47 protein-coding genes (2 of these 47 running past the window's edge) are annotated in these 57,484 nt (G+C 62.4%); 21 read left to right on the forward strand and 26 right to left on the reverse strand.

Annotated features, from left to right (window positions below):
- Both HRH33_RS18645 and HRH33_RS18650 read left to right on the forward strand, forming a co-directional pair.
- On the forward strand, nt 1-4,349 hold the 3' portion of the coding sequence (locus tag HRH33_RS18645) for a Tc toxin subunit A-related protein (protein WP_167418057.1). 493 nt of this gene lie to the left of the window's left edge; the window shows 4,349 of its 4,842 coding nt (coding positions 494-4,842); the start codon falls outside the window, past its left edge; the stop codon is at nt 4,347-4,349.
- The gene (locus HRH33_RS18650) at nt 4,346-8,830 is read left to right on the forward strand and encodes a SpvB/TcaC N-terminal domain-containing protein (RefSeq protein ID WP_167418058.1); all 4,485 of its coding nucleotides are present in this window, start codon (nt 4,346-4,348) and stop codon (nt 8,828-8,830) included. Before HRH33_RS18645 ends, HRH33_RS18650 begins: the two co-directional genes overlap by 4 nt.
- Nucleotides 8,831-8,881: 51 nt before the next feature.
- On the opposite strand, the gene HRH33_RS18655 is transcribed toward HRH33_RS18650, so the two are convergent.
- From HRH33_RS18655 to HRH33_RS18665, 3 genes are all read right to left on the reverse strand, one after another.
- Nucleotides 8,882-11,755 carry an RHS repeat-associated core domain-containing protein gene (locus HRH33_RS18655; protein ID WP_167418059.1) on the reverse strand — a complete coding sequence of 958 codons (2,874 nt, stop codon included), beginning with the start codon at nt 11,753-11,755 and terminating at the stop codon, nt 8,882-8,884.
- 115 nt (nt 11,756-11,870) lie between these two features.
- Nucleotides 11,871-12,167 carry a BolA family protein gene (locus HRH33_RS18660; protein WP_034099304.1) on the reverse strand — a complete coding sequence of 99 codons (297 nt, stop codon included), beginning with the start codon at nt 12,165-12,167 and terminating at the stop codon, nt 11,871-11,873.
- Nucleotides 12,168-12,173: 6 nt separating this feature from the next.
- Nucleotides 12,174-12,689 carry a DUF2059 domain-containing protein gene (locus HRH33_RS18665; RefSeq protein WP_032885944.1) on the reverse strand — a complete coding sequence of 172 codons (516 nt, stop codon included), beginning with the start codon at nt 12,687-12,689 and terminating at the stop codon, nt 12,174-12,176.
- 195 nt (nt 12,690-12,884) lie between these two features.
- Here HRH33_RS18665 and HRH33_RS18670 point away from each other — a divergent pair, with 195 nt between their 5' ends.
- Entirely contained in the window at nt 12,885-14,273 is a 1,389-nt protein-coding gene (locus HRH33_RS18670) for a class II fumarate hydratase (RefSeq protein WP_167418060.1), read from the forward strand.
- Here the strand turns inward: HRH33_RS18670 and HRH33_RS18675 are convergent.
- The 3 genes from HRH33_RS18675 to pap all read right to left on the reverse strand — a co-directional run bounded on the left by HRH33_RS18675 (nt 14,270) and on the right by pap (nt 18,229).
- Entirely contained in the window at nt 14,270-15,226 is a 957-nt protein-coding gene (locus HRH33_RS18675; RefSeq protein WP_034099309.1) for a DMT family transporter, read from the reverse strand. The genes HRH33_RS18670 and HRH33_RS18675 overlap by 4 nt on opposite strands.
- 114 nt (nt 15,227-15,340) lie before the next feature.
- Entirely contained in the window at nt 15,341-16,525 is a 1,185-nt protein-coding gene (locus HRH33_RS18680; RefSeq protein WP_167418061.1) for a thiolase family protein, read from the reverse strand.
- A 189-nt stretch (nt 16,526-16,714) separates the two neighbouring features.
- Complete coding sequence (gene pap / locus HRH33_RS18685; RefSeq protein WP_034099313.1) at nt 16,715-18,229, reverse strand: polyphosphate:AMP phosphotransferase; 1,515 nt, start codon at nt 18,227-18,229, stop codon at nt 16,715-16,717.
- A gap of 152 nt (nt 18,230-18,381) precedes the next feature.
- Between pap and mnmC the strand changes: the two genes are divergently transcribed.
- The 5 genes from mnmC to HRH33_RS18710 all read left to right on the forward strand — a co-directional run bounded on the left by mnmC (nt 18,382) and on the right by HRH33_RS18710 (nt 25,653).
- Entirely contained in the window at nt 18,382-20,370 is a 1,989-nt protein-coding gene (gene mnmC, locus HRH33_RS18690; protein ID WP_167418062.1) for a bifunctional tRNA (5-methylaminomethyl-2-thiouridine)(34)-methyltransferase MnmC2/FAD-dependent 5-carboxymethylaminomethyl-2-thiouridine(34) oxidoreductase MnmC1, read from the forward strand.
- Between the two features lie 188 nt (nt 20,371-20,558).
- Nucleotides 20,559-22,331, forward strand: a complete 1,773-nt coding sequence (locus tag HRH33_RS18695) for an N-acetylglutaminylglutamine amidotransferase (RefSeq protein WP_167418063.1) — start codon at nt 20,559-20,561, stop codon at nt 22,329-22,331.
- Nucleotides 22,332-22,334: 3 nt separating this feature from the next.
- Nucleotides 22,335-24,068 carry an N-acetylglutaminylglutamine synthetase gene (gene ngg / locus HRH33_RS18700; protein WP_167418064.1) on the forward strand — a complete coding sequence of 578 codons (1,734 nt, stop codon included), beginning with the start codon at nt 22,335-22,337 and terminating at the stop codon, nt 24,066-24,068.
- 113 nt (nt 24,069-24,181) lie between these two features.
- The gene (locus HRH33_RS18705) at nt 24,182-25,366 is read left to right on the forward strand and encodes an osmoprotectant NAGGN system M42 family peptidase (protein WP_034099320.1); all 1,185 of its coding nucleotides are present in this window, start codon (nt 24,182-24,184) and stop codon (nt 25,364-25,366) included.
- 59 nt (nt 25,367-25,425) lie between these two features.
- Nucleotides 25,426-25,653, forward strand: a complete 228-nt coding sequence (locus HRH33_RS18710) for a YheU family protein (protein WP_003192759.1) — start codon at nt 25,426-25,428, stop codon at nt 25,651-25,653.
- A gap of 10 nt (nt 25,654-25,663) precedes the next feature.
- Here HRH33_RS18710 and csrA read toward each other — a convergent pair whose 3' ends face one another.
- Both csrA and HRH33_RS18720 read right to left on the reverse strand, forming a co-directional pair.
- On the reverse strand, nt 25,664-25,867 hold the full coding sequence (gene csrA / locus HRH33_RS18715; protein ID WP_034099321.1) for a carbon storage regulator CsrA: 204 nt from the start codon (nt 25,865-25,867) through the stop codon (nt 25,664-25,666).
- 314 nt (nt 25,868-26,181) lie between these two features.
- The gene (locus HRH33_RS18720) at nt 26,182-26,997 is read right to left on the reverse strand and encodes an SDR family oxidoreductase (RefSeq protein WP_034138785.1); all 816 of its coding nucleotides are present in this window, start codon (nt 26,995-26,997) and stop codon (nt 26,182-26,184) included.
- Nucleotides 26,998-27,326: 329 nt separating this feature from the next.
- On the opposite strand from HRH33_RS18720, the gene HRH33_RS18725 reads away from it, so the two are divergent.
- Entirely contained in the window at nt 27,327-27,479 is a 153-nt protein-coding gene (locus tag HRH33_RS18725; protein WP_003192767.1) for a DUF3309 family protein, read from the forward strand.
- Nucleotides 27,480-27,534: 55 nt separating this feature from the next.
- Here HRH33_RS18725 and HRH33_RS18730 read toward each other — a convergent pair whose 3' ends face one another.
- The 5 genes from HRH33_RS18730 to HRH33_RS18750 form a co-directional block, all read right to left on the reverse strand.
- Nucleotides 27,535-29,622: an LTA synthase family protein gene (locus HRH33_RS18730; protein WP_167418065.1), complete on the reverse strand. Its 2,088-nt coding sequence runs from the start codon at nt 29,620-29,622 to the stop codon at nt 27,535-27,537.
- 270 nt (nt 29,623-29,892) lie between these two features.
- Nucleotides 29,893-30,084 carry a PLDc N-terminal domain-containing protein gene (locus tag HRH33_RS18735; RefSeq protein WP_003172956.1) on the reverse strand — a complete coding sequence of 64 codons (192 nt, stop codon included), beginning with the start codon at nt 30,082-30,084 and terminating at the stop codon, nt 29,893-29,895.
- 67 nt (nt 30,085-30,151) lie between these two features.
- Entirely contained in the window at nt 30,152-30,682 is a 531-nt protein-coding gene (locus HRH33_RS18740; protein ID WP_167418066.1) for a hypothetical protein, read from the reverse strand.
- Between the two features lie 41 nt (nt 30,683-30,723).
- Nucleotides 30,724-31,236 (reverse strand): ankyrin repeat domain-containing protein, encoded by a 513-nt coding sequence (locus HRH33_RS18745; RefSeq protein ID WP_034099327.1) that lies wholly within the window; start codon nt 31,234-31,236, stop codon nt 30,724-30,726.
- Nucleotides 31,237-31,348: 112 nt separating this feature from the next.
- Nucleotides 31,349-33,175 (reverse strand): long-chain-acyl-CoA synthetase, encoded by a 1,827-nt coding sequence (locus HRH33_RS18750; protein ID WP_167418067.1) that lies wholly within the window; start codon nt 33,173-33,175, stop codon nt 31,349-31,351.
- A 394-nt stretch (nt 33,176-33,569) separates the two neighbouring features.
- Between HRH33_RS18750 and HRH33_RS18755 the strand changes: the two genes are divergently transcribed.
- On the forward strand, nt 33,570-33,848 hold the full coding sequence (locus tag HRH33_RS18755; RefSeq protein ID WP_003172952.1) for a DUF3509 domain-containing protein: 279 nt from the start codon (nt 33,570-33,572) through the stop codon (nt 33,846-33,848).
- A 60-nt stretch (nt 33,849-33,908) separates the two neighbouring features.
- Here HRH33_RS18755 and HRH33_RS18760 read toward each other — a convergent pair whose 3' ends face one another.
- The 4 genes from HRH33_RS18760 to aroC all read right to left on the reverse strand — a co-directional run bounded on the left by HRH33_RS18760 (nt 33,909) and on the right by aroC (nt 37,226).
- A complete protein-coding gene (locus tag HRH33_RS18760) occupies nt 33,909-34,178 on the reverse strand; it encodes a response regulator transcription factor (protein WP_034099331.1) in 270 nt (89 codons plus the stop codon).
- A 210-nt stretch (nt 34,179-34,388) separates the two neighbouring features.
- Nucleotides 34,389-34,895 (reverse strand): acireductone dioxygenase, encoded by a 507-nt coding sequence (locus HRH33_RS18765; protein ID WP_167418068.1) that lies wholly within the window; start codon nt 34,893-34,895, stop codon nt 34,389-34,391.
- Nucleotides 34,892-36,049 (reverse strand): MFS transporter, encoded by a 1,158-nt coding sequence (locus HRH33_RS18770; RefSeq protein WP_167418069.1) that lies wholly within the window; start codon nt 36,047-36,049, stop codon nt 34,892-34,894. The genes HRH33_RS18765 and HRH33_RS18770 overlap by 4 nt, the downstream gene beginning before the upstream one ends.
- A gap of 85 nt (nt 36,050-36,134) precedes the next feature.
- Nucleotides 36,135-37,226, reverse strand: a complete 1,092-nt coding sequence (gene aroC / locus HRH33_RS18775) for a chorismate synthase (RefSeq protein ID WP_034099336.1) — start codon at nt 37,224-37,226, stop codon at nt 36,135-36,137.
- Nucleotides 37,227-37,368: 142 nt separating this feature from the next.
- On the opposite strand from aroC, the gene HRH33_RS18780 reads away from it, so the two are divergent.
- Nucleotides 37,369-38,331 carry an alpha/beta hydrolase gene (locus tag HRH33_RS18780; RefSeq protein ID WP_167418070.1) on the forward strand — a complete coding sequence of 321 codons (963 nt, stop codon included), beginning with the start codon at nt 37,369-37,371 and terminating at the stop codon, nt 38,329-38,331.
- 99 nt (nt 38,332-38,430) lie between these two features.
- Complete coding sequence (locus HRH33_RS18785) at nt 38,431-39,237, forward strand: hypothetical protein (protein WP_034099339.1); 807 nt, start codon at nt 38,431-38,433, stop codon at nt 39,235-39,237.
- 64 nt (nt 39,238-39,301) lie between these two features.
- Here HRH33_RS18785 and prmB read toward each other — a convergent pair whose 3' ends face one another.
- Complete coding sequence (gene prmB / locus HRH33_RS18790; protein ID WP_167418071.1) at nt 39,302-40,210, reverse strand: 50S ribosomal protein L3 N(5)-glutamine methyltransferase; 909 nt, start codon at nt 40,208-40,210, stop codon at nt 39,302-39,304.
- A gap of 239 nt (nt 40,211-40,449) precedes the next feature.
- Here prmB and HRH33_RS18795 point away from each other — a divergent pair, with 239 nt between their 5' ends.
- The 3 genes from HRH33_RS18795 (at nt 40,450) to HRH33_RS18805 (ending at nt 42,129) form a co-directional block, all read left to right on the forward strand.
- Entirely contained in the window at nt 40,450-41,040 is a 591-nt protein-coding gene (locus HRH33_RS18795) for a cysteine hydrolase family protein (protein ID WP_094064898.1), read from the forward strand.
- A 136-nt stretch (nt 41,041-41,176) separates the two neighbouring features.
- Nucleotides 41,177-41,497 (forward strand): hypothetical protein, encoded by a 321-nt coding sequence (locus HRH33_RS18800; protein WP_034099345.1) that lies wholly within the window; start codon nt 41,177-41,179, stop codon nt 41,495-41,497.
- Nucleotides 41,498-41,571: 74 nt separating this feature from the next.
- Nucleotides 41,572-42,129 (forward strand): Smr/MutS family protein, encoded by a 558-nt coding sequence (locus HRH33_RS18805; RefSeq protein ID WP_034114655.1) that lies wholly within the window; start codon nt 41,572-41,574, stop codon nt 42,127-42,129.
- A 57-nt stretch (nt 42,130-42,186) separates the two neighbouring features.
- Here HRH33_RS18805 and HRH33_RS18810 read toward each other — a convergent pair whose 3' ends face one another.
- On the reverse strand, nt 42,187-42,372 hold the full coding sequence (locus HRH33_RS18810) for a hypothetical protein (protein WP_040268968.1): 186 nt from the start codon (nt 42,370-42,372) through the stop codon (nt 42,187-42,189).
- Nucleotides 42,369-43,013: a zeta toxin family protein gene (locus HRH33_RS18815; protein WP_232925125.1), complete on the reverse strand. Its 645-nt coding sequence runs from the start codon at nt 43,011-43,013 to the stop codon at nt 42,369-42,371. Before HRH33_RS18815 ends, HRH33_RS18810 begins: the two co-directional genes overlap by 4 nt.
- A gap of 265 nt (nt 43,014-43,278) precedes the next feature.
- Here HRH33_RS18815 and folE point away from each other — a divergent pair, with 265 nt between their 5' ends.
- Both folE and HRH33_RS18825 read left to right on the forward strand, forming a co-directional pair.
- Entirely contained in the window at nt 43,279-43,824 is a 546-nt protein-coding gene (folE, locus tag HRH33_RS18820) for a GTP cyclohydrolase I FolE (RefSeq protein WP_003175229.1), read from the forward strand.
- A 102-nt stretch (nt 43,825-43,926) separates the two neighbouring features.
- Nucleotides 43,927-44,298, forward strand: coding sequence for a glutathione S-transferase N-terminal domain-containing protein (locus HRH33_RS18825; RefSeq protein WP_034114659.1), 372 nt, complete (start codon nt 43,927-43,929; stop codon nt 44,296-44,298).
- Nucleotides 44,299-44,303: 5 nt separating this feature from the next.
- On the opposite strand, the gene HRH33_RS18830 is transcribed toward HRH33_RS18825, so the two are convergent.
- The 3 genes from HRH33_RS18830 to HRH33_RS18840 are packed head-to-tail and all read right to left on the reverse strand — an operon-like array spanning nt 44,304 to nt 47,246.
- Nucleotides 44,304-44,630 (reverse strand): AtuA-related protein, encoded by a 327-nt coding sequence (locus HRH33_RS18830; protein WP_034099357.1) that lies wholly within the window; start codon nt 44,628-44,630, stop codon nt 44,304-44,306.
- Nucleotides 44,627-45,952, reverse strand: a complete 1,326-nt coding sequence (locus HRH33_RS18835; protein WP_167418072.1) for an acyclic terpene utilization AtuA family protein — start codon at nt 45,950-45,952, stop codon at nt 44,627-44,629. Before HRH33_RS18835 ends, HRH33_RS18830 begins: the two co-directional genes overlap by 4 nt.
- 1 nt (nt 45,953) lies before the next feature.
- Nucleotides 45,954-47,246: a CitMHS family transporter gene (locus HRH33_RS18840; RefSeq protein WP_167418073.1), complete on the reverse strand. Its 1,293-nt coding sequence runs from the start codon at nt 47,244-47,246 to the stop codon at nt 45,954-45,956.
- 114 nt (nt 47,247-47,360) lie between these two features.
- Here HRH33_RS18840 and HRH33_RS18845 point away from each other — a divergent pair, with 114 nt between their 5' ends.
- The gene (locus HRH33_RS18845; protein ID WP_167418074.1) at nt 47,361-48,257 is read left to right on the forward strand and encodes a LysR family transcriptional regulator; all 897 of its coding nucleotides are present in this window, start codon (nt 47,361-47,363) and stop codon (nt 48,255-48,257) included.
- 9 nt (nt 48,258-48,266) lie between these two features.
- Here the strand turns inward: HRH33_RS18845 and HRH33_RS18850 are convergent, their stop codons facing one another.
- Complete coding sequence (locus HRH33_RS18850) at nt 48,267-48,869, reverse strand: glutathione S-transferase family protein (protein WP_167418075.1); 603 nt, start codon at nt 48,867-48,869, stop codon at nt 48,267-48,269.
- Nucleotides 48,870-48,879: 10 nt separating this feature from the next.
- Nucleotides 48,880-50,046: an aminotransferase-like domain-containing protein gene (locus HRH33_RS18855; RefSeq protein WP_167418076.1), complete on the reverse strand. Its 1,167-nt coding sequence runs from the start codon at nt 50,044-50,046 to the stop codon at nt 48,880-48,882.
- An 81-nt stretch (nt 50,047-50,127) separates the two neighbouring features.
- Between HRH33_RS18855 and HRH33_RS18860 the strand changes: the two genes are divergently transcribed.
- From HRH33_RS18860 to HRH33_RS18870, 3 genes are all read left to right on the forward strand, one after another.
- Nucleotides 50,128-50,562, forward strand: a complete 435-nt coding sequence (locus HRH33_RS18860; RefSeq protein ID WP_034099367.1) for a MarR family winged helix-turn-helix transcriptional regulator — start codon at nt 50,128-50,130, stop codon at nt 50,560-50,562.
- A 263-nt stretch (nt 50,563-50,825) separates the two neighbouring features.
- On the forward strand, nt 50,826-52,088 hold the full coding sequence (locus tag HRH33_RS18865; protein ID WP_371263967.1) for an NCS2 family permease: 1,263 nt from the start codon (nt 50,826-50,828) through the stop codon (nt 52,086-52,088).
- 64 nt (nt 52,089-52,152) lie between these two features.
- Complete coding sequence (locus tag HRH33_RS18870; protein ID WP_167418078.1) at nt 52,153-52,779, forward strand: LysE family translocator; 627 nt, start codon at nt 52,153-52,155, stop codon at nt 52,777-52,779.
- Here HRH33_RS18870 and HRH33_RS18875 read toward each other — a convergent pair.
- Nucleotides 52,769-57,484 carry the 3' portion of a dermonecrotic toxin domain-containing protein gene (locus HRH33_RS18875; RefSeq protein ID WP_244962427.1) on the reverse strand. Its footprint extends 561 nt past the window's final position, so only the last 4,716 of its 5,277 coding nucleotides appear in the window; its start codon lies beyond the right edge, outside the window; it ends in the stop codon at nt 52,769-52,771. The two genes, HRH33_RS18870 and HRH33_RS18875, sit on opposite strands and share 11 nt — an antisense overlap.

The following is a 57,484-nucleotide window of genomic DNA, read 5'->3' on the forward strand; positions in this document are numbered from 1 at the left end:
AGACCCTCAACGGCTACATCGACGGCGACGTGCGACAACTGGACACCAGCACCTATTACTTTGTCGGCAAGTCGGTCAGCGACGACCTGTATTACTGGCGCTCGCTGGACCTGTCCAAGCGCTCCAGCGCCAACCCCAGGGCACCCGCGCCTCGGGCATGGAGCGATTGGAAGCCGATCAACCTGACGTTTTCCGCCGACACTCCGGCCCACAGTGTGCGGCCGGTGCTGTTCAATCAGCGCCTGTTTATCGTATGGGCCGAGTGCATCAAGCCGGCGCCGTATCACGCCGTGCACGGCCCGGTAAACGACATTGGCGAAGACGAGGACGACGATGAAAAACAGCGCCACGCCGAATGGCTCAACAGCCGCTTCGTGAAGTTGCGCCTGTGTTTTTCCTATCAAAAACGCGATGGCAGTTGGAGCCTTCCCCAGGTGGGCCTGGAGGAACATTGCGTCACACGCGGGATCAATGCGCTCACCCCCGAACAACTCAAGCGCATCACCCAGACCATTGCGGTGGTCGACAGTCGCAGCCCCCAAAGTCTGTTCCTGGGTATACGCGCCAACACGTTGAACCATGGCGGCGAACAGCCGGGGGAGTTCTTTCAAGCCATCAGTGTCGATCAGGCACTGGACATCAAGGTGGTGGCGTCCGCCGGCAGCCCGGGGCGTTACAAGATCGTGCCGGGCTCGGCCGTTGCGCTGGAAACCATCCGTCTGCTGGAGGCTTACGAGTCTACACAGAACACACCGTTGCAGACCGCCCTGCTCGGAGGGCTCGACGAAGCCAATGTGTTTTCCAGCGCCTTGCTGCCGCCGTTCGCCCACCGTTACTTCGGGTTGTTCTTCGATATCAACAAGGACAGTCTGCAATTCAAGGCCAGCCTGACGGATGACTACACCGAGCCCGTGCTGACCCTGACACCAGAAGGCTCGCCCCAAGCCCCCTTGAAAACCTGGGATTTCGAAGCCAGAAGCCAGGACATCCTCGACGCCGACAGCATCAGCACCACGTTCGACCCGATCACCAACGAAGTGGTATTCACCTCGAAAACCGCCAAGCGCTTTTTGCAGACCTACAAAGTCACCCTCAAAACCCGGCATGCCGAAGCGAGCATTACCTTGGTCACCGAGTCAGCCATGCACGATTCGGCCATGGCCGATGTCGAGTTGAGCGAGGGCTCGGCCATCATCCTGGACAGCACGATCGTCTCGGACGTCGACGTCACGCACTACGCGATGTTTTTCAAAAACCCCAAGACCGGCAAGACCTTCGCCAATGCCATCTATGACAAAGGCAGCCTGTTGCTCACCCTGACGGGCCGAGCGAAGGCCGCTCAGGATTGGCGCGCCGGGCAAGACGGGACCAAGAACGTCACCGAGTATTCGCTGGAAGGCAAATTCATCGCCAAGAATGCCTTCCTGCATTTATATGCCCATGCGCAGGACAACGTGCTGGCGATCCTCGACCGCTACAGTGACTACGGCCTGCCAGGCGATCAATCCTCCAGCAAAAAACTGCACTTCGTAAATGACTTGCGATTGGTATACAGCAGCGCGTCGATGCCCATCCGGCTTTATCGCCACGTCATCATGCAGTCCCGGCTCAAGGACCGGCCCACCCCGCACGCGATCAGCAACAACACCGCGCAGATCCTTAGCTTCACCGACAGCGAACACGAAAGCCTGGCCGGCTCGGCACCGGAGTTGCCGGTCGGGCACGTCACGACCACGCGTATCAAACTGCCCAGCGGGCAACCGTCTTCGGCGGTCACGGTGATCCACGGCGTGATTACCCTGGAGAGCCAAGAGGATGGCGCACGGGTGCTGGGGTATGCGCTCAAGGCCGTCACCTGCACCCTCAGCCAAACCTTGAGCATTACCCAACCGGCCCGTTCCCCGCGTATCAGCTCCCTGCGCGAGGAAAGCGGGGAGCGCCTCGAAGTCCTCGATTTTTCCGCGAGCCTCAAACCGTCGCTGCCGGCGATCCCACTGAACAGCCGCCTCGCCAGCCAACTGTTCAAGAGCGCCACGGCTGCGCTTGATCCGCCGCTTGCCTGTGGTTTCACAGCGGTTGACGGCGTTGCGGCGCAATCGGCGGACTTCCACGGCGCGCACGGCCAGTACCTGCGGGAGCTGTTGATCTACGTGCCGTGGACCATCGCCCATCAGCTCAACCGGCAACAGCAATACGCCGAAGCAGAACGTTGGCTGCACGGGCTATACAACCCTCGCCAGCCGCATACCGGCACGCTGAGCGCGCTGACAGCCGCCCCTGTGGAGCTGAGTTACGCCTGCATCCAGCCCGATCGGCCCCATGAGCTGGCCCTGAGTTTTCCGCGTTACCTGCGCAAGGCATTGCATTTGCTCAATGTGGATATCCTGCTCAACCGCGGCGATGCGGCCTATCGTCAGTTAAGCCCCGACAGCCTGGCCGAAGCCAAGCTCTGGTACCGCCAGGCGCAGCACCTGCTGGGCACGCGCCCGACGCTGACCCGCGCCGATACTTGGACCCCGCGCGCCCTCGGAGACCTGGCCAGTACCGCAGCGCTGGCCATACGCGCGCTGGAGCACCAACCGGAGTACTTGCGCTCGTTGTCGCGCCAGTGTGTCACCTTCGGCCAACGCGCCTGGCTTATGGACAGCCCCTACCTGCATCGTCCTTTAAGCCCGCAACAGGTGGCGCGTTGGGACACTCTGGAAGCTCGCCTGCACGGCTTGCGCACCCACTTGGACATCACCGGCAAGCCGTTGCGCCCGTCGTTGTTCGCCGCGCCTTTAGCGCCTGCCGCGCTGCTCGCGCGGGCGGCGCACAGTGCCATGGGTGGCGCCGAAGCACCTTTGACGACCCGCCCGGAAGTCGGCCACTACCGCTTCCAGGTCATCGCCGGGCACGCCATGAATGCGGTCGACAGCCTGGCGCAGTTCGGCGCCACGCTGCTGGCGCTGATCGAACGCAAAGAGCAGGCGCACCTGCTCGACGTGCAACAACAGCAGGCTTGGGAGCTGGCCAGCCTGGTGGTGACCCAGCATACCCAGGCGCTGGCGATCGACGAAAAAAACCGCCAAGCCTTGCTGCACAGCCGCGCGGTGATCAAGGGCCGCCTGGACTTCCTGACCCAGCGGCTCAACGAAGGCATCAGCGCCGGTGAAATCGCCGCCGGCCAGCAGTACCTCGAAAGCGCCGCCTGGGAGCGCAAAGTGGCCATCGCCGGCATGGGCGCCGGTGCTGCCATGCTGGCGCCGAACATTTTCGGCACCGCCTTTGGCGGCATGCGTTTTGAGGGGTTGTTTCAAGGCTATCAGGCGTTCGCCCAGGGCGAGGCCAACGCTGCCCGCGCCAACGCCAACGAGCTGGAGCGCACCGAGCAGTTCAACCGGCGCGCCCAGGACTGGGCCCATGCCGAGCAGCAAGCGCGCCTGGAACTGGCGCAGGTCGACGCCCTGCTGCATACCCAGGCCGAACAGGAAAAAGCCACCCGCCTGCACCTGCGCAGTGCGCAGACGGCCCTGGCCCAGGCCCAGTCGACCTATCAACTGCTGAGCACCCGCACCGCCCGGGCCCAGCTGTATGAGTGGCTCAATACACAGTTGGGCACTTTCTATTACGCCCTGCATGACAGCACCCAATCACTGTGCCTGGCCGCCGAGGCGTGCTGGCAGTACGAAACCGCCGAACAGCGCACGTTCTTTTCCACTGAGAGTTGGCGCCAGGCCCACCACGGTTTGCTGAGCGCCGAAGCCTTGAAGTTGAACCTGCTGCGCATGAATGCGGCGTACCTGCAACACACGCCACGGGAGCTGGAGATCAGCAAAACCGTGTCGCTGCGCCATCGCCTGATCGAGTGCGGGGTGATGGTCCCGCAGATAAGCCCGAACACCTTGCCCACCAAGACCTGGGCCGATCACAAAGCCGCGCTGGTGCAGCACGGCACCTTGTGTTTTGAGCTGACCAAAGCGTTGTTCGATGAGGATTACCCTGGCCACACCTTGCGCCGCATCAAGCAGGTCAGCCTGTCATTGCCCGGCACCCTGGGGCCCTACGAGGACATCAAGGCCACCCTGACCCAAACCCGCAACGAAGTGGATAGCGCCGCTGGCGGCCCGCGTACCGAATGGCGCGCGCGCCAGCAGATCGCGTTGTCGCGGGGGCTGGACGACAACGGCCAGTTCAGCCTCGACTTCGACAACGACCCGCGCTACCTGCCGTTCGAATACACCGGTGCCGTGTCCTCCTGGCGCCTGGATTTTCCCCATCCGCAACGCCAAAAAGACCTGCTGGAGTCGATCACCGACATCATTGTGCATGTGCGCTACACCGCTCGACCTGCGAGGAGCGACGCATGAGTACCCCCGCTAATTCATCACCTATCCAACTGCCGGCGCTGCCCAACAGCGGCACGCCACCAGGCGCCACCAAGGGCTGGGCCCCTGTCGGCACCGACGGTGTCGCGCGCCTGGAGATCGCGCTGCCGATCAGCCCCGGTCGCGGCTACGCACCGGCACTCGCCCTCACCTACCGTAGCAACGCCGGCAACAGTGCGTTCGGCTTCGGTTGGGACGTCAACGTCGCGGCCGTGACCCGTTGCACCCGCCGTGCCGTGCCGAGTTACACCGAGGCCGACACCCTGCTGGGGCCGGACGCCCAGGCATGGATGCCCGAGTGCGACGCCAACGGCACGCCGGTGCAGACCCAGCGCGACACCTTCAATCAACAGGCGCTGGGCACGACTTACACCGTCACCCGCCACTTCCCCAGGGTGGAAAGCGACTTCGCGCGCATCGAACATTGGCACTCGGCCCTCGACCCCGCCGGCTTTTGGCGGGTGCAGGCCAGCGACGGCAGCCAGCACCTGTACGGCAAAACCCTCGCGGCGCGCATTGCCGACCCCGAACACCCCACGCATGTGGCGCAATGGCTGCTGGAGGAAAGCCTCAATGCGCACGGCGAACATATCGGCTATCGCTATCAGGCCGAAACCGATACCCACACATTCCCCCATGACAGCCGGGCCCAGCGCTATCTGCACAGTGTGTATTACGGCAATGTCAACGCTCGGGAAAAAGCCACGCCGTACCTGTTCAAGACCGACGACCTCTCGCGCCAAGCCTGGCACTTTCATCTGATATTCGACTATGGGCAGCGCAGCGCCGCTTTCGACCAGGTGCCTACCTATGCGCCGACCACTGACTGGGCCGTGCGCCAGGACCCGTTTTCCCGCTACGCCTACGGTTTTGAACAGCGCACGTTGCGCCTGTGTCGACAAATCCTGATGTTTCACGCGTTCCCCGACGAGCCGGGCATGGGGCCCGACCCAGTGTTGGTCAAACGCCTGCTGCTCGAACATCACGTCGGCCGCAATGGCTTGACCCAGCTGATGGCCACCCACGAGCAGGCGGTGGATGCCCACGGCACGCTCAGCTATCAACCGCCCCAGGAATACCTGTACCAGAGCGTCGCATTGAAGCTGGACAGCACACGTTATCGACCGTTTGAGGCGTTCCCCGGCCATGGATACCAGTTGCTCGACCTCTACGGCGAAGGCGTGCCGGGGTTGGTATACCGCACTGACCACGCCTGGTATTACCGCGCGCCCGTGCGGGCCGTGGACGCCGCCGACGCCGATGCCGTCGGTTACGGCCCGGCCCAGACGTTGCCGGTCAAACCGGAAATCGGGCCGTCGCGCCCGCGCGTCCAGGCGTTGCTGGATGTGGATGGCGACGGCCGCCCGGAGTGGGTTACGGCGCAACCGGGCATGCGCGGTTTTTTCCGGCTTGACCCACACCCGGACGAAGCGCGTTTTATCCCTTTCGAGGCATTGCCCGTGGAGTTGCTGCACCGCGACGCGGTGTTCGCCGACTTGATGGGCAGCGGCTTGGCCGACCTGGCGTTGGTGGGTCCGCGCAGCGTGCGCCTGTATGCCCATCGACAAGCCAAGGGCTTTGCCGCCGGCATCGAGGTGGCGCATGTGGTCGAGGACGATGACTTGCCTTCATTGAGCCCCTCACCCAGCGATTGGGTGGGCTTCAGCGATGTGCTCGGCAGCGGTCAGCCGCACCTGGTGCGCATCCGCCACGACGAGATCAAGTGCTGGCCCAACCTGAGCCGTGGCCGCTTCGGCAAGGGCCGGGTGCTGGCCACACTGCCGTTCCGGCATAGCGCGTTCAACCCGGCCAATGTGTTGCTCGCCGACTTGGACGGCTGCGGCGCCAGCGACTTGCTGTACCTGACTCCAGATGCCGTGCGCATTTACCTCAACCGAAGCGGCAATGGGTTCGCCGCCACGCCGTTGCTGTTGCCCTGGCCCGCCGGGGTGCAGCACGACGAACGCTGTCAGGTCAGCCTGGCGGATGTACGCGGGCAGGGGTTTGTCAGCCTGGTCATCAGCGTCATGCACCCGCGCCCGCGTCACTGGATCTACGACTTTTTCGACGCCAAACCGGGACTGCTGCGTTATACGTGCAATAACCTGGGCACGGTGGCCCAGGTGAGATACCGCAGCAGCGCCCAGGAATGGCTGGACGAGAAAAAGGAGCTTGAGGACGCCGGAACGCGTGCCGTCAGTCGGTTGCCGTTCACTTTGGACCTGGTTAAACAGCACATACAGCACGACGAAATCACCGGTAACACGCTGACCCAGCGTATGAGCTATCGACAGGCGTATTACGCCGCCGACGAACGTGCATTCCACGGCTTCGGCCTGGTACTGCAACGGGACAGCGACCTCCCCGCCGGCAGTTTGCTGAGCAAGCGCTGGTTCCACACCGGCCAGGCGCTCGACATGCCCCGCGACGGCTACAGCACCCACGACCCTGACGAAATCACCTTGGGCCCGACCTTACTCGGGCAGCACACCACGCCCAACACGGCGCAGCCCACCGACCACCAAGACCGCCTGATCACGGCCCCCACGCGCCAGGAACGGCGCGAGGCCGCCTATGCGCTCAGGGGCCTGCCACTGCGGGAGGAACGGTTTGCGCTGGATGCCGCCGACGGCGTGCCGTTTTCCGTGCAGCAGCATCGCTATCTGGTGCGCCGCCTGGCCCCCGCACACGGCGCACAGCCCTGGGCACGGCTGTTGCCGCTGAGGCTGGAGAACGTGGAGTGCCGCTACGAACAGGTGCGCGACGATCCGGTGTGCCAACACCAACTCAACCTGCGCTGGGACGCCTATGGTTGCCCGGTGCACAGCGTCACGGTGCACCACGCGCGGCGAAAAACCGCCGACGACACGCCGCCGGCACACCTCACCGATCCCCACGCCCAACAATGGTGGCGGGATACCCACGACAGCGCGCAACAGCGTTATTACCTGAGCGAGACCCTGAGCCAGTGGATTCATCACGATCAACCGGATCAATGGCGCCTGGCCCTGCCCTATCGCCATCGCACCAATACCTGGGCTTTGCCCAAGGGCGAAGCGGCGCACGGCCTCACGGATGCGGCCGTGCGCTATGAACGCTTTATCGACCGCCACAGCGGGCCGCTGGGGCCGCAAGCACCGCGTGAACTCAGTGGCTTGTCGGTACAGCACTACCGCGAGCCGGGCGGCAAGGGCAAAACCCTCGCGCCGGGGGTCGCCACGTTCCAAGCCCTCAGCGACTACCTGGAAACCGCCGAACTCGATGCCCAAGCCCTGGCTGCGTACAGGCAGATCCCCAGCCTGCCGGGCCAGCCGACTTGGGACACCGACCGCCAATTGCAGGACCTGGGCTACCAGCCCATGGCGGTGTTTTTTTTCGCCAACGCGGCGGAACAAAGTGCGCCACCGCGCGTGTGGTCGGTACGCCGGCAGTTCCCCCGCTACCTGAGTGCCAAGCGCTTTTACCGCCTGCGCAGTTGGCGCCTGACCGAGGATGCGGGTGAAACCACGCTGGATTACGACCCCTATTGGTGTCACGTCAGCCAGATCACCCAAGCAGACGGTTGCGTGACCCAGGCCACTTACGATTACCGCGTGCTGCTGCCGGTCAAGGTGGTGGACCCCAACGGCACACAGCAGGAGGTGCGCTATGACGGCTTCGGGCGGGTAATGGTCAGCAGTATTCACGGACAGGAGGCTGGCAAAGCTGTGGGCTTTGCGTCGTTGTCCTCCCTCGGCCATACGCAGGCGCTGCCGATGGCCCAGGTGATCCAAAAGCCCGAGACCTTACTCGGCGGCGCCGCCAGTGCCTGGGTGTATGCGCCATTCAGTTGGATGGGCACCGTTGCCCAGGCCGACCTGCGCCCATCATGGGTGAGCCAGAACTACCTGCTGCCGGGCGGGCAGATCCGCGCCACCGCCCGGCTGCGTCTGAAAAAGATCGGCGCGGCCGCCAGCCAGGAACAGCAGGCCCTGTACCGCTTGATCAACCAGGCGCAGCGCGAGCCGGTGCATTGCCTGATGCTGCAGGCCGATCGTTACCCCGACGACCAAGCCAGGCAGATTCACCAACGGCTGACCCATTGGGACGGCTGGGGTCGCGCATTACAAAGCAAGCAGAAGACCGAGCCCGGCCTTGCCCACGCCGTGGCGGCGGACGGCACATTGATCGTGGAAAACCAGCGCCTCCAGCAGGTCAGCGCCGATCCGCGCTGGCGCGTCAGTGAACGGGTCGAATACAACCCGCGAGGTTTGCCCATCCGCGTATACCGGCCGTATTTCGCCGACCGGCCTGGTTTTATCGACGACGCGTCACTGCGCAGCTTCGGCGTATGCGACCAGCACGTCTACGATGCAACAGGCCGCCTGGTGCGCACGCTCAACGCCAACGGTTCGCTCACGCGCAGCAGCTATTGGGCCTGGTACACGGTCAGCGAGGATGAGAACGACACCGCCGAGCCGTGAGCCGCGCGGCTGCCAGGGGACCGAACAAGTCCTTGGCAGCCACGCCTGGCGTCAGCGCCGGTGCGGCTGACGCACGCCTTCTACGCGATAGTGGCTGCCGCCCAAGTGCCTGAACATCAAACGGTAGGCGCCACGCCCGCGCGTCGCGGCATAACCGTGCAGGTCTGCCGACCACAGGCGATCGTCGTGCTGATGCCAGTGAATCGCGCCAAACCGACGTTCACGCAGGTGGCTGAGGGTCAGGGCAATACTGCGTCCGGCACGGCTACGGGGGTCGATATCAGCCACGGATGCGCTGTCGATGCGCATCACCGGCAGCGCGGCAGAGCTGCCCGAAGGCGCCATGCCCGGCACTGCGGCGCTGGACTGTCGGCCTCGGCGCGCACGCCCGCCGCTCGCCGCCTGCGTCGTGGCGACGACCTCGAAGGCGCCGGCCACCCCTTGCGCAGCGCCGGTGGGGGACATCGCCCGAGCGGGGCCACGCAACACGAGGGTGCTGAACCCCATGCGTCTTATCTCGGGGCCGGGGTTACGCGTATCCGTCAGCAAGGTATCGACCCGTCCCGTTCTATCCACCGGCCCCACATAACCCAATACGCGGTCGTCCTTCACAGACAAATAAATCGAAACGCCCTCTTCACCATGGCGGCGCTCATACGCGAAGTTGACCAGCCGCTCTGTTTCTTGGTGGCTCAAACCCGCTTGCTGGGCCAAGTCGAGGGCCAGTTCCGTGACCGACCGGGCGAACTGTTGCTCGGCTTCCTCATCTGCCCTGGCCATGGCCTGGGGTTGCATTTCACGGTAACCGCGCAGACGACTGGCGCCGAACAACAGCCCTCCGATCAGCGCGCCCACGGCCGCGCCGCTGGCCGCGTCGCCGTGCAACGTCCCGGCACTCAGCCCCATCAAGGCAAACAGCAACAGGATGATCAGCCCGCCCACTATGCGTGTGGTTTCCGCAGCGGCCGGCTGAAGGCCCATCACATCGACAAGCGTAACGGGGTTGTTATTGGCCATCAGGTAAGGGTTCGAGCCGTCGCCAGCGCCCGCCGGGTCGGGGTTGATCCAGCGCTGCAACCACGGCGCGTAGTAGCGAAAACCGTAATAGTACAAACCGCTGGCATCGCGCTCTTTGCCACAATAACGCCGGCTTTTCTCGTGCCCCTCCAAGGCATTGCGCGACGCCCACCACGCCGTGCCGCCAAACGGAAAATAGCTCTCCTGACTGAGCAACTGCGCCTGTTCGTCCAGCTCCAGCGTATGGCTGGACTGATGGTCCGTCAGGCAAAAGCGCAACGCTTCATGGCCGGCGCCCGCCTCCGGCCCCTGCTCCCATTGCAGCACCTCGACCGCGCATGGCCCCGCCTCGACGCGCAGCACATTCAACTGATGGGACGGGCTGTGGCGGACCTCCAGGCCCGGCAAGTAATAGACTCGCGCCGTTTGCCGCTGCCCGGCGACTTGGCGATGGATAAGCTTGAGGGCGCGCTGACCATCGCTGGCATAGACGTAGGTTTCTTCATCGTCGGGCTCGGCCTCGCGTTGCACGAGGGTGACCTTGGCCAATTGGTTACGCACGTTCCAATGCATCGGCTGGCCCCGCGCCAACCATTGCTGGTTGCCATTGGCATCAAAACCCTGGGCCGAACTTTCGTCGTGCAGCCCACGGTTGCTGTTATCCGCCACCTGCAAGGTGCGTGTGTAACCGCTGCCCGTCGACGGCGCATGGCGCAACTGGGTCAGGTTGCCGGCGGCGTCGTACTCATAGCGCTGGGTGTAATTGCGCCACAGGCCGCTGTCGGTCGCGCCGAAAGACACTTGCGCCGGCAACCCCGGGCCGATGCTCGCCACCGCGCTTTCACGCCCCGTGGCCTGGATCAACTGGTACAGCGAATCGTAGGCATAGTGACTGGCGGCCTCGATTTGAGTATTGCTGTGCCACTGCGTCGGTTGCGCCTGATCCAGCAGGCTGACCACGTTGCCGACCGGGTCGTAGGCGTAGCGCAGGTCCTGCAAAAGCGCCGAAGTCTCCCCCGCGCGCTGCGCGGTCAAGCGTTGCAAGCGGCCATCCTCGACGCCGTAGTGCGCCTGGCGGCTCACCCCGTTGCCCAGCAGCGCCGATTCCAGCTGGCCGGCGGCGTTATAAAGGCAGCGCTCGATCAAGGCTTTGCGCGCGCCGTCCTTGAAACTGAGGCTGCTTGTTTGCAATTGCCCGTCGACCCCATACAGGAACTGCCGGCTATTGCCCCTGGCGTCGATCTGCTCCAGCGTGGCGCCCAATGCATCGAACCGCCAACGCGTGGTGTAGGCCCGGTTTTGCAGGAGCCCATCCTGGGCGGCGGCAGCCTGGGGCCAGTCGACGTCAGCGCCGAGCTGGCAAAAACGCCGGGTTTGGCTGAGCACCTGGCCCCCCATCCCGTACGCGTCAAACACCTGGGTGCCCGCCGGGTCGGCATGCCGCAGCAGGCGGCCGTTGCGGTTCAAGGCGCGATGTTCTTCGGTAGGCGCGGCGTAGACCAGCCGCTCGACACAACGCGGTTGCGCATCCGTGGCGGCTTGCTCGAACACCGCCACCGGACGCAGCAGCGCATCGTACTCATGCCGCTGATGGGCGCCGCGCCCATCCCACGCCTGCACTACCTGCCCGGACGGCGCGGCCAGCAGCAGGCGCAGGCCGGCGTCCACGTCCTGACGCCGCACTACCGCGCCGGACAGGCTATAGAGATAACGTTGGTTGGGTTGGGTTTGCAGGCGCGGGTCCCACTGCTCCAGCACAAAACCGTTGGCACTGTGGACAGCACGTCGCACGCGGGGCGTGGGCGCATCCTCGGCACTGGCACGGTGGTAAGCGACGTTGCGCACTGGCAGACCACGGGGGTCGAACGCCGTCAGCGAGGGGGTATTGCGATGAAGTGAAGCAGGCATGGACTCATGACTCCAAGGACACAATGGTCACCTGAGCCTAGGGAGCCTGAACGGGGAGCGGCGGTAGCCGGGTATGTGGGCTTCAACCGGTCAACACCGGTTGAAGCCCGCCACATTACGCGTGCCCGCCAGCGCAGGTCGGCGAGGCCGGCGCTGCGTCGATGGTCGCCCACTCTTCGGGCGTGTAGGTGTGCAGCGCCAGCGCATGAAACTCGCTCATCAGGTCACCCAATGTGGCGTAGACCTTTTGATGGCGCTTGACGCGGTTAAGCCCGGCGAACTGCTGGCTGACCAACACGGCCTTGAAGTGGGTCTGCAACCCACGGCTGTGCATATGGCTTTCGTCCAGCACGCTCAGGTGATCCGGGGCCAGGGCGGCAAGCGCCGTTTCGATACGCTGTTGCATAGTCATTGCTGCTTACTTCTTCTTGGCCGGTGCGGCTTTTGGGGTCAGCTCGTTGGTCATGTCTTCCAACAGCTTGTTGACCACCGGTACGGCGCTTTCCAGTTTGGCCTGGGTCATCTGAGCCGATTGCTGGGTCAGCTGCGGCATTTTCTCCAGGACTTTCTTACCCAGCGGCGACTGGTAGAACGCGACCAGGTCCTTGAGTTCGGATTCGCTGAAGTTGGTGGTGTAAAGCTTGACCATGTCCGGCTTGAGCTTCGGCCAACCGATGGCCTGGTCCAGGGCGGCATTGGCCTTGGCCTGGTAGCTGTCGAGCACCGATTGCTTGGCGGCGGGCGCTTTGGTCTGCTCAAAACGCTGGGCGAACATTTGCTGCACTTGCATGTACACCGGGGTACCCAGCTTGTCGGCATGGGCCAGGGTCAGGAAGGCTTCGGCACTGGCGTTGTGGCTGGCGGTATCGGCAAAAACCTGGCCGCTGGCGCAAACCAGAGCAACCGCGGTACAGATGGCACGAAGACGAGTCATCGAGTTTCCTTTCTAGCTGGCGAGGTAAAACCCCAAGGGCGACCATTCTGCGCCTAAAAAACCTCGCGGCTCAACCCCACCCCTTGTCAGCCCTGGTTTTGCGGGGCGCAGACGCCAGTGAAGAAAGTTTGTGGAACCCATCTGCGTGCCCAGGGCCTAAACTGACCTCTCTCGACTGGATAAGGAGGATGCACGATGAGCCGTATCGAAACCGACAGCCTGGGCGACGTAGAGGTGCCGGATGACGCCTACTGGGGTGCGCAGACCCAGCGCTCGCTGGTCAATTTCGCGATTGGCGAGCAACGCATGCCCCTGGCGGTTCTGCATGCCCTGGCCCTGATCAAGAAAGCCGCGGCGCGGGTCAACGACCGCAATGGCGACTTGCCCGCCGACATCGCGCGCCTGATCGAACAGGCCGCCGATGAGGTGCTCGACGGTCAACACGACGGTCAATTCCCCCTGGTGGTGTGGCAGACCGGCAGCGGCACCCAGAGCAACATGAACGCTAACGAAGTCATCGCCGGCCGCGCTAACGAGCTGTCCGGCAAGACCCGTGGCGGCAAGAGCCCGGTCCACCCCAACGACCATGTGAACCGCTCGCAAAGCTCCAACGACTGCTTCCCCACAGCCATGAGCATCGCCACCGTGCAGGCGGTGCATCAACAACTGTTACCGGCGATCACCTACCTGTCCGGCGGCTTGGCTGAACTGTCGGCGCGACATATGAAACTGGTGAAGACCGGCCGCACCCATATGATGGACGCCACGCCGATCACCTTCGGTCAGGAAATCTCGGCGTTCATCGCCCAGCTCGACTATGCCGAAAGAGCTATCCGCAGCGCCCTGCCCGCCGTGTGCGAGCTGGCCCAGGGCGGTACGGCGGTGGGCACCGGGCTCAATTCCCCTCAGGGTTTCGGCGAGGCAATGGCTTCCGAGCTGGCGGCGCTGTCCGGGTTGCCGTTCGTTACCGCGCCCAACAAGTTTGCCGCGCTGTCCGGCCATGAGCCGCTGGTGACCTTGCACGGCGCGCTGAAAACCCTGGCCGTGGCGCTGATGAAGATTGCCAACGACCTGCGCCTGCTGGGCTCGGGCCCGCGCGCCGGACTGGCCGAGGTGAAACTGCCGGCCAACGAACCGGGCAGCTCGATCATGCCGGGCAAGGTCAACCCCACTCAGTGCGAAGCGCTGTCGATGCTGGCCTGCCAGGTGCTGGGCAACGACGTGACCATCGGCATCGCAGCAAGCCAAGGGCACTTGCAGTTGAACGTGTACAAGCCGGTGATCATCCACAACTTGCTCGAATCGATCCGCCTGCTGGCCGATGGCTGCAACAACTTCCAGGAGCATTGCATCGCCGGGCTTGAACCGGATGCCGGGCAAATGGCCGAGCACCTGGAACGCGGTTTGATGCTGGTCACTGCGCTCAACCCGCATATCGGCTACGACAAGTCGGCGCAGATCGCCAAGAAAGCGTACGCCGAGGGACTGACGCTACGGCAAGCGGCGCTGGATCTGGGCTACCTCACCGACGCCGAGTTCGACCAGTGGGTGCGTCCGGAAAACATGCTGGAGGCGGGGCATTAAGGCGCCATGCGCAATCGCCGGGCCTTGAGCCCGGCGAACAACGACGGCGCCAGGGCAACCGCCGCCGAGCCCAATACCACCACCACCGCGCCGAAATAGCCGAGGGCGTTGATCTCTTCGGCCTGCACATAGTCGGGCCACAGCCACGCCGCCAGCGCCACCGCGACGAAGGTCACCAAGGGCGTGAGCGCCAGGGTCGCGCTGACCCGCGACGCTTCCCAATGGGCCAGGGCTTCGGCGAACGCGCCATATGCCACCAGGGTGTTCATGCAGCACGCCAGCAGCAGCCAGCCTTGCAGCGGGCTCAGTTGCAGGGCTTCCAGCGGATGCGCCCAGGGGGTCAGCAGCACGGCGCAGCAGAGGTAAATCACCATCATCACCTGCAACGAATTCCACACCGTGAGCAATTGCTTCTGGCCCAGTGCGTAGAACACCCAGATGGAGGTGGCGAGCAGCACCGTCAGTACACCGGCGGTATAGGCGCCGAGGGAGGTTAGCAACTCCGTCAGCCGCTGGTTGAAGAACAGCCCGAACCCGACGATCAGCACCACCAGGCCAATCACCTGGCCCAGGCTGAAGCGTTCCTTGAACACAAACACACTGGCGATCATCAGAAAGATCGGACCCATCTGCACCACCAGTTGCGCCGTGCCGGGGCTGAGCAGCTTGAGGCCCACCAAATACAACACGTAGTTGCCCACCAGGCCGCACACCGCCATGGCCACCAGCCAACCGCCCTTGGGGCCCAACACCTTGCGACTGGGCAAGCGCTTGGTGGCGGCCAGGTAAACGAACAGGCAACTGCCGGCCACCGTCAGGCGAAACCAGGTCACCGTGATCGGGTCCATCACTTGCAATACTTGCTTGAGTTTGATCGGCAAAATGCCCCAGAGCAGCGCGGTCAGCAGGGTCAGGAAGAAACCGTAGACCCAGCGGCCGGAAGAGATATGCATGAGTGCCCCAAAAAATGCCAGAGGTGGAGGAGCGGCCATTCTAGGGGCAAGCGCACGCATTGGGATACGGTGCTGTTTAACGGTGGGAGAGGTCTTGCCCCTCCCACCCGTGGCTTAGCGCACGGCTTCGAACAAGCCGGTGGCGCCCATGCCGCCGCCCACGCACATAGTGACGATGCCGTAACGCAGGTTGCGCCGCTGCAACTCGCGCACTAGGTGACCCACTTGCCGCGAGCCGGTCATGCCGAACGGATGGCCGATGGAGATCGATCCACCGTTGACGTTGTATTTGGCGTTATCGATTTCCAGGCGATCCCGTGCGTACAGGCACTGCGACGCGAACGCCTCGTTGAGTTCCCACAGGTCGATGTCCGCCACTTGCAGGCCCTTGGCCTTGAGCAACTTGGGCACCGAGAACACCGGGCCGATGCCCATTTCGTCCGGCTCGCAACCGGCGACGGCGAACCCACGGAAAAACGCTTTGGGCTTGAGCCCCAGCTCCAGAGCCTTGTCCAGGCTCATCACCAGGGTCATCGAGGCACCGTCGGAGAGTTGCGAGGAGTTGCCCGCCGTCACCGAACCGTCTTCGGCAAATACCGGTTTCAACCCGGCCAGGCTCTCCAGGGTGGTGTCGGGACGGTTGCAGTCGTCACGGTCGACCACGCCGTCAAGGATCTGCACCGCGCCGGTGTTTTTGTCTTCGACTTTGTACTTGACCGCCATGGCCACGATTTCATCGTCGAACAAGCCGTCCGCCTGGGCCTGGGCCGTACGTTGCTGGCTTTGCAGGGCGTAGAGGTCCTGGGCTTCGCGGCTGACGTGGTAGCGCCGCGCGACGATCTCGGCGGTCTGGCCCATGGGAAAGTAGATGCCCGGCACTTGCTCCTTGAGCAGCGGGTTGATCAGGTTATCGGTGTTGACGCTTTTCATGGTCAGGCTGATGGACTCCACGCCGCCGGCAACGATGATGTCGCTGCAGCCGGAAGCGATCTGGTTGGCCGCGATCGCGATCGCCTGCAACCCCGAGGAACAGAAGCGGTTGAGGGTCATGCCTGCCGTGCCGGTGCCCAATTGCGAAAGCACCGCCACATTGCGCCCGATGTTGTAGCCCTGGGCGCCCTCGTTGGAACCGGCACCGACGATGCAGTCTTCCACACTGGCCGGGTCGACGCCGTTGCGGCTCAGCAGCGCGTTGACGCAATGGGCCGCCATGTCATCGGGACGGGTCTGGTTGAATTTGCCGCGAAAGGACTTGGCCAGGCCGGTTCGCACGCTGTCGACGATCACTACTTCACGCATGGGCTACCTCGATCTTGTCATTGTTGGGAGATGGATCGAGGATAGATCCGCGCCTGCCCGGCCGCGATGATCATTCATCCGGCGTATGCAAAAGCATGGCTCGGCGGGGGCGCTGGGGAGGTGATGAGCCCGTTCGCCACAGCAAGCCAGCTCACCACCACGCGGTCCGGTCTGTCATACAGGGCGTGATTATTTTTTGGTCTTTTTATCGTGCTTTTCGGACTGGGCAAACGCTTCCTCCAACGCGCGGTTGATGGTGCGCAGCACCTTGACCCGCGCCCAGCGCTTGTCATTAGCCTCCACCAATGTCCACGCCGACACCTCGGTGCTGGTGCGGTCGACCATGTCGCCCACGGCGGTGCGGTAGTCGTCCCACTTGTCGCGGTTGCGCCAGTCGTCTTCGGTGATTTTGAAGCGTTTGAATGGGATCGACTCGCGCGCCTGGAAGCGCTCCAGTTGGGTGTCCTTGTCGATGGCCAGCCAGAACTTGACCACGATCACCCCGGCATCGCGCAGTTGCTCTTCGAAATCGTTGATCTCGCCATAGGCGCGCATCCAATCCGCCGAGGTGCAGAAGCCTTCGATACGCTCCACCAGCACGCGGCCGTACCATGAACGGTCGAACACGGTGAACATGCCGCGCGCCGGGATTTTCTGCCAGAAGCGCCACAGATACGGCTGGGCTCGTTCGTCTTCGCTCGGCGCGGCAATCGGCACGATGTGGTACTGGCGCGGGTCCAGCGCCGCCGCCACGCGACGGATGGCGCCGCCCTTGCCCGCCGCATCGTTGCCTTCGAACACCGTGACCAGCGCGTGCTTGCGCATGCGTTTGTCGCGCATCAAACCGGAGAGGCGCGCCTGCTCGGTGATCAGCTGTTCTTCGTAATCGTCTTTGTCCAGGCGCAATGTCATATCGAGGCTGTCGAGCAGGCTCTTGCGGTCCACCGAGGCCACCAGCGGCGCGGGGTTCATGCCGCTGCTCCTGGCCTTGGCCATTTTCAGAGCGTTTTGCAAGCCTTCGAGGAGGATCTTGCCCACGGTCAGGCCACGGTAATACGGGTCGACCCCTTCGATCACATGCCAGGGCGCATAGTCGCGGCTGGTGCGGCGCAGCACGCGCTCACCGAAATGCACGAACTTGTCGTAGGTTTGGGACTGTTGCCAGTCCAGCGGGCTGATGCGCCAGCTGTGCAGCGGGTCGTCGGCCAGGGCCTTGAGCCGCGCCTTCATTTGCTTCTTGGAGAGGTGGAACCAGAACTTGAAGATCAGCGCGCCTTCGTCGCAGAGCATTTTTTCCAAACGTTCGGCGCCGGCGATGGCCTGGTCGAGCCGGGCATTCTTGATCTGGCCGTGTACGCGGCCTTGCAGCATCTGGCTGTACCAGTTGCCGAAAAACACCCCCATGCGGCCCTTGGCAGGCAGTTGGCGCCAGTAGCGCCAGGCCGGTGGGCGCGCCAGCTCTTCGTCGGTCTGCTGATCGAAGGTGCGCACCTCGATCAGGCGCGGGTCCATCCACTCGTTGAGCAACTTGACCGTTTCACCCTTGCCTGCCCCTTCTATGCCGTTGATCAGCACGATTACCGGGAAGCGTTTTTGCTGGTGCAGTTCGTACTGCACCTCCAGCAAGGCTTCGCGCAGGGCCGGGACTTCGGCGTCGTAGGTGGCTTTGTCGATGGCGTGACCGATTTCGGCAGATTCGAACATGGGCGGCTCCGTTCCAGAAGTGAGCAAGACTAGCGGATTGGGCAACGCCGTGCGGAAGGAAATTCAACGCGCCCTTGCCGTGGGTCAATTCAAATGGGGTTGATCGGCTAGAATGGCCGCCTTGCTTTCGCCTGCTTAGTTATGAGCCGCCCATGACCCCCGTATCGCCCAATGCCCAGCTCGACTGGGACGCAGAAGGTCGCCCGCATTCGCGGGTGTTCGACGACGTATATTTCTCCGACCAATCGGGCCTGGAAGAAACCCGCTACGTGTTTCTGGAACAGAACCGCCTGCGCGAACGCTTCGCCGCCCTCAAACCGGGGGAGCGCCTGGTCATCGGGGAAACCGGCTTCGGCACCGGCTTGAATTTTCTCTGCGCCTGGCAGTTGTTCGAGCAGCACGCCTGTGCCGACGCGCGCCTGCACTTTATCAGCGTGGAAAAATACCCTCTCACCCACGCCGACCTGCAACGCGCCCTCGCTCTCTGGCCGCAGCTGCAACCGTTCGCCGCGCGTTTGCTGGCGCAGTACCACGCCATCCATCCCGGTTTTCAACGACTGCTGCTGGACAGCGGCCGCGTGACCCTGACCCTGCTGATCGGCGATGCCATGGAGCAATTGCCGCAACTGGACGCCCAGGTCGACGCCTGGTTTCTCGACGGGTTCGCCCCGGCCAAGAACCCCGACATGTGGACCGCCGAGCTGTTCGCCGAACTGGCTCGGCTGGCGGCCCCTGGCTCGACCATCAGCACCTTCACCAGCACCGGCTGGGTGCGACGCTTGATCAATGCCGCCGGGTTCAAGATGAAACGCACGCCAGGTATCGGGCATAAATGGGAGATCCTGCGCGGCGAGTTTCTCGGCTGGCCGGCCGACACAGCGGCGCCAGCACCGATCAAACCCTGGTTCGCGCGCCCCGCGCCGGTCCACGGCGAACGCAGCGCGTTGGTGATCGGCGGCGGCCTGGCCGGTTGCACCACCGCCGCCAGCCTCGCCGCGCGCGGTTGGCGCGTGCAATTGCTGGAGCGCCACGCGGGCCTGGCCGAGGAAGCCTCGGGCAATCCCCAGGGTGTGCTGTACCTCAAGTTATCGGCCCACGGCACCGCGTTGTCGCAGTTGATCCTCAGCGGGTTCGGCCACACCCGGCGCCTGCTCGAACACCTGCACCGTGGCGTCGACTGGGACGGCTGCGGCGTACTGCAACTGGCCTTCAACGCCAAGGAAGCCGAACGCCAGGCCCAACTGGCAGCGGCGTTCAGCCCGACGCTGTTGCATGTATTGGACCCGGCCCAGGCCCAGGCCCGGGCCGGGGTGGCATTGGAACACGGTGGGTTGTTCTTCCCCGAAGGCGGTTGGGTGCACCCGCCGGCGCTGTGTGAATGGCAGGCACGGCACCCGTTGATCGAGGTGTTGCAACACCGTGACGTGCTGGCGCTGCAACAGGTCCAAGGCCAGTGGCAGGCCCTCGACGGCGACACCGTATTGGCCAGCGCCAGCGTGGTGGTGCTGGCCGGCGCCGCCGAAATCAAGCGCTTCCCGGCCAGCGCCGAACTGCCGCTCAAACGCATTCGCGGGCAAATCACCCGCTTGCCGCAGACCGTCGCCAGCCAAGCCCTGGCCACCGTGGTCTGCGCCGAGGGCTACGTGGCTCCACCGCGTTTGGGCGAGCACACCCTGGGAGCCAGCTTCGATTTCAAGAGCGACGACCTAGCGCCGACGCAGGCCGAACACCTGGGCAACCTGGACATGCTGCGGGAGATCTCCGAAGACCTCACGCAGCGCCTGAACGCCGACCAACTGCCCGTTGAACAGCTGCAAGGCCGCGCCGCGTTCCGTTGCACCAGCCCCGACTACCTGCCGATTGTCGGGCCACTGGCCGAGCGCGGCGCGTTCGACCAGGCTTATGCCGCCCTGCGCAAGGATGCACGCCAGATCCCCGCCACTGCCTGCCCGTGGCTCGACGGTCTGTACATCAACAGCGGCCATGGCTCGCGCGGTTTGGTCACGGCGCCGCTGTGTGCGGAACTGCTGGCGGCCTGGCTGGATAACGAACCGTTGCCACTGCCGCGCAGTGTGGCCGAAGCCTGCCATCCGAACCGTTTCGCCTTGCGCACGCTGATTCGCGGCAGCGGCGCGTCATAACCCCAGCCACCCTGTGCTGCCATCCCCACCGCGCGGCCAATCAAGGCCGCGTGGGCCGACAAGGCCCATTGCCTTATAACGTATTGTTCTAAAACTCCCACAATCTGCTCGGGTCAGTCTCTGGGTACCCGCCGTTTTGGCGCGCGGTACTTCTATCCCTCCCCAACGGAAAAACCGGTAAGGAATTTATGTGCGGATTAGCTGGTGAGTTACGTTTCGATGCCCAACCTGCCGACCTGGCTGCGGTTGAGCGCATCACCCATCATTTGGCGCCACGCGGCCCTGACGCGTGGGGCTTCCATGCCCAAGGGCCGATTGCCCTGGGCCATCGCCGCCTGAAAATCATGGACCTGTCGGATGGCTCCGCCCAGCCGATGGTCGACGCTCAACTCGGGCTGTCCCTGGCATTCAACGGCGCGATCTATAACTTTCCGGAGCTGCGCGAGGAACTTGAAGCCCTCGGCTACGCGTTCTATTCCGGCGGCGACACCGAAGTGCTGCTCAAGGGTTATCACGCCTGGGGCGAAGCGCTACTGCCCAAGCTCAATGGCATGTTTGCCTTCGCCATCTGGGAGCGCGACGCGCAGCGGCTGTTTATCGCCCGCGACCGCCTTGGCGTGAAGCCGTTGTACCTGTCGCGCACCGGCCAGCGCTTGCGCTTTGCCTCGGCATTGCCGGCGCTGCTCAAGGGCGGCGATATCAACCCAATCCTCGATCCGGTGGCGCTCAATCACTACCTGAATTTCCACGCGGTGGTGCCAGCGCCACGCACCTTGCTGGCGGGCATCGAGAAGCTGCCTCCGGCCAGTTGGATGCGCATCGACGCCCAGGGCAACATCGAGCAGAAAACCTGGTGGACCCTGCCCTACGGCCCCCGTGACGATGAGCAACACCTGACCTTGGAAGACTGGACCGACCGTGTGCTCGACAGCACCCGCGAAGCCGTGGCGATCCGCCAACGTGCCGCAGTGGATGTGGGCGTGCTGCTGTCCGGTGGTGTGGATTCGAGCATGCTCGTGGGGCTGTTGCGTGAAGTCGGCGTGCAGGACCTGTCGACATTTTCCATCGGTTTTGAAGATGCCGGCGGTGAGCGCGGCGACGAGTTCCAGTACTCGGACCTGATCGCCAAGCACTACGGCACGCGCCATCACCAATTGCGCATTGCCGAAAGCGAAATCATCGAGCAACTGCCGGCGGCGTTCCGCGCCATGAGCGAGCCGATGGTCAGCCACGACTGCATCGCGTTCTACCTGCTGTCGCGAGAAGTAGCCAAGCATTGCAAGGTGGTGCAGAGCGGCCAGGGCGCCGACGAATTGTTCGCCGGTTACCACTGGTATCCGCAGGTCGATGGCGCCAGCGATCCGTACGCAGCCTATCGCGAAGCCTTTTTCGATCGCAGCTACGACGACTATGCGGCTACCGTCGCGCCCAAGTGGCTGACCGTCAACGACGCTGCCGGCGATTTTGTGCGCGAGCATTTTGCGATGCCGGGCGCCGATGCCGCAGTGGACAAGGCCCTGCGCCTGGACAGCACGGTGATGCTGGTGGACGACCCGGTCAAACGCGTCGACAACATGACCATGGCCTGGGGCCTGGAAGCGCGCACGCCCTTCCTCGACTACCGCCTGGTGGAACTCTCGGCCCGTGTGCCAGGTAAGTTCAAACTGCCCGATGGCGGCAAGCAAGTGCTGAAAGAAGCCGCGCGCCGAGTGATCCCCAGCGAAGTCATCGACCGCAAGAAGGGCTACTTCCCCGTGCCCGGCCTCAAGCACTTGCAGGGCGACACCTTGAATTGGGTCCGTGAACTGCTGCTGGACCCGAGTCAAGACCGCGGCCTCTTCAACCCGGCCATGCTCGATCGTCTGCTGACCGACCCTCAAGGCCAATTGACCCCGCTGCGCGGCTCCAAACTGTGGCAACTGGCGGCGCTGAACCTGTGGCTCAGCGAACAAGGAATCTGATTGATGAAACCTCACGCCGCGGCTTACAGCCAACGTTTGCTGAAGGGCCAGACGCCGACCTATGAGCGCCTGCAAGCCCGCCTGGCCGAAGATGGCAGCCCCCTGGCCGCCGAGCCGATTGCCGTGCATTGCGGCTGGGGCCGCTTGTTGATCGGTCACACCTTCCCAGACCCGTCCAGCCTGGCCCAGGAACTGCTCAAGGAGCAGCCGGGCGAGCGCGATATCGCGCTGTATGTGGCCGCGCCCCAGCAGATTCTGGGGATCGACCCGCAGCAATTATTCCTCGACCCGTCCGACACCTTGCGTCTGTGGTTCAGCGATTACCGCCCGGCCACTCGTGTGTTTCGCGGGTTTCGTATTCGTCGCGTACAGAGCGAGGCCGATTGGCAGGCGGTCAACCGTTTGTATCAAGGCCGCGGCATGTTGCCGGTGGACGCTGAACGCCTCACCCCGCGTCATCAGGGCGGCCCGGTCTACTGGCTGGCTGAAGATGAAGACAGCGGCGCGGTGATCGGCAGTGTGATGGGGCTGAATCATCAAAAAGCCTTCCACGACCCTGAAAACGGTTGCAGCCTCTGGTGCCTGGCGGTCGACCCGCAGTGCACCCGCCCCGGCGTGGGCGAAGTGCTGGTGCGCCACTTGGTCGAACACTTTATGAGCCGTGGCCTGAGCTACCTTGACCTGTCGGTACTGCACGATAACCGCCAGGCCAAGAACCTCTACGCCAAGCTGGGTTTTCGCGCGCTGACCACGTTTGCGATCAAGCGCAAGAACGGCATCAACCAGCCGTTGTTCCTTGGCCCCGGTCCGCAGGCGGAGTTCAACCCCTATGCGCGGATCATCGTTGAAGAGGCCCATCGCCGTGGCATCGATGTGCAGGTGGACGATGCCGACGCCGGCCTCTTCACCCTCAGCCACGGCGGGCGCCGCGTGCGCTGCCGCGAGTCGCTGAGCGACCTGACCAGCGCCATCAGCATGACCCTGTGCCAGGACAAGAGTCTGACCCACAAAGCCTTCAAGGCAGCCGGGTTGAACGTGCCGTCCCAGCAGTTGGCGGGCAGCGCCGACGACAATCTGGAATTTCTCGACGAACATCAGCGCGTCGTGGTCAAGCCCCTCGACGGCGAGCAAGGCCAGGGCGTGGCCGTGGATCTGCAAACCATCGAAGAGGTGCAGCAGGCCATCGAAGCGGCGCGGCAGTTCGACAGTCGTGTGCTGTTGGAGAGCTTCCACGAGGGCTTGGACCTGCGCATTCTGGTGATCGGCTTCGAAGTGGTCGCCGCTGCGATCCGGCGCCCCGCTGAAGTCACCGGCGATGGTCAGCATTCCATCGGCGCGCTGATCGAAGCCCAGAGCCGACGCCGCCAGGCCGCCACCGACGGCGAAAGCAAGATCCCATTGGACGCCGAAACCGAGCGTACCCTCGCCGCTGCCGGTTATGACTACAACAGCATCCTGCCACGCGGCAAAACCCTGGCTGTGCGTCGCACCGCCAACCTGCACACCGGCGGTTGCCTGGAGGACGTTACCGCGATCCTGCACCCCACGCTGGTGGACGCCGCCGTGCGCGCCGCCCGGGCCCTGGACATCCCCATGGTGGGCCTGGACCTGATGGTGCCCGCCGCCGATCAACCCGAGTACGTGTTTATCGAAGCCAACGAACGGGCCGGCCTGGCCAACCACGAGCCGCAGCCAACGGCCGAGCGATTTGTGGACCTTCTATTTCCACACAGTTAGAAGCCTCGAGTTACAAGCTGCGAGCTTCAAGAGTAGGGCATTACCGGCAAGCCTCAGATACCGCTTTTAACTTGAAGCTTGCAGCTCAACGCTTGCAACTAAAGGAAACCTTTATGACCCGAACCATTCCCGAACCGGATCTCAACTACCTGCAAAAAGTCCTGCTGGAAATGCTCGCCATTCCCAGCCCTACCGGTTTTACCGACACCATCGTGCGGTATGTGGCCGAGCGTCTGGAAGAACTGGGCATTCCATTTGAAATGACCCGGCGCGGCACCATTCGCGCCACCCTCAAAGGTCAGAAAAACAGCCCGGACCGCGCAGTGTCGGCGCACTTGGACACCATCGGCGCCGCCGTGCGCGCGATTAAGGACAACGGTCGCCTGACCCTGGCGCCGGTGGGCTGCTGGTCGAGCCGCTTTGCCGAAGGCAGCCGCGTCAGCCTGTTCACCGACAACGGCGTGATCCGCGGCAGCGTGTTGCCCCTGATGGCCTCCGGGCACGCATTCAACACCGCCGTGGATGAAATGCCAGTGAGCTGGGACCACGTCGAACTGCGCCTGGACGCCTACTGCGCGACCCGAGCCGACTGCGATTCCCTGGGCATCAGCGTGGGTGACTACGTGGCATTCGACCCACTGCCCGAGTTCACCGAGAGCGGACATATCAGCGCCCGTCACCTGGATGACAAAGCCGGCGTCGCCGCCCTCCTCGCCGCGCTCAAGGCGATTGTCGATAGCGGCGAACCGTTGCTGATCGACTGTCACCCGCTGTTCACCATCACTGAGGAAACCGGCAGTGGTGCGGCGGCGGCGCTGCCGTGGGATGTGAGTGAATTCGTGGGTATCGACATCGCGCCGGTCGCCCCCGGTCAGCACTCCAGCGAACATGCGGTGAGTGTGGCCATGCAGGATTCCGGCGGGCCGTACGATTACCACCTGTCCCGGCACCTGCTGCGCCTGGCGGCGGATAACGAACTGCCGGTGCGCCGCGACCTGTTCCGCTATTACTTCAGCGATGCCCATTCGGCGGTGACCGCCGGCCACGATATCCGCACCGCGTTGCTGGCATTCGGCTGCGATGCCACCCACGGCTACGAACGCACCCATATCGACAGCCTTGCCGCCCTGAGTCGTCTGCTGGGCGCGTATATCCTCAGCCCGCCGGTATTCGCCAGCGATGCGCAACCGGCCCAGGGCTCACTGGACCGCTTCAGTCATCAGATCGAGCACGAAACGCAGATGGAGAGCGACACGCGAGTGCCGTCGGTGGACAGCCTAGTGGGTCAAAAGTCCTGACACTGGCAACTGGGGTCCCGGCGCAGTAGGATCGCCGGGATCCAACACCCGAGGCTTGTATGCTGATTCCCTACGATGCACTTGAAGTCGATACCCTGACACGCCTTATCGAAGACTTCGTCACCCGCGATGGCACCGACAACGGTGACGACACGCCCCTGGAAACCCGCGTGCTACGTGTGCGCCAAGCGCTGACCAAGGGCCAGGCCCTGATTGTGTTCGACCCTGAGAGCGAACAGTGCCAACTGATGCTCAAGCACGACGTGCCCAAGCATCTGTTCGATTGATGGAAGATACTCAGGGGTTGGGGACTGCCGCCGGGTGAGTGGCGGCGGCTTGGCGTTTGCGGATTTTCTGATGCACCTCGGCGCGATGAACATTCACCCCGGCCGGTGCGTGGATGCCGAACTTCACTTGGTTACCGTTCAATTCGACGATGTGCAGGGCGATTTCATCGCCGATGGCAATGCTTTCGCCTACAGCGCGGCTTAAGACCAGCATGGCGGTTGTCCTTTTTTAGAATGACAGGACCCCGACCATGCGCGCCGGATGTAGAAGCATCAATGCCCTGCCCCTAAAACAGGCAGGACCTACATCAACTGGTAATTTAGCTGACAGACTAAGTGAAAGATGCAGAGGGGTTTTCCCCGCTTTCATAAATCCAAACGCTGACGCCATCGGGGGCAAGCCCCCTCCCACAGTTGGACCTGTTCACAGTTCAAAAGGTGGGAGGGGGCTTGCCCCCGCTATGGCTACAGGTAGCTGCACATCTGCGGTGAAAACTTACCCTGAGAATTGAGGTTCTTGTGCTGAGTTCAGCTTTTGGTTGCCTGCGCTTTGGCGCGCATTTTGTCGGCCATACTGGCCATTTCATCGTAGAGCAGCTGCGGATTCTTCTGCTTCAACGCCCACGCCATCCGCCCCTGCTCGTGGGGCAGAATCATGAATTCTCCCTCGGCCACACGCTGGTAGATGTAATCGGCAATATCCGCCGCCGAAATCGGCGAGCTCTCAAGCAACTTACCGACCTGCGCTTTCATGGCCGGCGTCGGGCCTCGGAACGAGTCCAACAGGTTGGTCTGGAAGAACGATGGGCAGACCACATGCACACCGACCTCCTGCTGCTTGAGTTCCACCAGCAGACTCTCGGACAGCGCCACCACACCGGCCTTGGCCACGTTGTAATTGCTCATGGCCGGGCCCTGCATCAGTGCTGCCATGGAAGCGATATTGATGATGCGCCCCTTGCTCTTCTCCAACAGCGGCAGGAACGCCTTGCAGCCCTTGACCACCCCCATCAGGTTGATTGCGATCTGCCAGTCCCAGTCTTCCAGCGACAACTCGGCGAAGAACCCGCCGGAAGCCACCCCGGCGTTGTTGACGATCACATCGATGCCTCCCAGCTTGACCTCGCAAGCCTGGGCAAACGCGGTGAGCTGGCTGTAGTCGCGCACATCGCAACGCTGCACGAAACCATCGCCGCCGGCTTCGCGTACCTGCTTGAGGGTTTCCTGCAGGCCGGGCTCGCTGACGTCCGACAAGGCCAACTGCCAGCCCTCGCGTGCCCAGCGCAGCGCGATTTCGCGACCCAGGCCAGAGCCGGCACCAGTGATCATCATGCGATTTTGCATAAGAAGTAGCCTTGTGGTTCACAGTAGAAGTGATCGGCAGTGTAGCGAAGGTTTCCACGCGCCCCACGCACCATCAGAGTGATGAATGCCCCAGGCAAACCCGCGGCCGGGTCGGATACCTCAGCTCTCTCTAAGTTCAATCTTTTTCAACTAAGCAGGGTTTTAGCCACTTATTTAAAAGAAATAACCAGGTTATCGAAATGCTTTAAAAAAACAGGGAATTTTCTGTGAAGCACTACAGTCGGAGTTGTTAAGGCGCCCGTAACTTAGAGTACGGTCCTACCGTTAAATAACCTGTCCTTGCATAAGGCCTATAAGGAAATAAAACCATGAGCCTCATTCTCATCATCATCCTGATTCTGTTGCTGGTCGGCGGTCTGCCGGTATTCCCGCACTCGCGTAACTGGGGTTATGGCCCGTCGGGTATTCTCGGCGTGGTACTGGTCGTACTGCTGGTGCTGTTGTTGCTCGGCAAGATATAAAACCGCGGTAAAAAAAAGAGGCCTTCAAGAAGGCCTCTTTTTTATTGCCAGTTAATCAGTCCGGCTTACCGTCCACCACACCGGCGGTGTTATCCAACAGGCTCTTGGTCGCGGTCTGCAGGAACGACTCAAGTTTCTGCTTGAGGGCCGCCTCATCCGAAGACTCCGGAATCAGTTTGCCGGTCGGGTTGGCACCCAACTCGTACTGCCACAACTTCGGTGGCATTTCCTTGGGCAGTACCAGGATGCGGTCCGCAGTGACCAATGCCACGGTCTGATCGCTGCCCGAAGGCTTGATCACGCCGAAGCCCTTGTCGCCTTCCGGCAGGTTGAGCAGGTCGCGGCCCCAGCACTGGTGCAGAGTTTCCCCACCCAGGCGGCCCATGATGGTTGGCACGATGTCGATCTGCGTCCCCACAGTGTGGTCGCGCTCGCCAAACTTTTCCTGCATGCCCGGCGCAATCATCAGCATCGGCACGTTGAAGCGGCCCAGGTCCATCTCAGTGATTTGCTGTTCGTTGCCGAAGCCGTGGTCGCCGACGATCACGAACAAGGTTTCCTTGAAATACGGTTCCTTGCGCGCCTGCTCGAAGAACTGGCCCAGGGCCCAGTCGGAGTAACGCATGGCGGTCAAGTGCTCGTTAAGGCTGCCACGGTCAGTGACTTTCTCCACCGGCAACGGCGTCGGCAACGCGTACGGCGTGTGGTTGGACAGGGTTTGCAGCAGCGCGTAGAACGGCTTGCCGCCTTCACGGGCCTTCAGCTCTTGCAGGCCACGGTTGAACATATCCTGGTCGGACACGCCCCACGTCGGGTCGGAGAATACCGGGTCGACGAAGTCATTGCGGCCAATGAAGTTGGTCATGCCCTGGTTGCTGAAGAAGCCAGACTGGTTGTCCCAGGCGAAGTCGCCGTTGTAGACATACACGTCGTCAAACTTGCGAGCGCTGAGCAACTGCGGCAGGCCCGACAGTTTGTGGCTGCCTTCGGGGGTCTGCATCAGGTATTCGAAACCCGGCAGGTTCGGGAAGCAGGCCATGGTGGCAAACATGCCCTGGTGGGTATGGGTGCCGTTGGAGAAGAAGCGGTCGAACAGCAGGCCTTCCTTGGACAATTTGTCGAAGTACGGCGTGATGTTGCCCGGACGGCCCAGCGCGCCCACCGAGTGGCCGGCGAAGCTTTCCATCAGGATCACCACGACGTTCTTGATCGGCAGGGTTTTCTCGGCCGGTGGCAGGAAGTTACGGCGCACAGCGGCGGTGTCGGTATCCACCAATTTTTCCGTCGGCAGCACCAGCATGTCGCGCACGGTCTGGGTCGCCAGCGGCTGCTCCAGGGTGGCTTTCCAAATATTGGTGCGGTCTTCGGAGAAGCGCGACTTGGCCGCCGCAATCAGTGACAGCGTGCCATTGAGGCCCAACTGGTTAGCGAAGTTGGACTCGGTGGTGTACACGTCGCCCCAGCGCAGCGGCGGGCCCTGGCGCAGGGTGCCACGGGCGGCGACCACGGCCACCAGCAGGCACACCACGAACACGGCGATGCGCGAATACCACGGCGCCACTTGGCGCGTACCGATGCTGCCGCCGCTGAACGGGCCGCGCGGGCGCGTGGCGCGGTCGGCGCCTTTGAAGGCCATGCTCAGGATCAGCGTACCCACGGCCCACGCCAGCAGGTAACGCACCACCGGGAAACCGTACCAGAGCATGCTCATCACGGTTTTCGGATCTTCCTTCACATATTGGAAGACCAGGCCGTTGAGGCGCTGGTGGAACTCGCGATAGAAGTCCATTTCCATCAGGCCCAGGAACAGGGCGATGCTGGACGCGACGGTCAACCACAAACGGAAGAACCCACGCGCGGCCATCGCGCGCACGCTGAACAGCGCCAGCAACAGCGGAATGCTCAGGTACACCACCAAGCGCAGGTCCAGGCGCAGGCCGTTGCCGAACGCTTCAAGGAAGGTCGAGGCCGGTGTGTCGAGGATCATCTCGCGGTTGTATACCAGAAGCGCCAGGCGCAGCAGGGAGAACATCACCATCATGACCAGTGCGCAGAGCAGCGTGTATGCCAGATGGGATTTGACGGTCGGTTGCAGCAGACGAGTCGAGGCTCGCTGCTGGCTCAGGGCGTCCGGGTTTGCCATGTCGTTTCAGGACCCATTGGAAGTTGAAGTGACGAAGTATTGCGTGGCGCGAATGGTGCCCGATCAAGGCCGGCAAGGCTATTAAATTACTGAACGGGGAGCTTTACCGCGCCTTGATTGGCGCGCAGCTGGAACCGGGGGGGAATTGTCTTGGAGGGAATGTGAAAATTCCGTGCAACGCATATTTCGATACACAAATTTCTAGATCGGACGGCAAGCCCGTGTGGGAGGGAGTGGCTCCCTCTCACACATAGCCCCTGAACGCCGTGGTCAGATCCGCACGTTACCGCGCGGGCCGGCGATCGCCCAGATAATCAGGCCCAGTACCGGCAGCAGCAGGATCAGCAGGATCCACAACACCTTGGCCCCGGTGCTGGCGCCGCTTTTGAAGACGTTGATGATCGCCCAGATATCCAGCGCGAGGATGATCAGGCCGATCAGGCCATTGAACGTGGAACCCATGGTGTCGCTCCTAAGTGAGGGCATGCCCTTGTAGGATAGTCAGCCCCTGCCAGGGTTCCGTTTTATTTCAGACATGTACGGCGATTTTCAGGGCTTCCAGGGACGGCTCGGCCTTTATCCCGACCTCGGCGCACAACTCCAACACCCGTGGCAAGGCATTGCCGTAGACCAGCACCAACTGAATCTCGTCATCCAGCAAGTGGCTGAAGTTCACCAGCACATAGCCGCCGTCTTCCTGGCTCAGGGCGCTCATCTGCACCTGGATGCGATTGAGCGCGGTCAGCGCTTCGGTCTTGGCCAGTTGTTTGGCCTTGAGGTTGAACGCCACGCCCGGCCCAAACGACGCGACGATCTGGGCAAACAGGTCGCCATAAGTGTCAGCCTGGAACAGCACCGTGTCCGGCAGGCTGCCGACCACCACCCACTCCCCGAGAGGGATCGGGAAAGTGTCGTCGTAGTTGATATCCGGGTTGGCCGCCAGAAAGGCCACCGGATCGGCGTAAGCCTGGGCGGCCTCCTCGGCGATGCGCGCCACCTCATCCTCGCCCATGACGCCGGCGCTGATGTGGCTGATGAGTTCGACGAGGGCGGTTTTCATGGGGCGTTCCTGTTGCAGGCTGATCTTCGAGGGCGCAAAGCCTACACCAGATTCTGCAAACGCGCCGCCGTATCCATCGCGCCCATGGTCTGCGCCGCTGCCAAAGCGGTGGCGCCCTGGGCGTCGGTGGCCTTGGGGTTGGCGCCCTGGGCGAGCAGGTAGTCGAGCATTTCGACGCGATTGAACATTGCCGCCATCATCAACGCGGTGCGACCGTCCGAAGACGCGGCCTCCACCGGCGTGCCGCCTTCGATCAAGGCCTTGACCACGGGCAGGTTGCCTTTGAACGCCGCGCCGGCAATCGGCAATTGGTTCTTATCGTTAGCGATCAACGGGTCGGCCTTGAACTCCAGCAGCACTTTGACCGCCTCGGCGTGACCGTGGTAGGCCGCCAGCATCAGCAAGGTGTCGCCATTGTGATTGCGAAAGTTGGCCGGCAAGCCCTTAGCCAGCAGCGCGGCGAGCATGGCGGCATCGCCTTTGCGAGCCACATCGAAAACCTGCTCGGCAAATTCGGCGGCTTCGTCTTCGGTCATTTGTTTGGGGGCAGACATGGGGGGCTCCTTGGCGGGTGCGAATTCAAGTACAGAATATGGCGCCCAGTGTCGCGATGGAGTTCCCCACTGTCATGGCTTTTTTGTCAAAAGTGTCCATAGACACACTCAATCAATAGCGGAAATGGCCACCCTGAATCTGCGCCAATAGCTCGCCAGTGATCGGCACGTAGCCATCCGACCCCGGCAGCCAGGCATACACCGGGTCGTTGCCCGCCTTGGCCGGGTCGAAAGCCTCTTCCTTGAGCCGCACCTTCTGGTACTTGAATGTGCCGGTGGTTTCCATCTGCACCTTGATCCGCAGGAACAGCGGCACTGCGTAAGGGGGCAACTGGCCGTGGGCGAATTGCAGCAGTTCACGCATGTCCAGCGCGGCCAGGGACTCGCTGGGGGTGATGGCGACCATGCCGGCGCGGCCATTGGTGTTGTCGATTTCCACTCCGTAGGCCACCACTTCAGCAATCTGCGGGTGTTGCAGCAGGACGTTTTCGACTTCGGTGGTGGAGACGTTTTCTCCTTTCCAGCGATAGGTGTCCCCCAGGCGATCGACGAACTGCGCGTGGCCGAAACCGATGCTGCGTAATAGATCGCCGGTGTTGAAGTACCGGTCGCCCGGTTCGAAGACGTCGGTGAGGATGACCTTGCGGTTTTTTTCTGGGTCGGTGTAGCCGTCGAAGGGCGACTTGTCATCGATCCTGGCCAGCAGCAGCCCCTGCCCGCCCGTCTGGACCTTGCGCATGAAGCCATCGCCGCCACGGATCGGTTCGCCGCTGTCGTGGGCGTAGTCCACCAGCGCCCAGTGCTGCAGGCAAAAACCGATGGTGTTGTCGAAATTCAACACATTGGTGAAGCCGATGTTGCCGTCGCTGGCGGCGTACAGCTCGCAGATATGAGCCACGCCATAGCGGGCCTTGAACTGCGCCCACACGCCGGGGCGCAGGCCATTGCCGACCATCTTGGTGACGCGGTTGTCGCGGTCGTTTTCGCTGGGCGGCTGGTCGAGCAGGTAACGGCACAACTCGCCCACGTAGCCCAGGGTGGTGGCATTGAACTTGCGCGCATCGTCCCAGAACTGACTGGCGCTGAACTTGCGACGGATGGCGAACCCCGACGCGCCGACAATCGCCGAGCCCCAGCACACACATAGGCCGGTGGCGTGGTACAGCGGCAAGGTGCAATACAGGACGTCGTCGGGGCCCATGTCCAGGGCGATGCGGCCGAAACTCACGGCGGTCTTGGTCCAGCGTCCATGTTTCATGATGCCGGCCTTGGGCAGGCCAGTAGTGCCGGAGGTGTAGATATAGAAGCAGGGGTCGTTGAAGAACACCTGAGCGGTGCTGGCAGGGTTAGCCTGCGAGCAGTCGGCGCTGGCTGCGATCAGGTCGACATAGCCCTCGGGCAGCGGCGCTTGCGTCTGATCAGGCACGAACCATGTCCGTTCGGCCTGGATCGGCACCTGATTGCGCACCGCGTCATAAGCACCGAGCAATTCCGCGCCGACCACGATCGCCACCGGGCTGACCAGGTTAAGGCTGTGCACCAGCGTCGCCTGGGTTTGCGCGGTGTTGACCATCGCGCAGATGCCGCCCAGCTTGGCCACGGCCAGTACGCACAGCAATAATTCCGGGCGGTTTTCGATAAACAGCGCCACCACATCGCCCTTGCCAATGCCTTGGGCGTGTAAGTGGTGGGCGATCCGATTGGCCTGTCGGTTGACATTGGCGTAACTGAGCACGCGGTCGCCGTACAGCACCGCGCTGCCGTCGGGGTTGCGCAAGGTGGCTTGTTCAAACTCCCAACCCAGCCCGCAAGCTTGGCCGGGGTCGGTGACATTCGCCGCGCGCATGCCGCGCACCACGCGCGGCAAAGCGCGAACAATGGCGGGCACCTTACGCAGCATCTTGCCCCAGGTGATCATGTCGTCATGCGGAGGGTTCATGGCGGAACGTCCTTTTTCTTATTCTTCGTATGATCCGCACACAGCAGCATCACCGTAGGAAGCTGCTAAATGCCTTGCAGGAAAATACGTCAGCCCTTCTTCAGCTGTACACGCAGGATTTGAAAAGTTTTGTATCCCGACGGATGCGCTCGGGAAAAGGGAATTTAGCCGCGCTTAAACAGTCTTTAAACGTAATGAGGCGCCAGTGGCACCGCGCCGGGTAACGCAAAATGCAGGATGCATGATGGCCATTCATGCAAATTGCACGAAAACGAAAATTTCTATTTTTTATAACACACTGATTTATAAGGATTTTTTAGTATTCGTTAAGCTGGCACAATCGCTGCACTTATCACTCCATGCTTGCCCACTTGAGCCAATGGAGCTGATAAACATGAGCCTGATCCAAGATAAATTCGCTTCGGTATTTTCCAACTACGACGTCACCACTCAGCCTCGTCCGGACGGCGGCATCCTGTTGACCTTGCGTAACAGTGAAGGCAAGCAGGTCAAACGCTCGATCTCTTATCAGCAATTGCATACTGCCGACCAACTGACCTGGGTGATCAGCGCCATCCGTCGTGACCTGGCTGAGCAGGCCAGTGAGCTGCCGCAGATCTCCATGCTGCAAAGCCAGAATCGTTTCGCCCTGCCGACCTACCATTCCGCGTAAGTCAGCCGCGCACAAAAAGGGCCGCGACGCCGTTGAGCGTCGCGGCCCTTTTTTATGGGCTTAACACAGGCCCTGGCGCGCGGCTTCGTTCATGGCCTGTACGCGGTTGTTGACCTGCAACTTGCCGTAGATGTTGCGCAAGTGGAACTTCACCGTGGCCTCGGAGGTGCAGCGAATCTGGCTGATCTCCCAGACGGTCTTGCCTTCGGAAGCCCATCGCAGGATTTCCAACTCCGACGGCGTCAGCGGCTTACCCCATAAATTAAGGCGTCTTCTGACGGCATTGGGCACGGTATACGACGACTCAAACGACTCCTCTGGGCGATTCATTGCGTCTCTCCTTTTTATTGGCTAATGCCCGATCACCCTTCGGATTCCTCCTATTGACAGGTGACATAAACACTGAGGCCGCAGAAGAGTTACACAACCCATGCACGTCGTGGGCAGGGGTCCGCATAAACAGCAGAGCCCTACAGATAACTAAGCCACTTCCCACAGCAATTTCAAATTTGCCGGGGTTGAAGATCCTATTCGTAGAGGTTAGTCGTCCAAACCCGGAAAGCGTTCGGCGAAAGTATCGCCCGTCAACGCAGGCTTAGCGCCCTCGGCACTGTTGAACAACCGCAGCATGACAAAATGCCCATGCTCGCCCTGATCAAACCAATGCGCCATGCCGGCCGGAATCACCAACAGATCGTTTTTTTCGCAGCGTACGCTGTAGACGTAATCGCCAACATGCAGGCTGAACAGCCCCTGCCCCGCGATAAAGAAGTGGGCGTGGGCTTCGCGGCAACGTTGCTCGGCAAGCGGCGGGCGCGGGTCGATGACTGTGAGCACCTCGACGTTGGCATACCCCAGATCATTGATCGGCGCCTTATACGCCTCGATCAGCGCGCTATCGGTGGCGCCCTTCTCGATCGCGGCCGGTTGCCAGCGCTCGAAGCGCACGCCGTGCTCGGCCAGGGTGCTGGCGATATCGTCGAGATGGGTCAGCACCTTGTTCGGCGTATCCGGTGTAGCGACGTGGTAGACGGCGACATAACTCATTGAAGGGTTCCTTGGTTCTGCTCGTGCAATCGAAAGCCGATGATAACGGCCGCAGCCAGGGCGGCGACGCTGGCAAGACTAAAGGTGAAGGCCGGGCCCAGCAGGTTCCAGCTGTAGCCGGCATACAGCGCGCCCAAGGCTCCGCCGGTGCCGGACAATGCGGCGTACAGCGCCTGGCCCTGGCCCTGTTGTTTAGCCCCGAAGCTGCGCTGCACAAAGGCAATCGCCGCCGCATGGAAACTGCCGAAGGTAGCCGCATGCAGCACCTGCGCCAGCAGCAGCACCCAAAAGAATTCGGCCAATGTGCCTAGCAATACCCAGCGCAGCGCCGCCAGCAGAAAACTCGCCAGCAGCACCCGGCGCAGCGAAAAGCGCGTAAGGATACGGCTCATGCCCAGAAACATCAGCACTTCGGCCACCACTCCCAGCGCCCACAACAACCCGATCACGCCCCGGCTGTAACCCAAGTGTTCGAGGTGCAAGGTCAAGAAGGTGTAATACGGGCCATGGCTCATCTGCATCAGCGCCACACAGGCGTAGAACGCCAGCACGCCGGGGCTGCGCAGTTGCTTGAGGAATCCATCCCCGGCCAGGCGATTGCCGTGGTTGGCCGGCTGTGCATTCGGCACCCACAGGCTGGCACCGATGATGCCGGCCATGATCACCACGACCACCACCGGGTAGATGTCCAGGCTCAGCCAGTCGAACAGGCGGCCCATGATGACCACGGTAAGAATGAAACCGATGGAGCCCCAAAGGCGGATCTGGCTGTAGCGCGAGGTGTGTTTTTGCAGATGGGCCAGGGTGATCACTTCAAACTGCGGCAGCACTGCGTGCCAGAAGAACGCATGCAGCGCCATCACCAGCGCCAGCCAGGCATAGGTGTGGCTGACGAAAATCAGCGAGAAGCTCAGCAACGTGCACACCGCGCCAAAACGCACGATGGCCAGGCGGCGGCCGGTGTAATCCCCCAGCCAGCCCCACAGGTTCGGGGCCACGCAGCGCATCAACATGGGGATGGCCACCAGCTCGCCGATGCGCGCGCTGGAGAACCCCAGGTGATCGAAGTACAGCGCCAGGAACGGCGCGGTGGCGCCCAGCAGGGCGAAGTAGAACAGGTAGAAGCTGGAAAGGCGCCAGTACGGGATCAGCATGGTGTGGGGGGCTGCTTGGCAGCCCGGCGCGAGCAAGCTCGCTCACCACAACCATTTTGCTTACCACAGCCAATATTGCGGACGGTCACAGCTGGCCCAGTACCGGGGTCGTCACCTGCACGTCGGCGTTCTGCCCGCGATTGCGCAGCAGGTGGTCCATCAGCACGATGGCCATCATCGCTTCCGCGATCGGCGTGGCGCGGATGCCGACGCAGGGGTCGTGACGGCCTTTGGTGATCACGTCCACCGGGTTGCCGTGCACGTCAATCGAACGGCCCGGAGTGGTGATGCTGGAGGTGGCCTTGAGGGCCAGGTGCGCGACGATGGGCTGACCGGACGAAATACCTCCGAGAATGCCACCCGCGTTATTGCTGAGAAACCCTTGGGGCGTCAGCTCATCGCGATGCTCGGTGCCGCGCTGGGCGACACAGGCGAAACCGGCGCCGATTTCCACGCCCTTGACCGCGTTGATGCTCATCAGCGCATGGGCCAGCTCAGCGTCGAGGCGGTCGAAAATCGGCTCGCCCAGGCCCGGCTTGACGCCTTCGGCGACCACGGTGATCTTGGCACCAACCGAGTCCTGGTCACGGCGCAGCTGATCCATATAGGCCTCCAGCTCCGGGACTTTGTCCGGGTCGGGGCAGAAAAACGCGTTGTCTTCCACGCTGTCCCAGGTCTTGAACGGGATTTCAATCGGGCCCAACTGGCTCATGTAGCCACGGATCAAGATGCCCTGGGTCGCCAGGTATTTCTTGGCGATGGCCCCGGCCGCCACGCGCATGGCGGTTTCCCGGGCCGAGCTGCGGCCGCCGCCACGGTAGTCGCGCTCGCCATATTTGTGGTGGTAGGTGTAGTCGGCGTGGGCCGGGCGGAACAGGTCCTTGATCGCCGAATAGTCCTTGGACTTCTGGTCGGTATTGCGAATCAGCAGGCCGATGGCGCAGCCGGTGGTGCGACCTTCGAACACGCCGGAGAGGATCTCGACCTCGTCGGGTTCCTGGCGCTGGGTGGTGTGGCGGCTGGTGCCGGGTTTGCGGCGGTCGAGGTCACGCTGCAGGTCGTCCAGGGTCAACTCAAGGCCGGGCGGGCAGCCGTCGACAATGGCGACCAACGCCGGGCCATGGCTTTCGCCCGCGGTGGTGACAGTGAACAGCTTGCCGAAGGTATTGCCGGACATGCAGGGCGCTCCGTGAAATCAGTTGTAATCACTCAGGGGTGATAACCAAGCGCGCCAGTATACGCGGGCACACCGACTAGTTCATCCTCGAAACCTTACCGGTCGGCATGGGTCCAACCGGCACTTCCCTGATGATGGCGCGATGATGCTGCGAGTTTTGCTGTTTACCCTCACCCTCTTGACCACCTTGGCCCACGCCGCGTCCCCTGTTGTCCTACAACGGCCCATCAGCCTCGACACCGGCAGTGGCAAGCTATTCGGCTCGTTGTTGCTGCCGCAGTCCGACAGCCCGGTGCCAGTGGTATTGATCATCGCCGGTTCCGGCCCCACCGACCGCAACGGCAACAGCGCCGACGGCGCGCGCAACGATAGTCTCAAGCGCCTGGCCTGGGTGTTGGCCCGGCACAATATCGCCAGCGTGCGCTACGACAAGCGCGGCGTGGCCGCCAGCCTGGCCGCGACCCCGGACGAACGCAACCTGACCCTGGATGCCTACGTCGCCGACGCGGTGGCGTGGGGCAACCTGCTCAAGGCCGACAAGCGCATGGGCCCATTGATCGTACTGGGCCATAGTGAAGGTGCACTGGTGGCCGCGCTGGCCGCGCCGCAGTTGCAGCCTGCCGGGGTGATTTCCCTGTCCGGCAGCGCGCGCCCGGTGGATCAAGTGATCCGCCAGCAACTGGCCGATCACCTGCCCCCTGCCCTGCTGTTACGCAGCAATGAAATCCTCGATCACCTCAAGGCCGGCCAGGTGGACGCCGATGTGCCTGGCCCGCTGCAAGGCATTTTCCGACCCAGTGTGCAGCCGTATCTGATCAGCCTGTTCCGCGCCGATCCCTCGGCCGCGTTCGCCAAGCTGAGCGTGCCGGCGCTGATCATCCAGGGCACCCACGATATCCAAGTGGGCGTGGGCGATGCCCGGCAACTCAAGCAGGCCAAGCCCGACGCGCAACTGGTGGTGATCGACGGCATGAATCATGTGATGCGCATCGTGCCCAAGGAAGTGAAACAGCAACTGGCTTCCTACAACGACCCGCAATTGCCCCTTGCCGCTGAACTGGGCAAGCGCATCGTGAGCTTTATCGACGGACTTCAATCCCGTTAAGCAACAAATGGCCTCCAGTCCTGGCAAATCCGGCCGATAAGCCCAGGGTCGACAGTAAAAAGACCGTCGACTCGCTGGGCCTGGACAGGATCGCACCGCATGACAACCACAGAAGCACTACCCGAACCGACCGCCGACACCTCGGCCGCAACACCCGAGGCCGCCGACACGGCGCCTTTGCCATGGGCGGACGTTCAAGCCGAACATTTCAAGATGCTGCGCCTGGCTCCCCTGGCCACCGACCGCGCTACCGGTGCGCGGCCGTTGCGGTTTGTGCAGTTCGGCTATGCCGAGCGCAACGACAAACACCACAGTCTTTTGCGCATGGTCATCCAACTACCCGGTCAGCGCGTGCGCCGCGAGCAGAACCATTTGGATGTGTGGGTCGACCACGATAAACATCGCGTGCATTTCGGCCCCGGCAACAGCCTGGAAATCGAGCCGCCCAACCGTGGCATCGGTCGATTCCTGGTGGCCCAGGCCGCGGCTTGGGCGAAAAAGCACTGGTCCCATTACCGCGTCGATGGCGTCGACCTTTCTAACAAGGACGCCCTCAACGAATCCACGCGCCTGCGCCGCGATCACTTTTTGCGCATCCAGGGTTTCGATGTGGCCTACGCCGATGTGCAGCACCTCAAAGGCAACGTACAGCCCGGTAAGGTCAGCGCGGTGCTGGACAGTTGGAACACCGAGAAGGTGCAGTTCGTGGAAATCCTCGAAGCCGCACAGATGCTGCAGCAGGCCGAGCAGAATCTGCTGGAACAGGAAGTGAAGCTGCGAAAGGAAGAAGAAAAGGTCACCAAGTTCAAGCGCGAAGACAGCGGCTTGCGCTTTACGATTACCTGCCTGGTGGCGTTTACGGTGTTTCAGGCGGGGTTGTTGATCTGGATTGCGACGCACCGATAGCCGTTTGAAAGGCGATCGATGTGGGAGGAGGCCCCCTCCCACATCTTTAACGGTGGTCCCGCCGTTACACCTTGGCGGCGAACACCGCTTGATGGGTGCGGCACTGTTCGGCGGTCAACATAAACACACCGTGCCCGCCACGCTGGAACTCCAGCCAGGCGAAATCCACCTCCGGGTACAACGTTTCGACGTGAACCTGGCTGTTACCGACCTCGACAATCAACAGGCCTTTCTCCGTAAGGTGGTCCGCCGCTTCGGCCAACATGCGTCGCACCAGGTTCAGGCCGTCGTCGCCACAGGCCAGGCCCAGCTCCGGTTCGTGCTGGTACTCGTCTGGCATGTCGGCAAAATCCTCGGCGTCCACATACGGCGGGTTGGAGACGATCAGGTCGAACCGCTGGCCCGGCAGGCCGTCGAAGCCGTCGCCCTGCACGGTGTACACGCGCTCGTCGACGCCATGACGCTCGATGTTCTGGTTGGCCACTTCCAGGGCTTCAAAGGACAGATCCCCCAACACCACTTCGGCGTCCTGGAATTCGTAAGCGCAGGCGATGCCGATGCACCCGGAGCCGGTGCACAGGTCGAGAATGCGCGCCGGCGGTTGGGCCAGCCAGGGTTCGAAGCGGTTTTCGATCAGTTCGCCAATCGGTGAGCGCGGGATCAGCACGCGTTCATCGACGATAAACGACATGCCGCAGAACCACGCCTCACCCAGCAGGTAAGCGGTGGGCACGCGTTCATGGATGCGACGATGCAGCAGGCGCTGTACGTGGGAGATTTCCTCTTCTTCGAGGTTGCAGTCCAGGTAGCTGTCGGCCATTTCCCAAGGCAGGTGCAAGGCGCCGAGTACCAACTGGCGGGCTTCGTCCCAGGCATTGTCGGTGCCATGCCCGAAAAACAGCTCTTCCCCATGGAAACGGCTGACAGCCCAACGGATATGGTCGCGCAAGGTGCGCAGGCGGGAAGTGATCACGGGGCAGACTCCTGGAAAAAACGACTGGCGATTCTAACAGCCTTCGCCTGTACCGACGATGTACGAAAAACCTGGCGCCGTACGTCGGTTTTCATCCAAATTGCCAGTATTGCGCCCAACACGTCCACCTCTTGACATCGCTGCACGCCAGCAACGGCGTACCTTACGATCGTAGCGATTCACAGAAGCGCTCAGCCAGTGGACAATGTCGCAAACGCCCCCCTCACAGGAGCCCCAGAATGTCCGTTCCAAAGACGATGTTTCAACTCAGCGGTCGTGGTTACGCAGCTGCCAATCTCAGCCATGCGACCCTTGTGATCATCGACGCCCAGAAGGAATACCTCAGCGGCCCGCTCGCCCTCTCGGGCATGGACGCGGCCGTGGCCAATATCAAGCAATTGTTCGCGGCGGCGCGCGAAGCCGGGCGCCCTATCGTGCATGTGCGCCACCTGGGCACCGTGGGCGGCCTGTTCGACCCACAAGGTGAGCGCGGTGAATTCATCCCGGGCCTGGAACCTGTCGCTGACGAAACCATTATCGGCAAGCTGCTGCCCAGCGCGTTCCACGGCACCGAACTGCTCGACTGCCTGCAGAACCTGGGTTCCCTGGATCTGATCGTCTGCGGGTTCATGAGCCACTCCAGCGTCAGCACCACGGTGCGCGCCGCCAAGAACCTGGGCTTTCGCTGCACCCTGGTGGAAGACGCCTGCGCCACCCGCGACCTGCCGTACAAAGGCGGCGTGCTGAGCGCCGAGCAGGTGCAGCAAACCGAAATGGCCATCATGGCCGACAACTTCGCCACCCTCGCTTTGACCAAAGATCTGATCTGATCGCCGCCGGGATGAGCGGCGGGTTTATTGCCCCGCTCATCCGCTAAGCCCTTTCATTTGGCGCATTTACCCCTGCCCCCGGAACAAGCCGGGTATCTTCCGGTCGAAGGGCCGATACCCTGGAGGAAAGGTCGGGATGAAGATATCCGATGGTTTTGACGCTCGTCGCTTGCGCCCCAAGGGCCCGAGCAATTGGCGTCTGCGCTTGGTGGCCGGCATTGCCGCGCTGCTGGCGATTGTAGGTGTGCTGTTGGCGGGCGCCGGTGGCGCTGGTCTGTTTGGCCATTCGCCGGCCCTGGGCGAATTGAATGCCAGCCCGGGCGGTTCTGCCTTGCTGTTGGGCATTGGCCTGCTGGTGCTGTGGTTGGGTGTGTGGTTGTGGCGCCGCAGCCGACGCCGCATGCGGCAGCCGCTGTCGTTGAACATTGCCTCACACCTGATGAAGAAGCACGACTAGTGGCGCTTGGATAGCGTTTCCTGCGCCCGGCCGCCGCGATTTAGGTAAACTGCCCGCCCTTCGCGGAGGCTGACATGCAAGACGACGATTTTTCACTGTTCAAAAACGAGCTGCGCGGCGTCAAGCCGATCAAGCATGACCGTGCCGACACCGGTAAGCCCAAGACCGATCGCGCGCAGATCGCCAAACTGCGCCAGGCCGCGACCGTGCGCACCGACGCCACCACCGTGGATGGCCTGTCGGACCAGTTCGTCATCGACGTCGGCCCCGAAGACGAGCTGATGTGGGCCCGCGACGGCGTGCAGGAAAGCCAGATGCGCAAGCTCAAGGCCGGCCAGATCCCTTTCGAAGGCAGCCTTGACCTGCACGGCATGACCGTGGAAAAAGCCCGGGAAACCCTATGGGCCTTCCTCGCCGAAGCCACCAAGTTCGAAATCCGCTGCGTGCGCGTTACCCATGGCAAAGCCGTGCGGCTCGACGGTAAGCGGCCAATGATCAAGAGCCACGTCAATACCTGGCTGCGTCAGCACACACAAGTACTCGGCTTCACCTCCTGCCAGGCCCGCCACGGCGGCGCGGGGGCGGTGTATGTGATGCTCAAGCGGACCATGATGGAAGGGCGTGACGAGTAGGTAATTCAACAAAAAGCCCAGCGGATTAGCTGGGCTTTAAAGGAGCCTCTCAGAGGTTCAACTGTCGAAAAGCTCTCTTGCTTTCTTCTCCCTCGCCTGCAAGATCATTTCTTTTTGCAGAGTTATCGCAGCATTGGCGACACAACGGTATACCGCACGCCTTTCCTCCACCGAACCACTTCGAAAAAAATCCGACATCGTGGTTGAAGACGTCCCTATGACTTCTGTGACTTCACCTTTCATAAGGCTACTCCGGTCAAGATTTGCTCAAGTTGGTCTGGATGGTAGGGCTGCCTGACCAGTTCGTCAATTTCCTCGGCCGATAGATCGATGCCAATTTCCGCCTCGCCTCCATCGGTATCTTTAATAAGAACATCGACTTGCAGATGTCCCAGAAACTCTCGCTTCAATCCGCACACTGTCGTCTTTGAGGCATAAAATTGACGGATGAACTCCTTACACGGAATGTTTCGACCTTCTACCGCCTCCCGTGCCAGCACAAACTCCCAGGCAAGCTCAGGTTTTTGATAAACATAAATGATTTGTGCAGACCTGTTTTCCTTATCCAGCGCGCGCTGAATGTTCTTACGAGCCACTGCGAAATTCGCCAACGTCCCGTCCAACAAGAAGGACTGGTTCTGCTGATAAACCAAGTCTATGGTCCGTTCGACCATCAAAGTTACGCCACGTTGAAACAGGCTGGAGTTCGCTCCGTTGTATTCAGGAAAATAAACCCGAAAATCATCGGGGTCTATTCGCAATGCGCTAGTCCCGCCATCCTCCATCAAGCGAATAAAGGATTTAGAGACTTCTGTCTTCCCCGCCCCCGGAGAGCCGGCCATAAATACCGACACTGGGCAGCGTTCACCCGGATATTTAGTCAAGCAGGCCAACTCACGCGCGATACGCGTGCGATTTGCCTTGGCAAGATCAGCGCACGCTCGGAAACACTACGATCCTGCAAGGTCATCAGTTCCTGCCTCTGAACGGAGGTCGACTCTAGCACTGACATCGCCCAGGAATACAACTGTCCGCGTACCTAGGCTACTATGTGCGCCACATTAACTGCTGCCGCTGCATACGGCGCAGCGCTCCATCTTGGTACAGGCATACACCGTACCGTCCTGAAACCCATACGGAAACAGTCCTGTGACACTGGAACAGAATTACACCGCGATCCTCGGCCAACTCGGCGAGGACGTTTCCCGCGAGGGCCTGCTCGACACGCCCAAGCGCGCCGCCAAGGCGATGCAATACCTTTGCCGCGGTTATGAACAGACGCTCGAAGAAGTCACCAACGGTGCCTTGTTCAGTTCCGACAACAGCGAAATGGTGCTGGTCAAGGACATCGAGTTGTACTCGCTGTGCGAACACCACCTGCTGCCGTTCATCGGCAAGGCCCATGTGGCCTATATCCCGAGCGGCAAGGTGTTAGGCCTGTCCAAAGTGGCGCGGATCGTTGATATGTATGCGCGTCGCCTGCAGATCCAGGAAAACCTCAGCCGCCAGATTGCCGATGCAGTGCTGCAGGTGACCGGCGCATTGGGTGTGGCGGTGGTGATCGAGGCCAAGCACATGTGCATGATGATGCGCGGGGTGGAGAAGCAGAATTCGTCGATGATCACTTCGGTGATGCTCGGTGAATTCCGCGAAAACGCAGCCACCCGCAGCGAATTTCTCAGCCTGATCAAGTAAGCGGCTGCGTAGGAAAAGACCGGCGTTCATCGCCGGTTTTTTTTCGCCTGCACAAATCAGGTAAGCTGCGGCCCCTTCTGTGTTGGGCAAGAGGTTTCAGCCATGTTCGTCAAAGCACTTCGAGTGGGCCTCGGCCACGTCATCATCGCGGGCGATTTACTGACCCGTCCCCGTAAAAAGCAGCGCCCCGCCGAGCAACAGGCACAGGTCAACGAAGCGGCCAAGGGCCTGACCCTGTATCAGTTCCACGCCTGCCCGTTCTGCGTGAAGACCCGCCGCACTCTGCATCGCCTGAATGTGCCGGTAGCGCTGAAGGACGCGAAGAACAATGAGCAGGACCGTCAGACCCTGCTGGAGCAAGGCGGCAAGATCAAGGTGCCGTGCCTGCGTATCGAAGAAAACGGCCAGACCACCTGGATGTACGACTCCAAGGTGATCATCGATTACCTGGATAAACGCTTCGCCGCCGTCTGACAGACTTACCGCCCCTTTGCCGGGGTGAGCTCAAGATCCAGCAGCGCCGAGCCCAGACACTTGCCATGGGCATCCAGGGCCAGCGAGCGGGTTACGCCGCCGCGCAGTATCCCCGGCAGCACGAAATTCAGCGCGTGCACATGGGGCAGTTCATAGCGCCGCACCGGTGCCGCGCCTGGGCCGAGCAACCCGGCGAAAAACTCGGCGACCCGTTCGGCGGTGAGCTGTTCGCACAGCCTTGGGTAATCCTCGGCGCGGTAGGCAATGATCGAGATATTCGACGTATCGCCCTTATCGCCGGTACGGGAATGGGCCAGTGTGTGCAGTTTCATGCCTGAATCCTCGGGTTGACCGCGTCACGGGGCAGCAGCAACGAGGCTACCGCTACCACCTGGCGTAGGCTTTTGCTGGCACCGCCGCCGCCGGACGGGCCGTTGGTGTACAGGGTTTCCACCTCGTTGCCGATGCGCACGGCGTCGCTACGCTCTTCACAGCGGGCGGCGACGCGCAGGCGCACTTCCCAGGGCTCCACGCTATTGCGCGGACCGTGCAGCGAGTCGATACCGATCAGTTCGGCGCGTACGTCCTGCATCTTCACTCCCATCAATTCAAGACGCTTGAGCACCACATCCCGCGCCAACTGCGCCCGTGCGACAGCGCCGGGGCCGCCGTAGGACATCTGCCCTTCCCCGATCCAGCCATCCAGATAGCCCACGCTGACCTTCAACTGCGACGGACGCCCACGGCCATCGGCGCCTTGGGCCCGAACGCGATCCACACCCTCGTCGACAAAGCTCACCAGGGAAAAGTCCGCAATCACGTCGGGGGTGAGATAGGCCGCCGGGTCATGCACCTCATAGATCAATTGCTCGGTGCAAGTGGCGCGGCTGACCCGCCCACCGGAACCCGCAACCTTGGTGATCACCGCGCTGCCCTCGGCATCGATCTCGGCCAACGGGAAGCCGAGCCGCGCCAAATCCTCCACGTCCTTGAACCCCGGATCGGCGAAATAGCCGCCGCTGACCTGTCCTGCACATTCGAGCAAGTGCCCCACCAGGGTGCCCCGGCCCAGGCGCGGCCAATCGTCCGCGGCCCAGCCGAATTCAAACATCTGCGGCGCAAGGAACAACGACGGGTCGGCCACACGCCCGGTGATCACCACATCGGCCTCGGCGCGCAGGGCCTCAAGGATCCCATCGACACCCAGGTAGGCGTTCGCCGAGATGACTCGCGCGCCGAGTGAGGCAAGGGTCTGGCCGTTATCCAGCACCTGCTCGGGGCGTAGCAGCGGCAATACGTCGTCGCCGACCACCGCCACAACGTTGAGGTCCAGGCCCAGTTCATCGGCGATGCGCCGTACGTGTTCGGCCGCCGACAGCGGGTTGGCCGCGCCCATATTGGTGATCACCCGCAAACGCCGGCGCCCCGGCTGCGCGCCGACAAACGGCAGCACTCGGCGCATGCGCTCGCCCAGCAGCGGGTCGTAGCCGCCCTGGGGATCGCTGATGCGTGCTTGTTGGGCCAGGGCGATGGTGCGTTCGGCCAGGCATTCAAAAACCAGGTAATCCAAGTCGCCGTGCTCGGCCAGTTCCACGGCCGGTTCAATGCGGTCGCCGGAATAGCCGGCGCCGGAACCGATGCGCAAGGTGTTCATGTCAGATCACTCCCAAAAGCAACGCGGTCAGGGTCATCAACACTGACGCGGCAAACAGAAACGGAATGGTGAAGCGCTGGTGATCGGCCAGTTCGATCTTGCACAGGCCCACCAACAGGAAGGTCGCCGGGGTCAGCGGGCTGACCGGGAAACCGGTGGTGTGCACGCCCAGCAGCGAGGCCTGGGCCACTTGCAGGGGGTCCACGCCGAGGGCCTTGCCGACTTCGGCGATCACCGGCATCACGCCGAAATAGTAGGAATCGGGGTCGAACAGCATGCTAAGAGGCATGGACAAAAAGCCCACCACTGCCGGGATCAGCTTGCCGTGGCCCGCCGGAATCTGCGCCACCGCCACTTCGGCGATGGCCTTGAGCATGCCGGTGCCCTGCATGATGCCGGTGAACACCCCGGCGGCGAGCAGGATACTGGCCATGGTCAAGGCGGTTTTCGCATGGGCGTCGATGCGCGCACGCTGGGCGTCCACGTTCGGGTAATTGATGCACAGCGCCACGACGGTGCCGAGCATGAACATCACCACCGGGTCGACCCAACCGGCAATCATCACCACCATCACCAGCACGGTCAGGATCAGGTTGAGCCAGAACAGCCGTGGGCGCCGCAGCTTGAGGTCGTCCTCGCTGAGTACGCGTTGCGGCACGGCGTCTACCGCAGAACCGGCGCCCAGGCCCAGACGTTTTTCTTCGCGCCGGCCCAGCCACCAGGCGCAGGCGAACACAAAGATCAGCCCCACGATCTGCACGGGAATCAGCGGTTGGAACAAGTCCGCCACCGGCACATGCAGCGCGGCCGAAGAGCGCAGTACCGGGCCGGTCCACGGCAAAAAGTTGACCCCGGCGGCCATGGCGCACACACACGCGAGGATGCGTTTGTCGATGCCCAGCCGCGTGTAGAGCGGCAACATCGCCGGCACCGTCACCAGGAAGGTCACCGCACCGGAGCCGTCCAGGTGCACCAGCAGCGCGAGGGTCGCGGTGCCGACGACAATCCGTGTAGGGCGCGTGCCCACCGTGCGCAGGATGCGGTCAATGATGGGGTCGAGCATGCCTGCGTCGGTCATGATCCCGAAAAACAGGATGGCAAACACGAACATCCCCACAACAGGCGCGACGTTCTTGATTCCGGTGATGATGAAGGCACTGGTTTGCAGGCCGAACCCGCCGAGCAGCGCGGCGATGATCGGCAAAGCGATCAAAGCCACCAGTGGCGAGAGGCGTTTGCTCATGACGGCAATGAGCAGGCACAGGATGGTAATGACACCCAGGGTAGCGAGCATGGGGACTCCAGAGCGGCCTTTGCTGGCCGGTTATTGTTTTCCACGGAGTATTGGAAGCGCGGTAGTCTTTGTAAATTGGAATATTCAGCCCAGCATGTTCGGAAAAACAAAACGATGAAAAATTCGATCCAGCATATCCAAGCGTTTCTCACCGTCGCGCGCACCGGCAGCTTTACCAAGGCCGCCAGCGAACTGAACCTCTCGCCGTCGGCGCTCACCGTGCAAGTGCAGCAATTGGAAGAGTGGCTGGGCATCGCCCTGCTCGACCGCAGCCCGCGCCACGTCAGCCTCACCCCCGCCGGCCAGGAAGCTCGCGGCCCGATGGAAAAACTGCTGCTGGACCTGGATAACATTGTCACCGGCTCGCGCGACCTCGCCGCGTTGCGCCGGGGCGTGGTCACCATTGCCGCCCTGCCCTCGGTGTGCGCCGGTAGCCTGCCCCCGGCGCTGCGTCTGTTCCGCGAGCGCTTTGCCGGGATCGATGTGCGTCTGCACGACGTGGTGGCCCATCGCATTCATGCCCAGGTGCGCGCCGGCGACGTGGACTTTGGCATCGGCGTGCGGGCGCGCTTAAGCCATGGCCTGGATTTCGTGCCGGTGCTCAATGACCGCCTGTGTGCGTTTGTGCCGCTGGATCATCCCTTCGCGGCTTTGCCACGCTTGTCCCTGGAGCAACTGGCGGACCAGCCGATCATCCTCACCGGCCGTGACAGCAGTGTGCGCGAGCAGGTGGACGCGCTGTTCGACCAGACGCGGCTGAGCATGACGGCCGGCATGGAGGCTAACTACATGTCGACGGTGCTGGCCTTGGTGCGTCAGGGATTGGGGATCAGTGTGTTGCCGGAATCGGCGGCAGATAGTTTGGAGGGGTTACAGCGGATCGCCATCGATCATCCCGGGGTAAGCCGGGAGATCGGCCTGATCAGTCGCAGCGGCACAACGCTGAGCCCGGCGGCGCAGCGCTGTTTCGACCTGCTGAGCGATGAGTTATCTGACACCTCATCGAACTGAATGGAGTGATCAGTCCAGCATCGCCACATGCTTGGGATGACTGGCTACCCGTGCCAGCCAGGCCTGCACCGCCGGGTACGGCGCCAGATCGAAGCCGCCTTCGTGGGCCACATGGGTGTAGGCATACAGCGCGATATCGGCAATCGAATACTGCTCGCCCACCAGATATGGCGTGGCTTGCAGTTGGCGTTCCATCACCCGCAGCGCCTTGTAGCCGCCCTTATGGGTGGTTTTGTATTCCTCCAAGCGATCTTCCGGCATGTTCAGGTAGTACTGGATAAACCGCGCCACGGCGATGTAAGGCTCGTGGCTGTACTGCTCGAAGAACTGCCATTGCAGCACCTGGGTGCGCAAGCGCGGCTCGGTGGGCAGAAACTCACTGCCGTCGGCGAGGAAGTTGAGGATCGCGTTGGATTCCCACAGGCAGGTGCCGTCTTCCAGTTCCAGCACCGGGATTTTGCCGTTGGGGTTCTTGGCCAGGAATTCGGCGGTCTGGGTGTCGCCGTTGAGGATGTCGACATTCACCCATTCATACGGGATGCTCAGCAGGTTGAGCATCAGTTTGACCTTGTAGCAGTTGCCCGAGCGGTAATCGCCATAAACCTTGTACATGGGGTTCCCCTTATGCCGCTTGCGCGTGCTGTGCTTGACGGATCACGGTGGCCAGACGCATCAGACCTTCGTCCAGGCGGGACGGGTCGATATGGCTGAAATTGAGCCGCAGTGAGCCCAGGTGCTGGTCCGGCTCGGAAAAGAACGGTTCGCCGGGCATAAAGGCGACGTTCTGAGCGAGCGCGGGCGCCAACAAAGTGCGGGTATCGAGCGGCTGTTTCAAGGTCAGCCAGAAGAATAATCCGCCCTGGGGCACCTGCCAGTCGGCGAGTTCGCTGAAATGCCGTTCCAGTGCGGCTTGAAACCCATCGCGGCGCTCGCGGTAAAAACGGCGAAGTTCAACCAGGTGCTGCTGATAATTTGGCGTGCCGATCCACTGCATCGCCTGCCACTGGCCCACGCGATTGGTGTGCAGATCCGCCGATTGCTTAAGCTTGAGCAGGTGCGGGAACAGGTCGGGGCTGGCAATCAGGTAACCGACGCGCAGGCCCGGCAGCAGGGTTTTGGACACGGTGCCGGTGTAGATCCAACTGGCCTTGTGCAGGCGGCTGACGATGGGCCGCGCGCTGGCGCCGTCGAAGGTCAGTTCGCGGTAGGGTTCGTCTTCGATCAGGGTCACGCCGAATTCGTCGAGCAACGCGGCGACAGCATCGCGCTTGGCCTCGCTATAGCGCACCGCCGACGGGTTCTGGAAGGTGGGGATCAAGTAGATGAACGCCGGGCGATGACGCTCAAGCTTGGCGCGCAACGCGGCCAGGTCGGGGCCGTCGTCCTCCAGGGGCACAGTGAGGCAATCGGCGCCGAACAGCTGGAAGATCTGCAACGCGGCCAGGTAGGTCGGGCCTTCGAGCAGGATGGGCGTGCCTTGATCGATATACAGCTTGGCCGCCAGGTCCAGGGTCTGCTGGGACCCGCTGACCACCAGCACCTGGCTGGCCTGGCACGGCACGCCCAGGGCGCGCGCTTCGGCCGCCAGCAATTCCCGCAACTGCGGCTCACCTTCGCTCATGCCGTATTGGCCGATGTTCAATGGCATGTCATCCCAGTTCAACGCCGGCAGCATGCTTTCGGCCGGCAGCCCGCCGGCGAACGACATCACTTCCGGGCGCTGCGCCGCGGCGAGGATTTCACGGATCAAGGAGCTTTTAAGGCGCGTAACACGTTCGGAGAAGGCCATAAGGTCACCGCTGGCGAAGACTGTGGGAAATACGTCAAACTGGTTGACCGAAATTACGACAGCTCACCTGGATACGTCAACATGCTTGACCTTAAAAACCCAAACAGCCAGCAGCAAGCCATGGAAGCGTTTTTCTTCGGCTACCAGGCGTTCACCGCCAAGGCCGATGAAATGCTCGAACGTCGCGGCCTGAGCCGGGTACATCAGCGGATTGTGTTTTTTATCGCCCGCTACCCGGCCCTGAGCGTGACGCAGTTGCTCGCATTGCTAGGGGTGAGCAAGCAGGCGCTGAACATGCCGTTGCGCCAACTGCAGGAAATGCACTTGGTGAGCAGCGTGGCGTCGCAGACCGATAAGCGCAAACGCCTGCTGGAGCTCAGCGAAGAAGGTCGGCGGTTCGAACAATCCCTGCGCCGCGAGCAGGTGAAGTTGCTGCAGCGCGCCTTCAGTGAAGCCGGTGAAGAGGCGGTGAAAGGCTGGCTGGCGGTGAATATGGCGCTGAGCGCAAAAAACTAGAGGTTTGCCTTTCATCCCTTTCGCACACAAAATGGAAAACATTATTTGCTTTCTTTGTATACAAAAGCATAATTCGCTTCGTGCGAGTTCCTGACCTATTAGTCAACAAAACCCGCCAGTAACCTCACAGCGCCCTGCGCTGGCCATAACAATAAAATGCTTGAGGAGTACTCGCTGTGGATAGCCGCAAATCCGAAGCCCCTACGCTGGACCTGTCACCCGCCTCCCAAGACGGTTGGCTGGAACGCCTGTTCAAACTGCGCATGCATGGCACCACAGTGAAGACCGAGCTGATCGCCGGCCTCACCACCTTTATCACCATGGCCTACATCATCTTCGTCAACCCCAACATCATGGCCGATGCCGGCATCGATCACGGTGCGGCCTTTGTCGCCACCTGCATCGCCGCCGCCCTCGGTTGCCTGCTGATGGGCCTGTATGCCAACTGGCCGGTGGGCCTGGCGCCGGGCATGGGTTTGAATGCGTTTTTCACCTACACCGTGGTCGGCACCATGGGCTACCACTGGGAGACCGCCCTGGGTGCGGTGTTTATCTCCGGGGTGCTGTTTATGCTGCTGACGCTGTCGCGCATCCGCGAGTGGCTGCTCAACAGCATCCCGGTCAGCCTGCGGCATGCCATGGGCGCCGGTGTCGGTCTGTTTCTTGGGGTGATCGGCCTGAAAACCGCCGGCATCATCGTCGACAGCCCGGCCACCCTGATCAAGCTCGGGTCGCTGCACGAGCCGGCACCGCTGCTGGCGGCGGTGTGCTTTTTGCTGATTGCGATCCTCAGCTACCACCGCGTGTTCGGCGCGATTCTGATCAGCATCATTGCCGTGACCCTTGCCGGTTGGGGCCTGGGCCTGGTGCATTACAACGGCATCCTGTCCACCCCGCCGAGCCTGGCGCCGACCTGGATGGCGATGGACGTCAAAGGCGTGTTCAACGTCAGCATGATCAGCGTGGTGTTCGCCTTTCTGTTTGTGCACATGTTCGACACCGCCGGCACCTTGATGGGCGTCGCGCAACGGGCCGGGCTGGTGAATGCCGACGGCAAGATCGATAACCTGTCCCGCGCCCTCAAGGCCGACAGCGCCTCCAGCGTGTTTGGGGCCATGGTCGGTGTGCCGCCGGTGACCAGTTATGTGGAAAGTGCCGCGGGCGTGGCCGCCGGTGGACGCACCGGATTGACCGCCGTGACCGTGGGCGTGCTGTTTGTGGCGGCGATGTTTTTTGCGCCACTGGCCGGCATGATTCCGGCCTACGCCACCGCCGGCGCGCTGATCTATGTCGCAATGCTGATGATGGCGAGCATGGCCCATATCAACTGGGACGAGGCCACCGACAGCATCCCGGCGATTGTCACGGCGATCATGATGCCGCTGACGTTTTCTGTGGCTGACGGCATCGCCCTGGGCTTTATCACGTATGTGGCACTCAAGGCCGGCACCGGCAAATACCGTGAAATATCCATCAGCCTGTGGGTGCTGTGCGCAATTTTCATCGCCAAATTCGTTTTCCTGTAACCCAGGCAAACGGCGATAACCGCCTCACCTTCGGGTGGGGCTTTTGCATGAAGGGAGGAATGTAATGAGCGTGGAAACCTGGCTGCTGTTCAGCGGCGCTGCCTTGATCGTGATCCTGATTCCGGGCCCGCTGTCACTGCTGATGATCAGCAACAGCCTCAACTACGGCCTGCGCCGCTCGTATCCGGCGTTTCTGGGCGGGGTGTTCGCCTCGATCTGCCTGCTCAGTGCCTCGGCGCTGGGTCTGGGGGCGCTGCTGCTGGCGTCCGAGCAATTGTTCAGCGCATTGAAAATCGTCGGCGCGCTGTACCTGTTCTACCTGGCCTGGCAAAGCTGGCAGCAATCGCGCCTGCCGTCCCAAGGCGCGGTGGTGCCGGACGCGGTGCCGGTGCCGCGTTTTCGCGCGTTGTTCAGGCGAGCCTTTGTGCTGGGCGCCAGCAACCCCAAGGACATCCTGTTTTTCGCCGCCTTCCTGCCGCAGTTTCTTAGCAGCCAGCAGGCGTTCCTGCCGCAATTGCTGATCATGATCGCCACCTGGACCGTACTCGACTTGCTCTGCAAGTTGGCCTACGGCCTCGGCGCCCATGGCGCGGCGCGCTACCTGCGCACCGGCAAGGGCCAGAGCTGGTTCAACCGCTTCAGCGCCGGGCTGTTCGGCGGTGCCGGCGCGGTCTCCCTGCTCAAGGGCTAGTAAGCTGAGGCTTGATGAAATACACGGTGGGGGGAAGGTTGCCTTTGACCGGCCACTGAACGCCCCCCACCATCGTCACCAAGCGCTCGCTGCCCATTGCATCGTTGACCAGACGATGCACCTCTGACGTAGGATGAAGGGTCAGCTGTTTGGCGACCGATTCCTTCGACAGCCTGGGAACGCCCGCAACGCTGCCTGATTCAAGCCATTGGGTCGACAGGTAATACACGTTGTCGGAGCGCTCATGGGTACACACCCACACGAAATGCTCCCGCCCGCCATGGGTTTTCTTCATCGACCTGAGCACAAAGCCTTGTGCCTCCAACACTTGTCTGATTGTGGCCTGCTGCGCCTGCCCTCGCTCACGCAAGAGCACATCCTTTGCCTGCTTCTTCTGCAACGCACCGAGCGACGCGGAAACAGGCGCCTTGAGTGACGCCGCCAAGGGGGTGGGCGGCTGGAAATCCACGCGCGAGAAGCCAGGCGCCTTGCCTTCGAACCCGATGAAAAAGGCTTGTTTGCCCGAGGGTTCGGCCGGGCGCAGGAGTTTGAACAGGTCATCGGTCTGGCCCCCGGCCGCAATCCAGCCGTCCAGGGTTGCGCGCACGTTCAACAGGTGCGTGGCCGACGCCGTGCGGCCGGTGTCCGCCAGTTCAATCAAGCGCTGGCCGGCGAAACGTCGGCTGGCCAGGGTCATGCCGGGAAACACCTGGGCCACGGATTGCTCCAGCGGGCGGTCGAACAACGGGCGATGCAGTTGCCAACGCTTTTCGGCGTTCAGGGTCGCCGGAATCGGTTGCTCGTGGAGCTGGCTGTTGAGCCAACGCTCGATATCGTCGACAGCCCGAGAGAAAAGTGGGTTGTCTTTCGTCAGGAAAATAATCTGGTCGAGGGGCGCGTTGCTGCCCTGGGGCAGCAACCGGTAGTAGTGGCCGTCGATCCTGACTACGTAGTAGTTGCGCTCCTGCAACGACGGCGAAGAAGAAACCGACTTGAAGGGCGGATGGGGCAACGCGACTTCAGGCTGCATCGGCACCAGAAACACCCCATGCCCGGACGGCGCTTCCGGCAACTGCGCAACGATATTGGCATGCCAATCGCGCCACGCCACCTGGGGGCCCGGCGATTGACGCACGGCGGTTTCGGTGGCGCCGCGCGCAGGTGGCGACCAGGCGACCGGCGTGTCAGACCGCCACGGACTGAGCACTCCAGAGCTGGGGCCGGCCACCGGAGCGTCCGCACCCAGCAGCCATTCACCGGGCGCGTAAATCGTCAGGATCAGTTCATCCTGACCCGACCCGTCCTGGTTTTTCAGGCGCAAAAACTGCTCGTCGCCGCGTCGGTAAACCGGGTAGCGGTCCTCGCCTACCACCATGAACGGCTCACCATGTTTGACGTACAAGCCTTTTTCACCGGGCCCACTGAGCGGCACGGCGTCGGCTGGCACGCCCGGTTTCCTGAATCGCTCCAGCAGTTTGAGCTGCCCAGCGGGAGAAGCCGACCGGCCCAGCCGAGGCACTCGGCCAACCTCGACGAGCGTCGTGCGACGCAGGCGGTTCAGCCCCATCCCCATCGAACGCAGCGGTACGCCCTTGCGCGCTTTAGGCCCAGGCATAACGCTCAGTATCAGATCCACCAGCAGGAATACCGCGCCAAATGCCACATCCACCGCATCCCGTGGGTCACCGCTATGGTGATAACGCCGTGCCGCCAACAACACCTCGTAGAGCTGGTTCACCAAGCCGAACCAGGGCACGAAAAGCGACAGCAATGCCCGGTCGCGGCGGTCTTTTTCCGCTTGCAAGCGTTGGGTGCGGTACTTTTCCAGGGTTTTACCGGAGTGGCTGCCGGCCTGGGCCTGACGATGCAGTTCAAGCACCCGCGCCTGGTACAACAGGGCCTGGGCATCGCACTGGGAGGTGGGCACCAATGCCAACCAGTTCAAGGGATCGCTGGCGATCTGCTCAAGGGTCTGCGCTTCGGCTTCCGCGGCCAGCGCCGTCGGCTCCTGATGCTTGACACTGAACGAGCGCACAAACTCGGCGCCGCGCCAGAGCCCTTGCAACATAACGTACCCCGGCAACAGATACACCGCCTGGAACTGCGGCGGCTGCGTGCAGGCTTCGTCAGGCGTGTGCGCGATGGCTTCGAATGCCCAGCCGGGTGCGATGTGCCGCGCCAAGGCTTTGGTATTAGGCGGTACTGCGCCAATGCGATTCAGATATTCCCGCGCCAGTTGCAGGCTGCTGTGCTCACTGATGACATTGCCATCCGGCGCAGCGGGCCAGTAAACCACGCAGGCTTGGGACAGCAGGTCGTGAATCACCACGATGCCGGCAATGTAGCGATCGTGCTGCAACGTGTGACCCACCAGATGCACCACATACAGTTGCAGGTGAAAGCCCTGCTGGCGCAAGTCGTTCGGCGTGCGCGCCGCCATGGCCAGGCTGAACAGGCGCTGAGCGCTGGGCGTCAGCCCCTGTTGAGTCGCCGAATACAGGTGCGCGTCGGCGCCTGTGACCAGCGCGCGCCTGAGCAAGGTGGGCACGCGCCCCTCAGTCAAGCGCCGTGGCGCCTCGTCGCGCGGGTAAAACACTCCATTGATCAGCGCCTCATACTGACCGCCGATATCCAGCGAGGAGACCATGGCGATCAGGTAGGGCGGACTCAGCAGCCCCTTCCATTCGGGCTTCAGGTACTGCGCATATTTAAATCGCCACCAAGTGGGCAACATCTGGGGGTCGAGGTTATGCAGCGCCAGTTGCAGCAAAGTGAACTGGGTGCGCCCGGTGCTGGGAGTGAGGATTTCTCTGCGATCGCCCACACTGCAGGTGGCATCCGCGCTACAGAAACGCCCGTCGACATGGTCTGGCATTTCGATAAACGGCGTGTCGATGTCCACCGCCGGAGGGAGGCCGTCCTCGCGTAAACGGGCAATCAGTACGCGGCGGGCGAAGCTGGGTAAAACCGGCAGACGTTGTTCCAGACGTGCCTGCAGGGCAAAAGTGCTGCTCAGGTAGTGGCCTTGCAGGCGTCTGAATCGGTCGAGCTGCGCGGCCGACGCCTCTTTCAGCCACGCCGGCAGTGTGGGCTGCGCGCCCATCGCCTGGCGCACCACATCAACATGGGCCCGCGCCCGCCCCCGCGCTGCGCTGGCCGGAGCCGTGAGCTGCTGCGCCAGCTCTTGGGCCAGCAACAGACCGCTCAGGTGCACATCGCTGACTTCACTGAATACCGGGGGAGTGCGCCCGATCCCTCGGTACACGCGCATATAACCCTTGAGCAGCCGCTTGAGCGCGAACAGCAGCGGGTCGCCGTCGATGGGGGCATAGCTCACGGCCAGAGTCTGCCCGGCCACCGCTGCGCGCACCGCACCACGGTGCTGGCGATCGACGTACTGCCACATCAGTGACGCGTCACGGCTGGCGAAACTGGCCTTGACCCCCTCGGTCAGCGCGCCGAGACGAGCAAAGCTCGCCACCCCACCCTCCTGTCCGAACGCGCACAACAGCACCGGCGCACGTCGCTGCGGATCGTCGAGGGCCGCCGCCTCGGTCACCACAAACAGGCCATGCAGCGGCTCGCCGCCCACTCGCACTGACAACACCCGGGCTTGACTGCCCTCACGCTGACGGGCCAGCGGAGCGTCCAGCACCTCACGCAGCAGGTCGCGATGGGGGGTGCGCAGCAAGCGCAGCCGGTGCTGCAACTGAACCTCGTCACGCAGCAGCTCGCGCCAGACAGCGATAAAGCATGCCACCCGCCGGGCCGTACCGTCGGCGCGCGCGGCCCAGAACGCCACGTCGAACAGTTTCAATTGAGCATCGTGCAGCAGCGTGCGCAGGCCGTTAGCGTGACCGTTGAGTTGGTTTTCCAGCGTGACTGATTCCTGCCAGGCCGGGGTGTCCTGGCCGGGGTCGTGGGGGTCCAGCAGCGCAGTCAGGCCCTTCTCATAACGCTTGACCTGCTGCTGCACGGTGTTCAACGCCAGGTCCGGCGCCGTGCTGGCGAAATTGATTTCCTGACGGCGACGCTGCTGGTCCCAGTCCAACAGCTCGCGGCGGATTGGTCCCAGGCGCGACTTGCCGATGCTGTGACGCCGGCCCCGCTCGATCTGGGCGAGAAACCGCGACTTATCGGTCACAGCCGGCCGCCGCGCAGCGGAAAACACCTGCGCAAGGTTGATCGACACGGCACAGGCCAACTCGTTTTCCCATTGCCCGTCGCGAATCGCCAGGGCGCTGAGAGCCAAGGCATCGCCATGCAGCGCCGAGCCGCGAGCCGCTGTCATCGCCATGCCGGATTGACACAGCTCGTGTCGACGTCGCAACGGCAGGCATTGCCACAGGTCGTCAAATACCGTGCTGCGGATCAGCGCGACCAGGCCGCACTGCAACTGAGCGAAGGACGGATACTCGTAAAAGGGGCGATTCAGCCCCGGCAGATACATCACATGGGGCATGCCCACCGGGTCGCCTTGCCGGTAGAGATGCAACGCACCGGGGATGGGCATCAGTCGCGGCCCCACTCCCGGCCACATCAATTGGCAGGCCTGTACGCTGGCCCACTGCTGCCCCGCACGTTGGCGGGCTTCGGCGGTCGGTGCGTCCACCAGGGCCTGGACCATGACCGCACCAGCGCTGGACAGCTCGTCCAATTGCCGCGCCACCAGCGCCCGGTCGGCGAACAATTGCCTGTGGAGTTC

The sequence above is a fragment of the Pseudomonas rhodesiae genome, from assembly GCF_013285305.1.
Taxonomy (GTDB): domain Bacteria; phylum Pseudomonadota; class Gammaproteobacteria; order Pseudomonadales; family Pseudomonadaceae; genus Aquipseudomonas; species Aquipseudomonas rhodesiae.

What these genes read in the sequence shown, in the direction of transcription:
- csrA (WP_034099321.1), bottom strand. Translation starts at nt 25,867, where the DNA reads ATGCTGGTCTTAAGCCGCGCTGTAGGCGAAAGCATTGCCATCGGCGAT.
- HRH33_RS18870 (WP_167418078.1), top strand. Translation starts at nt 52,153, where the DNA reads ATGAGCGTGGAAACCTGGCTGCTGTTCAGCGGCGCTGCCTTGATCGTG.
- HRH33_RS18845 (WP_167418074.1), top strand. Translation starts at nt 47,361, where the DNA reads ATGAAAAATTCGATCCAGCATATCCAAGCGTTTCTCACCGTCGCGCGC.
- HRH33_RS18805 (WP_034114655.1), top strand. Translation starts at nt 41,572, where the DNA reads ATGCAAGACGACGATTTTTCACTGTTCAAAAACGAGCTGCGCGGCGTC.
- HRH33_RS18710 (WP_003192759.1), top strand. Translation starts at nt 25,426, where the DNA reads ATGCTGATTCCCTACGATGCACTTGAAGTCGATACCCTGACACGCCTT.
- HRH33_RS18660 (WP_034099304.1), bottom strand. Translation starts at nt 12,167, where the DNA reads ATGACTATGCAACAGCGTATCGAAACGGCGCTTGCCGCCCTGGCCCCG.
- HRH33_RS18780 (WP_167418070.1), top strand. Translation starts at nt 37,369, where the DNA reads ATGATGCTGCGAGTTTTGCTGTTTACCCTCACCCTCTTGACCACCTTG.
- HRH33_RS18735 (WP_003172956.1), bottom strand. Translation starts at nt 30,084, where the DNA reads ATGGGTTCCACGTTCAATGGCCTGATCGGCCTGATCATCCTCGCGCTG.
- HRH33_RS18760 (WP_034099331.1), bottom strand. Translation starts at nt 34,178, where the DNA reads ATGAATCGCCCAGAGGAGTCGTTTGAGTCGTCGTATACCGTGCCCAAT.
- HRH33_RS18765 (WP_167418068.1), bottom strand. Translation starts at nt 34,895, where the DNA reads ATGAGTTATGTCGCCGTCTACCACGTCGCTACACCGGATACGCCGAAC.
- HRH33_RS18785 (WP_034099339.1), top strand. Translation starts at nt 38,431, where the DNA reads ATGACAACCACAGAAGCACTACCCGAACCGACCGCCGACACCTCGGCC.
- mnmC (WP_167418062.1), top strand. Translation starts at nt 18,382, where the DNA reads ATGACCCCCGTATCGCCCAATGCCCAGCTCGACTGGGACGCAGAAGGT.
- HRH33_RS18675 (WP_034099309.1), bottom strand. Translation starts at nt 15,226, where the DNA reads ATGCATATCTCTTCCGGCCGCTGGGTCTACGGTTTCTTCCTGACCCTG.
- HRH33_RS18865 (WP_371263967.1), top strand. Translation starts at nt 50,826, where the DNA reads ATGCATGGCACCACAGTGAAGACCGAGCTGATCGCCGGCCTCACCACC.
- HRH33_RS18855 (WP_167418076.1), bottom strand. Translation starts at nt 50,046, where the DNA reads ATGGCCTTCTCCGAACGTGTTACGCGCCTTAAAAGCTCCTTGATCCGT.
- HRH33_RS18800 (WP_034099345.1), top strand. Translation starts at nt 41,177, where the DNA reads ATGAAGATATCCGATGGTTTTGACGCTCGTCGCTTGCGCCCCAAGGGC.
- HRH33_RS18750 (WP_167418067.1), bottom strand. Translation starts at nt 33,175, where the DNA reads ATGAACCCTCCGCATGACGACATGATCACCTGGGGCAAGATGCTGCGT.
- HRH33_RS18705 (WP_034099320.1), top strand. Translation starts at nt 24,182, where the DNA reads ATGACCCGAACCATTCCCGAACCGGATCTCAACTACCTGCAAAAAGTC.
- HRH33_RS18830 (WP_034099357.1), bottom strand. Translation starts at nt 44,630, where the DNA reads ATGAAACTGCACACACTGGCCCATTCCCGTACCGGCGATAAGGGCGAT.
- HRH33_RS18850 (WP_167418075.1), bottom strand. Translation starts at nt 48,869, where the DNA reads ATGTACAAGGTTTATGGCGATTACCGCTCGGGCAACTGCTACAAGGTC.
- aroC (WP_034099336.1), bottom strand. Translation starts at nt 37,226, where the DNA reads ATGTCCGGCAATACCTTCGGCAAGCTGTTCACTGTCACCACCGCGGGC.
- HRH33_RS18655 (WP_167418059.1), bottom strand. Translation starts at nt 11,755, where the DNA reads ATGCCTGCTTCACTTCATCGCAATACCCCCTCGCTGACGGCGTTCGAC.
- HRH33_RS18755 (WP_003172952.1), top strand. Translation starts at nt 33,570, where the DNA reads ATGAGCCTGATCCAAGATAAATTCGCTTCGGTATTTTCCAACTACGAC.
- HRH33_RS18860 (WP_034099367.1), top strand. Translation starts at nt 50,128, where the DNA reads ATGCTTGACCTTAAAAACCCAAACAGCCAGCAGCAAGCCATGGAAGCG.
- ngg (WP_167418064.1), top strand. Translation starts at nt 22,335, where the DNA reads ATGAAACCTCACGCCGCGGCTTACAGCCAACGTTTGCTGAAGGGCCAG.
- HRH33_RS18770 (WP_167418069.1), bottom strand. Translation starts at nt 36,049, where the DNA reads ATGCTGATCCCGTACTGGCGCCTTTCCAGCTTCTACCTGTTCTACTTC.
- HRH33_RS18795 (WP_094064898.1), top strand. Translation starts at nt 40,450, where the DNA reads ATGTCCGTTCCAAAGACGATGTTTCAACTCAGCGGTCGTGGTTACGCA.
- HRH33_RS18695 (WP_167418063.1), top strand. Translation starts at nt 20,559, where the DNA reads ATGTGCGGATTAGCTGGTGAGTTACGTTTCGATGCCCAACCTGCCGAC.
- HRH33_RS18720 (WP_034138785.1), bottom strand. Translation starts at nt 26,997, where the DNA reads ATGCAAAATCGCATGATGATCACTGGTGCCGGCTCTGGCCTGGGTCGC.
- pap (WP_034099313.1), bottom strand. Translation starts at nt 18,229, where the DNA reads ATGTTCGAATCTGCCGAAATCGGTCACGCCATCGACAAAGCCACCTAC.
- HRH33_RS18665 (WP_032885944.1), bottom strand. Translation starts at nt 12,689, where the DNA reads ATGACTCGTCTTCGTGCCATCTGTACCGCGGTTGCTCTGGTTTGCGCC.
- HRH33_RS18725 (WP_003192767.1), top strand. Translation starts at nt 27,327, where the DNA reads ATGAGCCTCATTCTCATCATCATCCTGATTCTGTTGCTGGTCGGCGGT.
- HRH33_RS18670 (WP_167418060.1), top strand. Translation starts at nt 12,885, where the DNA reads ATGAGCCGTATCGAAACCGACAGCCTGGGCGACGTAGAGGTGCCGGAT.
- HRH33_RS18745 (WP_034099327.1), bottom strand. Translation starts at nt 31,236, where the DNA reads ATGTCTGCCCCCAAACAAATGACCGAAGACGAAGCCGCCGAATTTGCC.
- HRH33_RS18740 (WP_167418066.1), bottom strand. Translation starts at nt 30,682, where the DNA reads ATGAAAACCGCCCTCGTCGAACTCATCAGCCACATCAGCGCCGGCGTC.
- HRH33_RS18680 (WP_167418061.1), bottom strand. Translation starts at nt 16,525, where the DNA reads ATGCGTGAAGTAGTGATCGTCGACAGCGTGCGAACCGGCCTGGCCAAG.
- HRH33_RS18810 (WP_040268968.1), bottom strand. Translation starts at nt 42,372, where the DNA reads ATGAAAGGTGAAGTCACAGAAGTCATAGGGACGTCTTCAACCACGATG.
- HRH33_RS18835 (WP_167418072.1), bottom strand. Translation starts at nt 45,952, where the DNA reads ATGAACACCTTGCGCATCGGTTCCGGCGCCGGCTATTCCGGCGACCGC.
- HRH33_RS18650 (WP_167418058.1), top strand. Translation starts at nt 4,346, where the DNA reads ATGAGTACCCCCGCTAATTCATCACCTATCCAACTGCCGGCGCTGCCC.
- HRH33_RS18840 (WP_167418073.1), bottom strand. Translation starts at nt 47,246, where the DNA reads ATGCTCGCTACCCTGGGTGTCATTACCATCCTGTGCCTGCTCATTGCC.
- HRH33_RS18730 (WP_167418065.1), bottom strand. Translation starts at nt 29,622, where the DNA reads ATGGCAAACCCGGACGCCCTGAGCCAGCAGCGAGCCTCGACTCGTCTG.
- HRH33_RS18825 (WP_034114659.1), top strand. Translation starts at nt 43,927, where the DNA reads ATGTTCGTCAAAGCACTTCGAGTGGGCCTCGGCCACGTCATCATCGCG.